At 45.3% G+C, this 57,671-nt stretch carries 47 protein-coding genes (1 of these 47 running past the window's edge); 8 read left to right on the top strand and 39 right to left on the bottom strand.

Annotated elements, in window-relative coordinates:
* Window positions 1-214, top strand: partial view of an alpha/beta-type small acid-soluble spore protein gene (locus AC6EJC_RS06585; RefSeq protein ID WP_444953264.1) — the 3' portion only. 23 nt of this gene lie to the left of the window's left edge; only the last 214 of its 237 coding nucleotides appear in the window; its start codon lies off the left edge, out of view; the stop codon is at window positions 212-214.
* A 247-nt stretch (window positions 215-461) separates the two neighbouring features.
* Here the strand turns inward: AC6EJC_RS06585 and AC6EJC_RS06580 are convergent, their stop codons facing one another.
* Together AC6EJC_RS06580 and AC6EJC_RS06575 are read right to left on the bottom strand one after the other, a co-directional pair.
* Complete coding sequence (locus AC6EJC_RS06580; protein WP_444953263.1) at window positions 462-863, bottom strand: O-methyltransferase; 402 nt, start codon at window positions 861-863, stop codon at window positions 462-464.
* 261 nt (window positions 864-1,124) lie between these two features.
* Window positions 1,125-2,912, bottom strand: coding sequence for a M3 family oligoendopeptidase (locus tag AC6EJC_RS06575; RefSeq protein WP_444953262.1), 1,788 nt, complete (start codon window positions 2,910-2,912; stop codon window positions 1,125-1,127).
* 97 nt (window positions 2,913-3,009) lie between these two features.
* On the opposite strand from AC6EJC_RS06575, the gene AC6EJC_RS06570 reads away from it, so the two are divergent.
* On the top strand, window positions 3,010-3,180 hold the full coding sequence (locus tag AC6EJC_RS06570; protein WP_444953261.1) for a YycC family protein: 171 nt from the start codon (window positions 3,010-3,012) through the stop codon (window positions 3,178-3,180).
* Window positions 3,177-3,413: a hypothetical protein gene (locus tag AC6EJC_RS06565; protein ID WP_023990206.1), complete on the top strand. Its 237-nt coding sequence runs from the start codon at window positions 3,177-3,179 to the stop codon at window positions 3,411-3,413. Before AC6EJC_RS06570 ends, AC6EJC_RS06565 begins: the two co-directional genes overlap by 4 nt.
* A gap of 92 nt (window positions 3,414-3,505) precedes the next feature.
* Here the strand turns inward: AC6EJC_RS06565 and AC6EJC_RS06560 are convergent, their stop codons facing one another.
* A complete protein-coding gene (locus tag AC6EJC_RS06560; RefSeq protein ID WP_190299625.1) occupies window positions 3,506-4,216 on the bottom strand; it encodes a DUF2225 domain-containing protein in 711 nt (236 codons plus the stop codon).
* Window positions 4,217-4,258: 42 nt separating this feature from the next.
* Window positions 4,259-4,636, bottom strand: a complete 378-nt coding sequence (locus tag AC6EJC_RS06555) for a globin domain-containing protein (RefSeq protein ID WP_444953260.1) — start codon at window positions 4,634-4,636, stop codon at window positions 4,259-4,261.
* A gap of 412 nt (window positions 4,637-5,048) precedes the next feature.
* On the opposite strand from AC6EJC_RS06555, the gene spoVV reads away from it, so the two are divergent.
* On the top strand, window positions 5,049-6,347 hold the full coding sequence (gene spoVV / locus AC6EJC_RS06550) for a dipicolinic acid transporter SpoVV (protein WP_444953259.1): 1,299 nt from the start codon (window positions 5,049-5,051) through the stop codon (window positions 6,345-6,347).
* A 66-nt stretch (window positions 6,348-6,413) separates the two neighbouring features.
* Window positions 6,414-7,217: an NAD kinase gene (locus AC6EJC_RS06545; RefSeq protein WP_013372943.1), complete on the top strand. Its 804-nt coding sequence runs from the start codon at window positions 6,414-6,416 to the stop codon at window positions 7,215-7,217.
* Between the two features lie 61 nt (window positions 7,218-7,278).
* Here AC6EJC_RS06545 and AC6EJC_RS06540 read toward each other — a convergent pair whose 3' ends face one another.
* Both AC6EJC_RS06540 and lipA read right to left on the bottom strand, forming a co-directional pair.
* The gene (locus AC6EJC_RS06540; RefSeq protein ID WP_444953258.1) at window positions 7,279-8,193 is read right to left on the bottom strand and encodes a YutD family protein; all 915 of its coding nucleotides are present in this window, start codon (window positions 8,191-8,193) and stop codon (window positions 7,279-7,281) included.
* A 24-nt stretch (window positions 8,194-8,217) separates the two neighbouring features.
* A complete protein-coding gene (gene lipA, locus AC6EJC_RS06535) occupies window positions 8,218-9,120 on the bottom strand; it encodes a lipoyl synthase (protein WP_444953257.1) in 903 nt (300 codons plus the stop codon).
* Window positions 9,121-9,367: 247 nt separating this feature from the next.
* Here lipA and AC6EJC_RS06530 point away from each other — a divergent pair, with 247 nt between their 5' ends.
* Window positions 9,368-10,477 carry a M23 family metallopeptidase gene (locus tag AC6EJC_RS06530; RefSeq protein WP_444953256.1) on the top strand — a complete coding sequence of 370 codons (1,110 nt, stop codon included), beginning with the start codon at window positions 9,368-9,370 and terminating at the stop codon, window positions 10,475-10,477.
* Window positions 10,478-10,522: 45 nt separating this feature from the next.
* Here AC6EJC_RS06530 and yunB read toward each other — a convergent pair whose 3' ends face one another.
* From yunB to AC6EJC_RS06430, 20 genes are all read right to left on the bottom strand, one after another.
* Window positions 10,523-11,332, bottom strand: coding sequence for a sporulation protein YunB (yunB, locus tag AC6EJC_RS06525; RefSeq protein WP_444953255.1), 810 nt, complete (start codon window positions 11,330-11,332; stop codon window positions 10,523-10,525).
* Window positions 11,333-11,458: 126 nt separating this feature from the next.
* The gene (locus AC6EJC_RS06520) at window positions 11,459-12,391 is read right to left on the bottom strand and encodes an aldo/keto reductase (RefSeq protein ID WP_444953254.1); all 933 of its coding nucleotides are present in this window, start codon (window positions 12,389-12,391) and stop codon (window positions 11,459-11,461) included.
* 83 nt (window positions 12,392-12,474) lie between these two features.
* Entirely contained in the window at window positions 12,475-13,311 is an 837-nt protein-coding gene (locus AC6EJC_RS06515) for a carbohydrate ABC transporter permease (RefSeq protein ID WP_444953253.1), read from the bottom strand.
* A gap of 2 nt (window positions 13,312-13,313) precedes the next feature.
* Entirely contained in the window at window positions 13,314-14,216 is a 903-nt protein-coding gene (locus AC6EJC_RS06510; protein ID WP_444953252.1) for a carbohydrate ABC transporter permease, read from the bottom strand.
* Between the two features lie 32 nt (window positions 14,217-14,248).
* Window positions 14,249-15,613 carry an ABC transporter substrate-binding protein gene (locus AC6EJC_RS06505; protein ID WP_444953251.1) on the bottom strand — a complete coding sequence of 455 codons (1,365 nt, stop codon included), beginning with the start codon at window positions 15,611-15,613 and terminating at the stop codon, window positions 14,249-14,251.
* A gap of 99 nt (window positions 15,614-15,712) precedes the next feature.
* Window positions 15,713-17,569: a sensor histidine kinase gene (locus AC6EJC_RS06500; RefSeq protein WP_444953250.1), complete on the bottom strand. Its 1,857-nt coding sequence runs from the start codon at window positions 17,567-17,569 to the stop codon at window positions 15,713-15,715.
* A 23-nt stretch (window positions 17,570-17,592) separates the two neighbouring features.
* Window positions 17,593-19,188 (bottom strand): response regulator, encoded by a 1,596-nt coding sequence (locus AC6EJC_RS06495; protein WP_444953249.1) that lies wholly within the window; start codon window positions 19,186-19,188, stop codon window positions 17,593-17,595.
* 69 nt (window positions 19,189-19,257) lie between these two features.
* Window positions 19,258-19,947 (bottom strand): DNA alkylation repair protein, encoded by a 690-nt coding sequence (locus AC6EJC_RS06490; protein ID WP_444953248.1) that lies wholly within the window; start codon window positions 19,945-19,947, stop codon window positions 19,258-19,260.
* 20 nt (window positions 19,948-19,967) lie between these two features.
* Entirely contained in the window at window positions 19,968-20,585 is a 618-nt protein-coding gene (locus AC6EJC_RS06485) for a DNA-3-methyladenine glycosylase family protein (RefSeq protein WP_444953247.1), read from the bottom strand.
* Between the two features lie 62 nt (window positions 20,586-20,647).
* The gene (locus tag AC6EJC_RS06480; RefSeq protein WP_444953246.1) at window positions 20,648-21,466 is read right to left on the bottom strand and encodes an SPL family radical SAM protein; all 819 of its coding nucleotides are present in this window, start codon (window positions 21,464-21,466) and stop codon (window positions 20,648-20,650) included.
* Window positions 21,456-21,998, bottom strand: coding sequence for a methylated-DNA--[protein]-cysteine S-methyltransferase (locus AC6EJC_RS06475; protein ID WP_444953245.1), 543 nt, complete (start codon window positions 21,996-21,998; stop codon window positions 21,456-21,458). The genes AC6EJC_RS06480 and AC6EJC_RS06475 overlap by 11 nt, the downstream gene beginning before the upstream one ends.
* A complete protein-coding gene (locus AC6EJC_RS06470) occupies window positions 21,979-22,584 on the bottom strand; it encodes a bifunctional transcriptional activator/DNA repair enzyme AdaA (RefSeq protein ID WP_444953244.1) in 606 nt (201 codons plus the stop codon). The genes AC6EJC_RS06475 and AC6EJC_RS06470 overlap by 20 nt, the downstream gene beginning before the upstream one ends.
* Before the next feature lie 281 nt (window positions 22,585-22,865).
* Entirely contained in the window at window positions 22,866-24,356 is a 1,491-nt protein-coding gene (locus tag AC6EJC_RS06465; protein ID WP_444953243.1) for an alanine/glycine:cation symporter family protein, read from the bottom strand.
* Window positions 24,357-24,575: 219 nt separating this feature from the next.
* Window positions 24,576-26,465, bottom strand: a complete 1,890-nt coding sequence (locus AC6EJC_RS06460; protein ID WP_444953242.1) for a beta-glucoside-specific PTS transporter subunit IIABC — start codon at window positions 26,463-26,465, stop codon at window positions 24,576-24,578.
* A gap of 251 nt (window positions 26,466-26,716) precedes the next feature.
* The gene (gene licT, locus AC6EJC_RS06455; RefSeq protein ID WP_444953241.1) at window positions 26,717-27,547 is read right to left on the bottom strand and encodes a BglG family transcription antiterminator LicT; all 831 of its coding nucleotides are present in this window, start codon (window positions 27,545-27,547) and stop codon (window positions 26,717-26,719) included.
* Window positions 27,548-27,824: 277 nt separating this feature from the next.
* The gene (locus AC6EJC_RS06450; RefSeq protein WP_444953240.1) at window positions 27,825-29,264 is read right to left on the bottom strand and encodes a 6-phospho-beta-glucosidase; all 1,440 of its coding nucleotides are present in this window, start codon (window positions 29,262-29,264) and stop codon (window positions 27,825-27,827) included.
* Window positions 29,265-30,275: 1,011 nt separating this feature from the next.
* Window positions 30,276-30,491 carry a transposase gene (locus tag AC6EJC_RS06445; RefSeq protein ID WP_444953428.1) on the bottom strand — a complete coding sequence of 72 codons (216 nt, stop codon included), beginning with the start codon at window positions 30,489-30,491 and terminating at the stop codon, window positions 30,276-30,278.
* 649 nt (window positions 30,492-31,140) lie between these two features.
* Window positions 31,141-32,622, bottom strand: a complete 1,482-nt coding sequence (locus AC6EJC_RS06440; protein ID WP_444953239.1) for a glycoside hydrolase family 32 protein — start codon at window positions 32,620-32,622, stop codon at window positions 31,141-31,143.
* Window positions 32,623-32,633: 11 nt separating this feature from the next.
* Window positions 32,634-33,869 carry an MFS transporter gene (locus AC6EJC_RS06435; RefSeq protein WP_444953238.1) on the bottom strand — a complete coding sequence of 412 codons (1,236 nt, stop codon included), beginning with the start codon at window positions 33,867-33,869 and terminating at the stop codon, window positions 32,634-32,636.
* A 200-nt stretch (window positions 33,870-34,069) separates the two neighbouring features.
* On the bottom strand, window positions 34,070-35,053 hold the full coding sequence (locus AC6EJC_RS06430; protein WP_444953237.1) for a LacI family DNA-binding transcriptional regulator: 984 nt from the start codon (window positions 35,051-35,053) through the stop codon (window positions 34,070-34,072).
* An 810-nt stretch (window positions 35,054-35,863) separates the two neighbouring features.
* Here AC6EJC_RS06430 and AC6EJC_RS06425 point away from each other — a divergent pair.
* Window positions 35,864-36,286: a GNAT family N-acetyltransferase gene (locus tag AC6EJC_RS06425; protein ID WP_444953236.1), complete on the top strand. Its 423-nt coding sequence runs from the start codon at window positions 35,864-35,866 to the stop codon at window positions 36,284-36,286.
* 81 nt (window positions 36,287-36,367) lie between these two features.
* On the opposite strand, the gene AC6EJC_RS06420 is transcribed toward AC6EJC_RS06425, so the two are convergent.
* Together AC6EJC_RS06420 and AC6EJC_RS06415 are read right to left on the bottom strand one after the other, a co-directional pair.
* Window positions 36,368-36,715, bottom strand: a complete 348-nt coding sequence (locus AC6EJC_RS06420; RefSeq protein WP_444953235.1) for a hypothetical protein — start codon at window positions 36,713-36,715, stop codon at window positions 36,368-36,370.
* 15 nt (window positions 36,716-36,730) lie between these two features.
* On the bottom strand, window positions 36,731-36,943 hold the full coding sequence (locus tag AC6EJC_RS06415) for a hypothetical protein (protein ID WP_498474326.1): 213 nt from the start codon (window positions 36,941-36,943) through the stop codon (window positions 36,731-36,733).
* Between the two features lie 1,504 nt (window positions 36,944-38,447).
* Between AC6EJC_RS06415 and AC6EJC_RS06410 the strand changes: the two genes are divergently transcribed.
* Window positions 38,448-39,752 (top strand): pectate lyase family protein, encoded by a 1,305-nt coding sequence (locus AC6EJC_RS06410; protein WP_444953233.1) that lies wholly within the window; start codon window positions 38,448-38,450, stop codon window positions 39,750-39,752.
* Between the two features lie 182 nt (window positions 39,753-39,934).
* Here AC6EJC_RS06410 and AC6EJC_RS06405 read toward each other — a convergent pair whose 3' ends face one another.
* The 11 genes from AC6EJC_RS06405 to AC6EJC_RS06355 form a co-directional block, all read right to left on the bottom strand.
* Window positions 39,935-40,255: a hypothetical protein gene (locus AC6EJC_RS06405; protein ID WP_444953232.1), complete on the bottom strand. Its 321-nt coding sequence runs from the start codon at window positions 40,253-40,255 to the stop codon at window positions 39,935-39,937.
* A gap of 1,136 nt (window positions 40,256-41,391) precedes the next feature.
* Entirely contained in the window at window positions 41,392-43,464 is a 2,073-nt protein-coding gene (locus AC6EJC_RS06400) for a beta-galactosidase (RefSeq protein WP_444953231.1), read from the bottom strand.
* 132 nt (window positions 43,465-43,596) lie between these two features.
* Complete coding sequence (locus AC6EJC_RS06395) at window positions 43,597-46,611, bottom strand: glycoside hydrolase family 2 TIM barrel-domain containing protein (protein ID WP_444953230.1); 3,015 nt, start codon at window positions 46,609-46,611, stop codon at window positions 43,597-43,599.
* 675 nt (window positions 46,612-47,286) lie between these two features.
* Window positions 47,287-49,017, bottom strand: coding sequence for a glycosyl hydrolase 53 family protein (locus tag AC6EJC_RS06390; RefSeq protein WP_444953229.1), 1,731 nt, complete (start codon window positions 49,015-49,017; stop codon window positions 47,287-47,289).
* Window positions 49,018-49,174: 157 nt separating this feature from the next.
* On the bottom strand, window positions 49,175-49,300 hold the full coding sequence (locus AC6EJC_RS06385; RefSeq protein WP_444953228.1) for a hypothetical protein: 126 nt from the start codon (window positions 49,298-49,300) through the stop codon (window positions 49,175-49,177).
* 54 nt (window positions 49,301-49,354) lie between these two features.
* On the bottom strand, window positions 49,355-50,884 hold the full coding sequence (locus AC6EJC_RS06380) for an ABC transporter substrate-binding protein (RefSeq protein WP_444953227.1): 1,530 nt from the start codon (window positions 50,882-50,884) through the stop codon (window positions 49,355-49,357).
* Between the two features lie 76 nt (window positions 50,885-50,960).
* Window positions 50,961-51,890: a carbohydrate ABC transporter permease gene (locus AC6EJC_RS06375; RefSeq protein ID WP_103048577.1), complete on the bottom strand. Its 930-nt coding sequence runs from the start codon at window positions 51,888-51,890 to the stop codon at window positions 50,961-50,963.
* Window positions 51,891-51,908: 18 nt separating this feature from the next.
* The gene (locus tag AC6EJC_RS06370) at window positions 51,909-52,829 is read right to left on the bottom strand and encodes an ABC transporter permease (RefSeq protein WP_444953226.1); all 921 of its coding nucleotides are present in this window, start codon (window positions 52,827-52,829) and stop codon (window positions 51,909-51,911) included.
* Window positions 52,830-53,135: 306 nt separating this feature from the next.
* Window positions 53,136-54,707 carry a response regulator gene (locus AC6EJC_RS06365; protein ID WP_444953225.1) on the bottom strand — a complete coding sequence of 524 codons (1,572 nt, stop codon included), beginning with the start codon at window positions 54,705-54,707 and terminating at the stop codon, window positions 53,136-53,138.
* A 113-nt stretch (window positions 54,708-54,820) separates the two neighbouring features.
* On the bottom strand, window positions 54,821-56,542 hold the full coding sequence (locus AC6EJC_RS06360) for a sensor histidine kinase (RefSeq protein WP_444953224.1): 1,722 nt from the start codon (window positions 56,540-56,542) through the stop codon (window positions 54,821-54,823).
* 904 nt (window positions 56,543-57,446) lie between these two features.
* A partial coding sequence (locus tag AC6EJC_RS06355) for an OsmC family protein (RefSeq protein WP_444953223.1) occupies window positions 57,447-57,671 on the bottom strand: 225 nt, incomplete at its 5' end.

Raw genomic sequence — 57,671 nt, 5'->3', positions numbered from 1 at the left:
AAGTCGCCGCAGTAACAATCTAATTGTTCCTCAAGCCAACAACGCACTGCAACAATTGAAATTTGAAGCTGCACAAGAGCTGGGCATCACCATTCCGGCAGATGGTTACTACGGTGACATGCCATCCCGTGAAGCTGGTTCTCTGGGAGGCTATATCACTAAACGCTTGGTACAGCTGGCCGAACAGCAATTATCAGGTCGTTCAGGTCAATAAGCGTCATTATTCCACATGAGCATTCCGTTCATCGTAATTTACCAAAATGTGTTATAACGGGCATATAACAAAGGCGGTCTTCCTTAGGAAGACCGCCTTTTCTTTACTCTTTTTATAAATCAGCATTTTGCAAAATTCGATTCCAGTCGCTCCGAAGTGCAAGATATAGACGAACTAAACCATTTCGATCTATATCTTGTTCATTGGAAGTCGCTTATGGATTTTTGCAAAATCCTCATATTGATGATTATTCCGAATTAGCCGCTCGGTATGTAGGCTTTTTATAGCGGATCATGAGATTCGCCATGTTGTAGTTGGACTCCAGTGTTGCATCTACCAAGATCGTTCCTTGTCTGATGGCAAAATCGAAAGCAATCTCACCATGAGTCCAGCTACGCTTGTGATTTAGCGTTTCCAGGGCCATACGCCGAAAATCCTCCCGATGCTTGGCAGATAACCCTGGTTCTACTGCTGCAAATGTACCACCTTTACCTGCAATCGGATTATGCCGAATCCCAAATTTCCCAACCACATTGTTACGTATTTGCACAAACACGATGCCTGACGACAAACCCGCCAGCTCATTATCCAGTTCTTTAAAAACGATATCCATCTGCCTAACTAACGACAATTGACCTAATTCATCCATTGCAAAAACCCTCCTATATACCTTCTATAAAAATAATTAATAGGTCTTACGACTCAATTATATGCGAAGATTTTTAACCTTACAATCAAAAACAACATAATTGGGTATTTATAACTATTTTCTAAGTATATCCATCATTTTAAATTTCGCTAACAGGTAATGTCAATTGCACTTCGACATTTTGCGACTTTATTCATCATCTTCTGCGATTATTACAAAAAAGGCCTCCCTTGTGGGAGCCCTTTCTAAAGTGTAAATTCGTTATTTTGTCATTTGCAAAAATTGCTCAATATCCTGAACGGTGACTTGCGCAGCATTACGCCAGAAGTCAGCCTGTGTTAAATCGGTACCCAAGTGCTTGGAAGCCAATTCTTCCACTGTCATGCGACCTGTATCACGCAGCAAAGCATCATATTGGTCAGCAAAGCCGTCAGGATTTTCCTTCGCAAAAGCGTAAATTCCTGCACTGAACATATACCCGAATGTGTACGGGAAGTTGTAGAAAGGAGTGTTCGTAATATAGAAATGCAGCTTGGATGCCCAAAAATGAGGATGAACCTCATCCAGAACACCACTAAACGCTTCACGCTGTGCTTGTTCCATCAACTCGCTTAATTGCTGTGCTCCTACGACTCCTTTTTTCCGCAGCTCGTAAAAACGGGTTTCAAACAGGAAACGGGCATGAATGTTCATAAAGAAGGCTACACCACGCTGGATTTTATCCTCCAGCAAAGCTACCTTCTCCTGACCCTCGGCAGCTTCCAGCAAAGCATCCGACACAATAAGTTCTGCCAGCGTCGACGCCGTCTCAGCCACGTTCATGGCATAATTTTGATTCAACGGATGCAATTCATTCATCACATGCTGATGATAACCGTGTCCGAGCTCATGGGCCAGTGTCGAAACATTGGATGGGGATCCGGCATAGGTCATAAAAATACGGGTCTCTTTGCTCAGACGCAGGGATGTACAAAACCCACCCGGACGTTTGCCTGGACGATCTTCTGCTTCGATCCAGCTTTTCTCAAAAGCCATTTGAGCAAAGTCAGCCATTCTCGAACTAAATTTACCGAATTGCTCAACAATCGTTACAGCTGCATCGTCGTATGAGATTTTAGTCATCGACGTTCCCAGCGGAGCTTCAACGTCATGCCAGGACAGCTTCTCTAAGCCCAGCAGCTTTGCTTTCCGCTCCAAGTATTTGACTACAATAGGCTTCGTTTCATTAATAACCTGCCACATCGTATCCAACGTTTGGGCTGACATCCGACTGATTTCCAGCGGTTCCCTAAGCACGTCTGTCCAGCCTCGGTTTTCATATAGCTTAAGACGGAAGCCTGCCAGATGATTCAGAGTATCCGCACAATAGTCCTCTACTTGAGTCCATGCCTCTTCCCAACGTGCAAACACGTCTTTACGCACGCTGCGATCTGCTTCATCCAGCTTATTAGCTGCCTGACCTACAGACAGGTTTACGATCTCACCATTTTCTGGCACAGGAATCGTCATATTTTTGACAATGGTATCATAAAAGTCACCCCAGCCGTGATAGCCATCCACTGCCAGATCCAATGCAAGGCTCTCCAATTCAGGGGCCATTTTTTCACGTGCTTCGTTCCGGTATTCAGTCAGGACAAAAGAAATCGGCTTGATGGCTTCGCGCTCCATCCACTTCTGCCAAATGTCTTCACTGGTTTGTGCCAGCAAGTTCTGGAAAGATACCAAAGCACTTTTCCCTTGGGCATACAGCGTATTAACACGTGCCCCCAGTTGAACAGCCAGCTTGTCGTGCTGGTTTTGAGCAGTTAGACAAGAGACAAAGGACCCCGCCTGCGACGCTCCATTAAACAGCTCCTGTATGCTATTCAGCACACTATCCAGACGCTCGGTATCCAATACCGTTTGTGGTACTTTGGCCGCTTTAAGCTGAGATTGCAGCTGTTGTACCTTGCTCTCCATTTCTTCCAAAAATGCATGAAATGAGGCGGAGGAAGAGCCTCCGCTAAAAATAGATTCCAGATCCCATGTTTGCTTTAATGGTGTTTTCATAATAGTTCCACCTTTCTTTTTTGGCGAATTCATGTGGTTTCATATACAATAAAGCTACATCGTGATCGAAAAATCACTACAATAGGAGGAAAACAGGATGAGACCCTTACAAATTTCGCCGGAAACGGCTGTGAAATTATCCGAAAAGCTCGGCATTCCGCTGGAACACCTTATGCATACACCCCAGCACATTTTGATGCAAAAGCTGGCCGAACTGGCTAAAGAAGAAACCGCTGACCCGAACAGCGGAGAATCGGACAAATCATGATTCCTTTTCACAAAACCTGGCCTTATGACATCGTCATGGGAGACGTTTATGTACAGTCTTGTCCGTTTTGCGACCATGATAATGTTTTGCTGCCCCTGAAGCCAAAAGAGCTTAAGCTTATTCATGAAGGCATGAAAAAGCTACTTGTGTTCCCATGCTGCCATAACAAAGTTACTTTGGTGGATTGTGACGACGATTATTTGCTCTCAGATACCACGTTGCGCCATCATTAATTCATGAGGCAGTTGTAAGATAAGGTAACCCGTTTTACAAACAAGGTGTGAACCATGAGCCTAAATCGGCCATAGTGCACACCTTTATTTTTTCAAGAGGAGCTTGCGTCTTGCATTTCCTCCGGCAGCTGGAAATTTTTAGCCAGCATTTGTTCTCGCAGTAAAGCCCACTGTTCGCGGGAAGCCCGAATCATCGCTGCATCCATAATTTTTTTGTCATTAATGACACGCGAAAACCAGCGTACCGCTTCGTTAAAGTTGCCTGTACGTCGATGCAGTTCACCAATCAGATAGAGCAGTTTGGCATTATTCGCCCCGACGCCCTCCAGCTCATAGACCCGAACGTAAGAATCCAGACTAAATTTGAGAAAGCGAAGCTCCTGCTCTTCATTTCCCTGATATCTGTACATCCATGCGATATGCTGCAATAGACTGGCTAACACGCGTTCCTTTTCTCCGATGACCTGCGCACAGAGTAAACCAAGCTTATACGTTTCTAACGCCTCTTCCCAGCTACGATGCCCGCCATATTCGCGAGACTGCCAGCGATTACCAATTTTATCCTTAAATAGCTTGGTTTGCTGATCGCTTAACTGAACGGTAGAGTGCTCTGTCGAGGTAAATCCACAATGAGGACAGACCCGTACGACGTAAAAATCCGGATTTTCGTTCTTGTAATAAGCGCAAAAATCTGAATCCGTACGAATGGCCTTTTTTAGGCTTGGTCTGACACGGGATGTCTGAAATTCTTGTTCGCAATGCGGGCAAGCGATTTTGATCTGATATAACGGTTCAAGTTCCAATGTTTTTACAACCCTCTCCAAAATTCGGCAATCCCCGAAAGCTTACGGGGTATTTACAAAATGATGCGCAGGACCGGACAAACGATTAAGTATGATTGAACGAAGCGGCTCCTCAATGCCCGTATCCGTTAACGCACCTGCCATACAAGACAACCATGCCTCTGCTCGCTCCTCCGTTACGGGAAACTTCATATGTCTGGCGCGTAACATCGGATGACCATATGCATCAGAAAAAAGGGACGGTCCCCCAAAAAACTGGCTCAGGAACATATACTGCTTTTCCTTTACCGGTTCCATGTCTTTAGGAAACAGGGGACTTAACAACGGATCTTTATAAACTCTCGGGTAGAAGGCCTCAATAATAGTACGAACACCTTCCGCACCCCCAAGGTTGTCATAAATGCTCAGGCTAGGATTCACTTTTTCCTCCAACTTTCTGTGCTATGGTAATAAATATACACCCGTATTATAACAAAAAACAAAAAATGACGCTAAAAATAAGCGTCATTTTATCATTTTAACATATGAAGAGGGTTTGCTTCGTTGTACACAGCTTCGTCATTCTATAATACAACTAATAACTCCGCCAATCCTCTTCTCCGGGATGGACGAGAGAGGCGCGAATAACATACACAAAAGCACATACGAACAGACCGGCAACGATACTCATCCTGATCACTCCATCCTTAAGGTTATGGATCGTTGTTTTCCTATTTTAACATACTCTTTACAAAAATACAGCATTCCATGTAACCGTTTTCTTTACTTTTTTTGTACTCTTTGTCCATCCCCGACATAGGTATAATAGTACAACTCCAAAGGAGGGGCCTCTATGTCGCTGTACCGCCGTTACTCGCTTCCTTTGCTCATCCTTATGCTGCTATTCCTATTTATGCTTATGGCCGCATACCCGCAATCTTCTCTGAATGCCGGGCTTCGGGGGCTTGCCATCTGGTGGGACGTGCTGTTTCCGTCTTTATTCCCGTTTTTCGTTATTTCCGAGCTTCTCCTCGGTTTCGGAATTGTTCATTTCATAGGTGCGCTGCTGGATCCGCTGATGCAGCCTCTATTCCGTGTACCTGGCTGCGGAGGTTTTGTCGCTGCGGTCAGCTGTGCATCCGGCTACCCTATTGGGGCCAAACTAACCGCCAAGCTGTGGGAGCAAAAATGGATCACACGCATTGAAGGAGAGCGTTTGGTCGCGTTTACGACTTCCTCTGATCCGATATTTCTGATCGGTGCGGTTTCCGTTGGCTTCTTCCATCAACCAGAAATTGCACTCGTACTGGGCGCGGCCCATTACGGTGGTGTACTCATCATCGGGCTGCTTATGCGCTTCCACGGTTCCCGTTCAGGGGAAGCAGATACTCGCAGCGACCGCCCTCAACCTACTCAAAAAGCCTGGTCGAAGTCTGCAAACACCGTAGCAGCAGGTCGCAATAGGCCGCCTGGACCACTACGCCAAGCGTTATATGCCATGCATGCAGCACGTTTAGAAGATGGTCGTCCATTTGGTGAGTTGCTCCGTCAGGCGATTACTTCCTCCCTACGCCTTATTATTGTCGTAGGAGGGCTGGTTGTATTCTTCTGCGTTATTTTAGAAGCTTTGACAAACTCTGGTTTAATGAGCGGGCTTCATCTGCTTACAGCAAGCCTATTGACTGTATGTGGTCTTCCTCCTACGTTAACGGAGTCCATCGTGGGTGGTATTTTCGAAGTCACTTTAGGAGCGCAAGCTGCAGGTGAAGCCACAGCAGCGGCGTTACCGTTCAAGGTAGCCGCAGCAGCTTTTGTTCTCTCCTGGGGTGGGCTATCAGTTCATGCACAGGTTGCAAGTATTTTAAATATGACGAATCTCCGTTATATGCCATTTTTGCTGGCTCGGGCTGCGCACGGCATCATCTCGGCACTGCTAGCTCTCGTGTTATGGCCCCCGCTAATGGGACAGAGAAGCTCTCCAGTCTTTTCTCCGATATACGACATCGCATGGTCCCCTGGCTTCTCGTCCGCCATGCTGTTGCAAAGTCTGCTGTTTCTTGCCTGTATGCTGGCAGGAATGCTTAGTCTCTCATGGTTGAGCGTGGGTACAAGTCGCTTATTGGTACGGTTGAGAGGAACACACAGGCAATGAACGATTGTGTTCTTGCTCATAATTGATTATGATCGGTATATACCCATGACAAAGGAGCTTTTCATCTTGAGATATTATGTTCTGGATCGCGGGGATCAGCACTCCATGGACTTGAGTCAGCAATTTCACCGTCTTGCCCAAGAAAAGAATTTCAAGCTGGATGCCGAATCGCCGGAAATCGTCGTGTCTATTGGAGGCGATGGTACGATGCTTCATGCGTTTCATACCTTCATCGACCGCATTCCGGATATTGCCTTTGTTGGTGTACATACCGGTCATCTGGGCTTTTACGCTGATTGGCGCGCGGACGAGCTGGAGGAGCTAATCCACCTGATGAGCCAAAGCGGATCCGAGGGACCGCTTAACCCGAGAATCGTTAAGTATCCACTGATTGAGTTGGAGATTCACAAGAAGTCAGGCAATGCTTCTTTTATTGCCTTGAATGAGTTTACGTTAAAAGGGGTGGATGGCACTGTCGTTGCCCAAGTAGATATTAACGATATCACCTTTGAAATGTTCCGTGGTGACGGTATATGCGTTTCTACCCCATCAGGAACGACCGCCTATAATAAAGCACTTGGCGGAGCTATGGTTCACCCCACCATAGAAGCATTGCAATTGACTGAGATCGCTTCCATTAACAACCGCGTGTATCGGACACTGGGATCGCCATTGCTACTCCCAAAACACCATCATTGTGATATTTTTTCACGGAAAGATCAGCGTCTTTTATTGACAGTAGATCATCTAAACTTTCCTGTGGATGACTTAATCTCTGTTCGATGTCAGGTCGCAAGTCAGAAGATCAGCTTCGCTCGTTACCGTCCTTTCCCATTTTGGGATCGGGTACGCAACGCTTTTCTCAATTAGCATCCGCAAAAGAGCCGACTATGGCTCTTTTTTTTATAAACAAAGAACGGCTCCTGAAAATTCAGGAACCGTTTTGTTGTGGAGCTGTGAATGTTTTATTCTTTTTGCTACCCTCAGCTCTTTCGACTTTGTCAGCTGGCTGGATCTGACGCTGGCCCTCGGGTTCACGTGAGACACGAACTTGCCGGCCCTCCCGATTTTCCTTTGGTTGACGCTCATAGCGAGGTCCACGTGATTCCTTTTTATCGAAATTCCCTTGCTGATTGCGCTGTCTACGTGGTTCCCGGGCTTGCTGCCCTTCACCCTGACTGCGTCCATCCTTTGCTTCACGTGGTTCTCTTGGCTGACGGGAATCACGTGCTTCACGCGGCTCACGCTGCCGATTTCCTTCACGTCCTTCTCTGGGTGGACGACTTTCGCGAGCTTCACGCGGCTGTCGCTCACGTACTTCCTGGGCTTCCTTCGGTTCCCGACGTTGCAACTCGCGTGGTTCCCGGGCTTCTCGAGGCTGCTCCTCTCGCGACTCCTCCATAGCTGTGTAACCCTGCTGTGGTTGCGGCCACTCCTGTTCTCCAGCTGTATGTTGCAATACTTCTTGCTGCTCTTCGGTTTCTAACGTTTCCGCTTGTTCCCTTTGAGCATCTACCAACTGCTGAATGTCTGGAGAAACGATTTCATCATTGATGCCGTTCTTGTTAAGCACTTCACGGCTTTTTTGCAGCACAAAATAGGCACAGCCAAAATTGCAGTATTCATTAATATAATCGTCCAGTACCCCTATGGATGTATCCTTATTTGCTTTGGGATGCCCGTCTCGATAAAAGCCCTTCAGACGCAGCTGATTGTAACCCCAATCACCAATAATGTAATCATAGCGATCCAGCACTTCACTATACCGATCACGAAACGCTTCGGGATTCCACCCGTTCTTGTGATCCTGCAACAATTCATAGTTTTTACCACCGATTTGAAACAAGCTATTCTGACCGCCTTTCCCGGATCAAGCCTGCGAAAGGGCGCCTTCTTCCTTATGCTGAGCGGCTGACTTCACCTGCTCATGCGCTTGGTAGGAGCTGCGGACCATCGGACCGGATTCAACGTGGCTGAATCCTCGCTGTAATCCCTCTTCCTTTAACTTCGCAAAATCTTCCGGTGGATAATATTTTTGCACATATAAATGTTTCTCGGACGGCTGCAAATATTGACCAATTGTCATAATGTCACAATCGACTTTACGCAGATCATCCATGGTTTGTAAGATCTCGTCCCACTCTTCTCCAACACCTAACATGATGCTTGATTTGGTTGGAATAGCCGGATTTAATTGCTTCGCACGTTGAAGCAGCTCCAGAGAGCGATGGTATTTCGCTTTAGCCCGAACCTTGTCGGACATGCGCTCCACCGTTTCAATATTATGATTCAGAATATCTGGCTTGGCATCCATGACGATTCGCAGCGATTCAATATCGCCCATAAAATCGGGAATCAATACTTCTACACTGCAAAAAGGTAATCGACGGCGAATCGCACGAACCGTTTCTGCAAATATAGTAGCGCCCCCATCTTTCAAATCGTCGCGAGCCACACTGGTTACGACACAGTGCTTCAAATTCATGTTTTCAGCCGCTTCCGCGACGCGTTCAGGCTCCTGCAAGTCCAGTTCCGTAGGCATTCCCGTATTTACTGCGCAAAAACGACACGCACGCGTACAAATATCACCCAAAATCATAAATGTAGCTGTCCTATTGGCCCAGCATTCATATATATTAGGGCATCGTGCCTCCTCACATACGGTATGTAATGTCTTGGAACGCATCATGCTCTTGATTTCCTGATAGTTATCACCTGTCGTAAGTTTAATACGAATCCAGTCGGGCTTAGCTTCCTTCACTCTTTTAGACAATGGCATAGACCTTCTTTCTGATAAGCTTAAGCTGTCATTGCCATACATTATAACATGAAAGCCATGGAAAAACCTCCATTCATTGTTCCCTTTTTGATATGACAATGATGCCGGAAAAAGTAAACTCTTTATATGGATAAAAGCGGCGGATATGGCTCAACCTAAACAAAAGCGCCCTAATCACGCTATTGAATACGGGCCTAGAATAACCGGGCGATTAAGCCCCTTCTATAGGAGGTCGGTTCACGTGCCTTACCCTACGCGGACAGCCCGCGCTGTTCGTCTGTTATCGCTGCTGTTATGCGCTACTACACTGACAACGGCCTGTCCGCTTCCTGCTCATGCCTTTGCCAAGCACTTACAGTCATCGTCCGCCAGAAGTAGCCTGACGACAGCAAATGTGGATGCTTCACAAGCTCAGTCTTCATTGTATACGTCCAGGCTTGCTTTATATCATTCCATTGAAGCCCTGACAGGAGTTCCTTGGTACCGGCTGGCCGCCATCGACCAGTATGAACGCACGCTTACAGTAGCCCATCCCAAAGATCGCAAGCATGCGGAACGGATCACAGGTATTTTTGTCACGGGACCGATCTGGTCCGGCCTGATGAACCCTGATTCGGAGGATCAAAATCCGCGTTCCATTGAACTATTTTCCGGGCTGGGACAAGACGGTTCGGGTGATGGAATCGCTGACCGCAATAATGACAAGGATTTGCTGTTCAGCATCGCTTCTTATCTCGAAAAATATGGAAACAACGAGGATGAATTTGGTATTGCCGTGTGGGAATATTACCATAACAGTCGCGCGGTTCAAAGAGTTCAGCAGTTTGCCAAGCTGTATCGGACGTATGGCAAGCTGGATCTGGTCAGTCAAGCTTTTCCGCTTCCTTTAGGCAGCATTTATAGCTACCGAAGCACTTGGGGAAGCCGGCGCAGCTGGGGCGGCTTCCGTATACATGAAGGGACTGATCTGTTTGCTGGCTACGGAGTTCCGGTTCGCAGTACATGCTACGGTGTAGTTGAAATGAAGGGCTGGAATCCCTTCGGAGGATGGCGAATCGGAATTCGAGATCTCAACAACCGCTATCACTACTATGCGCACCTTTCCGGCTTTGACAAAACCGTTCACAACGGAGACATCGTTACGCCCGGTCAGACGGTTGGCTGGGTCGGAAGCTCGGGCTATGGAAAACCGGGTACCCAAGGCAAGTTTCCACCGCATCTGCACTATGGTATATATCGGGACAATGGCTGGACAGATTGGTCCTTTGACCCGTATCCGTTATTAAGACAGTGGGAGCAGACCGAACGCAAAGCACTCAAAACAGGAAAAACAAAAGGGACCTCCTCGTAGGGGCCCTTTTGTTTTTCCTGAGCATCTCAGTCACTCCCCTCTGCTTTATGGTGTTGGGGACTGACTGGAGGATTTTTGGTTTTCCTGTACCTCTGAAACACTTTCTATGCTGGAATCTATAGCCCCGCTGCTCTCTATGGAATGGGGAGGCAGCGCCAACTGCGGAGCGGTTGCACCATTTTTACCCACTGGTTTACCCTGATTGTCATAGTAGTACATCGGAACGTTGCCTACCACCAATAAATAAGAAACCGGAATTTCCGTCTCCACAATCTGAGGTTGCATCTCAAACGGTATAACCACGGACACTTCCGTCGTAATCCGAATGTACACTTCCACCAAGATCATGTTTATGCCCGCATCCTGTTGACGCGTATTTAAATCCACCTTGATTGCTCCATGCGGCTCCACCTTTAGGGGTACCTTTGGTCCATAAGCTGCCAACAGCGGACTGCCCAATGCCTGACCAATCGGAACACTCTCATCAAAATGGCTCATGCTGTCCATCGTTGCCTTGACTGCTTTGAGCGTGTCTGACGTAATTCTCATATGCTCCGCATAATTCAGAACAAAGCCGGAGGTTCTCCCTTGTGCATCCGTTCTCCATTCGATCAGATTATCAGCAGTCTTCCCCTGCTCTACCTGTGCTGTAATTGCTGAATTAATAGCCTCCGTCGCCATTTGTTTGACCCGCACTTTTGCCAGGTGCATCATGGGCGGCTTCAAATGCTGCTCCACATAAGCAGCCATCTGTATGATCCCTACCAGCAGCGCCAGTGCCACAATAAAAAAAACTCTACGTCTGCCGCGTCGCCTTCTGTTGGGTGCGCTGTGCCATTGCGGTCTTCTTATCATCCGATCCCCCCGCAGCGTTGAACTTACCCTACAAGGATATGCGAGGGGTACACGAAAAAGAAGCCGCCCGTCCGGCAGCTCCTCTAGATGGAACAAATATATAATTGCAAATATAAGGTGCACTCATTATTTGAAAATGTGGTCAATCTTTTCGATATCAGCCTGACTCAGTTGGACATTCAACGTTTTCAGATTCGCCAGAACCTGCTCCGGCCCCTTCGCCCCTGGAATGAGGGCATCAATCGAATCACGGGTCAAATACCATGCGAGCACAACATGAGCAACCTCTGCATTCAATGCATTGGCAATCTCCCGTACCTGCTCCACTTTGTCCAAATTACGAGCATATGCTTCTTTCTGGAATAATGGATTTTTCGCTCTGTTGTCCGTGAAGGTTGTGTCTTTCGTATACTTACCGCCCAACAATCCGGAAGCCAGCGGGAAATAAGGCACAAACGAAATGCCATTGGCCTTGGTGTAAGGCAGCAGTTCCTTCTCAGCTTCCCGTTGGAGCAAATTATAATGGGATTGAAGCACATCTACATAGCCGTCACTATTCGCATCCTTAAGTTGTTCAATGGAAAAGTTAGATACGCCAATGGCCATGATTTTGCCTTCGTCCTTGAGCTTCTTCAATTCCCCGACTGCCTCTGCCTTCGGCGTAGCTTCATCCGGGAAATGGATATAGAACAGATCAATATAATCGGTCTGCAATCTTTTCAGACTGGATTCGACGGATTCACGTAAAAAAGCAGGCGAGTTGTCAAAAACAACCTCTCCGTTTACAAATTTGTGTGCCCCCTTGGTCGCAATGACAGCTTCCTCACGTTTGCCGCGCTCCTTCAGCACCTCACCGATCAACCGCTCTGAGTGCTCAGGTCCATAAATAAAAGCCGTATCCAGAAAATTGATGCCGTTATCCAAAGCTGTGCGAACGACTTCTTTGCCCGTTTCATCATTCAAACCGGAAAAAAGATTATGTCCTCCCACCTTGTTTGCACCCAAACCGATTGGTTTTACATGTAGATCTGTTTTGCCAATACGCACTTGCTCTGCCAATTCACGTCATCTCCTTTTCGAAAGTTACTTCCATTTTAATATTAAATTCCAAAAAAAGCAAAGTGCGTACCTGGCAGTTGCTCTTATCCTTTAATCCCCGTCAAGGCAATCCCTTCCATAAAATACTTCTGTCCTATGGCAAACAGAATAATAGCAGGCAAGACAACAATTAAAGAAGCGGCCATCAAAACGCCCCATTGAGCCGAATATATTCCCTGAAACTGCTGCAGCCCAATCGCCAACGTAAATTTGCTCTCATCATTAAGATAAACTAGCGGTCCCATAAAATCATTCCATGTATTCAAAAACGTAAACAATCCGATGACCAAAATCGCTGACCTCGACAAAGGTAAAATAATACGGGTAAAAATCGTAAAATGGTTACCTCCATCCACAAATACAGCTTCATCCAGTTCTCGCGGAAGAGTCATGTAAAATTGTCTTAGCAAAAAGATATTAAAAACGCCTCCACCAAAAAACGAAGGTAATACCAATGGAACGTACGAATTAACCATGCCTAATGCCTGCCAACCAATAAAAGACGGAATCAGCGTGACCGCAAATGGCAGCATCATGCTGCTTAATAACACGGCAAATACCTTATCTCTTCCCTTCCATCTCATACGCGCAAAGCTATAGGCAGAAATGGTACTCGACAGAAGTACACCCGCCAAAGTACCTGCAACGACGATAAATGTGTTCACAAAATAGCGCCCAAACGATAACTCTTCAAACGGTTGTAAGAAATTCTCGAATACAAAAGGCTCCGGAATCCATTTCGGCGGGATTAAAAAAATCTGACTTAAATCCATCATGGAGCTTCGTACCAACCAGTAAAAAGGAAACATGCAAAAAAGTGAGCCCACAATGAGAACTGTGTAGAGCAACACCCTGCTCCCACTCCAACCGCGTCTTTTCATCCTCATGCCCCCCCGCCTTCGTAATACACCCATTTTCGGGCCGTCTTGAACAAAAAGGCAGTGAATATCAAAACCACAATAAAGAGCACCCAAGCAATAGCACAAGCATAACCCATATTCGAAAAAGTAAATGCCTCGCGGAACAAATAAAAGGTATAAAACAAGCTGGAGTTATTGGGTCCGCCCTGAGTCATGACGTAAGGCTGAACAAACACCTGAAATCCACCGATGAAGCCCATAATCGTATTAAAAAAAATAGTGGGCGATGTCAACGGAATTGTAATATAGATAAGCTTATGGAGAGCGTTCCCACCGTCAATTTCAATGGCTTCATAATAATGTCTAGGTATATCTTGCAAGCCCGCTAGAAAAATAATCATGGTCCCTCCAACGGTCCATAAACTCATTAACACAAGAGTAGGGACTACAGATCCTTCGCTATAGATCCACTGACTTTCGGGCAAATGCAGCGCACGCAGCACCACATTTAGCAAGCCAAGATCCGGATCAAACAGCCACATCCAGATCATGGACGATGCAATGAGTGGCACAATGGTAGGCAGGTAAAAAACGGTCCTGAAAAAAGCCAGACCTTTTACCTTTTGATTGAGCAATATCGCCAAAAAGAAAGCTACAATAACTTGCAGGGGCACACTCAGCAACACATAATAAAACGTAACCCCGAGTGATTTATAAAAAAATTGATCCGTTCCATCAAATAAGTGGATGTAATTATCCAGACCAATAAAATTGGCCTGTGAAGCAACCTTATAATCGGTAAGACTGAACCAGAGACTAGCGATCATCGGTCCCAGAACAAAAATGATAAAGCCGAGAATAGCAGGGGCGGCAAAAAGCCACCCCAACCAATTTTCCCTCTTACGAATAGAAGATAATGATTGCATTCTATCCCTCTCTTTCTGTCAAAACACTCACCCTATTCTTTCGGATACGTACCCTTAAATTCCGCGTTGGCCTTTGCGGAAACCTCCTTGAATGCTTGCTCCACCGTTTTCTTGCCCAGCCATACCTGATCCAGCGCCGGGTTAATGATCGCATTGATTTTTTCAGAGTTTTTTAGATAGTAATCGTAAGAATTGACACCGTTATGCAGCGTTTGGTTCATGACAGCATCACGGTATCCATCCGCATGACCTGGTTTGACATCCGCCCATTTGTTAATCAAGTCTGGTTCCGTGTACCACTTTTTCATGACAGGCATCCACAATCCGCTAGAATGCATGTCAAGTCCGCTTTCAGCATCCAGCAAGAATTTATAAAACATCCATGCTTCTTTAGGATGTTTGGTTTTGGCAGAAATCACTTCCGGTTCGCCAAACAGGATCGTTTTGCTGCTTTTCAGTTTGGGTAATACGCCTACACCGAAATTCACCTTCGATTCTCCAAGATCCAATTGAACCCACTGCCCATCCAGATCCATCGCTACACGCTTACTTTGCAGTGCTACGGCCGGGGAAGGTATATTTTTGGACTGCGTCGGGGATGGTGCCACATGATAAACGTTGATCAGATCAGCCATCTTCTGAACAGCTTCAATCACATCAGGATTCTCAAGATTAAGCGAGTCCCCTTTGTCTGAAATGACACTTGCGTTATTGGAAGGCACGAGCAGATGCCACATCCATGTGTCAAACCGAACTCCATACTGTTTAATGTTACTTGCATCGAAATTGGGACTGAGCGCATTATTTCCCGCTTTATCAATGGTAAGCTTTTGTGCTGTCTCTAAAAACTGTTCCCATGTCCAAGCGTCCTCAGCTTTTACCGGTGGCAAAGCAACAGCAGCCTCATCAAACAAATCTTTATTGTAATAAAGCGCGAAAGCTTCCTCAGTTACCTTGACCCCTGCCACTTTGTCCTTATCCCAATAGATGACTGAATTAGGAATTAGACTTTCCTTCGTTAGCTCCTTATCTTCCTTCAAAAATTCATTTAAGTTATACAGTTTACCTTGTTCAGCCCATTGCAGAGCCTGTGCTTTATAAATGGGAAATACATCTGGTGCCTGATTGGCAGCAAACATCGTCGTTAATTTGGTAACGTAATCCCCGGGGATATGCATATAGTTGATTTTGATCCACGGATATTTCTCTGTGAATTTTTTAGCGATTTCCTGTTGAACTTTCTTTTCATTGGTGCTGCCCCAACTGGCATAGGTCAGTGTCACTTGCTCGTGACCCTGCAAATCTACAGGCTTGCTGCTGCTCTCATTTGAGCTACAGGCTGACATAAGCCCAACGATCAAGCACATGCAGACGATCCATAACTTACGTTTTAACATTGAGTAACGCCCCCAAACCGTTTATTTTTTAACTTTTCGTTTGTTGCTTCGTCACTAAACTCATTTTAGCAAACGCTTACATTATTAAAAGTCGTACTATCATTGGATTGGTGTCATTTGATTAGATCTATGAATTTCTCCGATGCGGATCAGGACAAATGTCCCCTTACCTTCTGGCGAGTGGAGCGTAACCCCATATTCCGTCCCATATAACAGCCGTACTCTTCTGTCTACATTTTTAATGCCCGTTGACCGGATTTCTCCAGCTTGAATTCGGCGTATATGATCTTCTTGAATTCCTAATCCATTATCCTCGACTTTAAAACACACCAATTGCTTCTCGATCCAGGCTGTGATCCTAATCCGACCACCAGATTCCATTTCGGCGAAACCGTGAATAATTGAATTCTCCACAAAAGGCTGTAAGAAAAGTTTGGGAACCTCCATCTGAAGCAAAACCGGATCAATATCATATTCCACCGTGAACTTGTCCTCAAAGCGATTCTGCATAATATAAATGTATTTTTCCAGCCAATTTAGATCTGTCTCCAAGCTCCATGTGTCGTTTTTATTTCGAGTAGTAATTTGCAGCATTTCCGCCAGATTAATGATCAATTGGCCCAGTTCCTGCTGTTTATGTTCTAACGCAATCCAATACATGGTCGTTAAGGTGTTATACAAAAAATGGGGATTCAGCTGTAGATTAAGTGCCATTAACTCCGACTCTTTGGCTCGCAGACGTGACTTGTAATTTTCCTCGATTAAATCTTTAATTTTTTCATTCATTTGATTAAATCGCATCACCAGATCCCCTAGTTCATCATAGCCACGTTCAGGAATTCGAATATCAAAATGCCCCTTCTCCATAACTTTCATGGCCTGTTTCATATCCGTGATGGGCTTGCTGATGTAAACAGACAGTAAATAAGCAAGGATAACAGCAACGAGCATCATAAAGCCTAAAAAAAACACCGTGTAGGTGCGAATCGTTGACAGATGTCCCAATACATCTTCCATGGGAATGGCTATATAAGATACCCAGCCCGTCGTCTTCATCGCTTCGTAAACCAGTAATATGCTTTGACCCTTAACGTTTACCATTTTCATCCCTTGTTCCGAAGTAATGGCATCCTTAAGCCAATCCGCCACGGGTCCCCCCTCTTGTTGCTGTCGATCTGAACTCATGACCATTCCGTTGTTATCATGAATCATGCCATAGGATAGATGTGCAAATCCGCTGCGGGCTGCATAATCTTCAAAGCCTCCTGTTAACAAGTCAGGACGGAAATTCAAAATAAGTATAGGCTTTTCCTTTCCCTCCGGAAGCGTGTGGAAGGTTCCTGCATCATCTATTGCAGTCAAGTGAAGCTGCTTCACAACAGCAAATAAAGAACTAAACTCGTAGGTGCCCTGTTTTAAATCCGGCTGATGAAATGTATCGGCATACGAATAAGCGGGAATCCATTGGGTAGCCCCCTCTGCTTCCACCGCTGTTGTTGCCAAGGGAGAGGAATAGAACGGCTGAACGGGAATATACATCCGATTGGTGCTTCCGTATGCATAATTTCGCGTCATAATCTGGGAAGCATATACTTCCTCCATATTGCCAAAGTATCTGTACAAAATTTTCGAAATGCTGCGATCAGCTCGTAAAAGCGATGAAGAATCCGAAGTATCCACGGCCGTAATGGTCTGAAGAAGCTCGTGGTCGATTGGAATCATATCTACGGTTTTTTGAATAGCAGTCAGCTTGTTATCCAGCAGCTGGTTATTACTACGCAGAACGCTTGTAACGCTATCTGTTACATTTGTAGTAATATTCCGTGCGCTCGTTTCGAAGTAAACAAAACCTAGGATCAAAACCATAAAACCAGACAACAAAAAATAGGACAGCATCAATTTCGTACGAAAGCTACTGTCCAAAAATTTTTGGTACATATATTTAACTTGGCGCATCGTACCTTCCTTTCACCTAACGATCAGTTGAATTTCCTACGAAATTCTTCCGGTGTATGCAATACGTTTTTTTTGAAAACTTTAAAAAAATACTTGATATCTTTATAACCAACCTGTCTACTAATTTCTGTGACCTTGTCGTCTGTATGCAGCAGTAAGTGCTGAGCCTTTTGCATCCTGAGCTTCACCATATATTCTGTGAACGAGAGTCCAAAATAATTTTTGAACAGAATGCTAAAATAGGAGGCATTATAGTGGAAGCGCCGGGCCACGATCTCCAGACTTAGGTCTTCATGTAGATGTGTATCTAGAAATTCCTTGCACTTTTTCATAATGGATTCGCCTTTGGAACCGCTATGAAGCTCAAGGATCAGCTCTTTAAGCCATGATGCAACTCGATCCTGGAGGCCCTGAAGACATGTGGCTTCTAAGATAGCTTTGTTCATCTGTTCCGAGTGACGTGAGTAAAATTCTTCACTCCACCCTATATTTAACCGTTGTAAACTAACCAACAGAAGCTGTATCAATTTCATTTTAAGCGCTTCAGGGGCAGGATACCCTTGCGTCATTCGTTCAATGAAATTTTGCACCCTATCCAATAGCTGATCGATCTCTTCATTCGAGATAGCGCTTTCAATAAATTTCAAAATGGTCATTTGTTCGTGTGTGCTCATTTCCTGTACCGGCTGTTCATCATCTGAAACGACAAGGTTCAAACATCTGATGTGAGGTGTATAAAAACGCATGGAGATGAGACGAACGGCATTTTCGTAAGATTGGCTTATTTGCATCTCATCAAAATCAAAAGGTTGCCCCCAAGCAGACCAGATCGAAATAGATTGCTGGTGCTCCATCTTTTCCAGTCCGACTTGAAGTGCACTTTTGGCTTCCTTACCTTCAGCCCTGTCCTTCCAATTTACAACTGCGACCACATGGTCTTTATGGGATTCGAGCGGAAACACGACAGATGACGCCCAAGACCGCAATATTTCAACAACCGTATTACGGAGTAGGGAATCCCGCTCATGTATATCCGCTAGGCGGGAGGCAGATGCTCCCAACGCGAGGACTTCTCCTAACCCCTGCCATCCAAAGTGACTCTTTAATAGGCTTTTCTCGTGAGGCTGTAACTTGTCTGTCACCCATCTGCTAAACAAATGCTCCAAAAATGCGGGCATACTCTGCCCAATCTGGTTCAACGCCGTTCGATTTTCACTGAGTACTTCCTGCTCTTGTACAATTACCTTTTCCATGTGTTGAATCACTTCAATGAGCTGCTGCGATTGCACGGGTTTCACCAAATAATCATTCGCCCCGTACCGCACTGCCTGCTGTGCATAGCTAAATTCCTGGTAGACTGTCACTAAAATAACTTTGGTCTCATGCTGACCGGATGTTCTTAATTGTTGAAGATATTCAAGTCCATTCATAATTGGCATTTGAATATCTGTAAAAACGATCTGGATCGGTTTGGACAACGAAATGCTCAGAGCATCTTTCCCGTTCTTGGCTTCCCATACCTCGTATTCGGGACGTAAATCCCTGACCATGGCAGCCAGCCCTCGACGTTGTCTAGTTTCATCATCCACAACAAGCACTCCCAGCGGGATCGAATTCACTGACTCCCCTCCTGTCGTTTTCATACACTCATTTTTTTTCAGTATAACACTTACAGGTGGGGTCCAATCCTAATTTCTTTTTCGCTTCATACTACGAATTCTCGTTTTCGTTGCCTGATCCACCCGATATGATTCCGTGATTTTTTGCAGAGCTTTGTTGAAGGTGAAATCATCCAGTGTATTATTACTTAAATACGCCATTGTTATCTCAGGCAGCTTGATATAACAGATGGATATCGCCCATGCTACCGCCATTTGTACATAATAATCCTCACGATGGGTCTGATCTAGCAAAGTAAGCACCCGGTTAATATACTGTTCCTCAATATAAAAATTCAGAAGCATAACCACACCAAACCGAATTTCATATTCTTTCTTGGAGACTAGATAGGGCTGAATAAACTCCCATACCCGTTCTTTATGATGTTTGGTGATTTTCAATCCGGCACAGAAACTGTCACATACCGACCAATTATCAATTTTAGGAACAAATTTGGCGGTATAACTCAAAACTTCCTCTATATCCGTTTTTACAGAACCAATCACCATACCTTGCAGCATCACTTCTTCGAAGTGTTCACTTTCAGCGGTCTCCAGGTAGAGGCGCCAATCTCCTTTGGCAATATCTTGAGCCAGCTTACGCAGCACCGGCAGACGAACACCCAGTACATTATTAATCGTCGGAAGCAGTGCAGCCGTAAATTTCTGAAAATCCACATCCACGTATGACAGTATTTGTTCTCTAATTGTTTTCTCCATAGTTCTCCACTCCCTGATTCTTAACGAAATGAAATATTCCACAAATAAATAGAGGCCACCGAACCATAGGGCGAATAGACTCGGCGGTACTCCTCGAATTGCTGCTTGGTCAGTGTATCCAAATTGTACAGCTTCATCATTCCCCGCCGAATAGCTATATCGCCCCAACTGACGACGTCTGGACGCTCCATGCAATTAATCAGCATCATTTCAGCCGTCCAAGGACCTATCCCTTGCAACGAGGACAATTTTTGAATTACCTGTGTATCGGAAAGTTCATATAATTCCTGTAAATCCAACAATCCCTGCTCGATCATTTGGGCTATATTCAGGATACATGCAGCCTTTTTCATGGTTATGCCACAGCTTTGAATATCCAGGGCCGCCTGAACGGCTATATTTTGTGGAGTGATCACGCCTAACTTCTCCTGCATCCTAGTCCATATGGTTTGAACCGCCTTGACAGAAATAAGCTGCCCAACAATCGCATGAACGAGCGCCGCAAACAGATCGGGAATGATTACCCGTTCTACCTTGCCCATTTGTGTCATGGCTGTACCAAGTACGGTATCTACGGATTTCAGATAATTGATTTCCTTTTCCCCATAGTCAAAGTTTTTGGTCATTACGGTTTGCATTAGTTCCCCCTTTGCCCCCTTAACAGCTCACTCTTATTTTGATTACATGGACTGCTTTTACATCAGGGTTCGAATCCTTCTTTGCTCACGTAAAGCTGTTCTTTCGGAAAAACATGGAGAAAACGCTCATAAACCGCCTTATAGGCAGCAGGATGATACCATTCTTCTAGCCCCAATGACTCGTACAGCGCACCAATTTTTAAGCTACGCGTTCGTCTCCCCCCACTGCCGTCTCCCATAAAATAATCATCAATACAGACACGGTTGACCAGAGGCAAAAGCTTGTCAGCAAAATGTTCACTGCTTGGAAGCATCGGAGCAATGGTAGCTTGCGTCGGTACGCCTGCCTCTTTTAACAGTTGCAGCGTTTGAAGACGAGCCTGGATGGGAGGAGCCTTCGGGGTAAAATGTTTGCGTATATCTTCACGGTCTGTTTCTACAGTCATACTCACACGTACACGATCCTCCAACTGGAGCAGTAAATCGGTATCCCGCTGTACAAGTGGACTGCGCGTTTGTAAAAAGAGGAAATCCGGCGGATCTTCCACCATCACCTCCAGCAAAGACCGGGTCACCTCTTCCTTGTACTCGGCAGGCTGATAAGGATCTGTGCTTGACGACATAAAAATCGTGACTTTACCTTTCGATTTGGCTCTGCGAAGCTCCTTGCGAAGAATATCTGCCGCCTGATTTTTAATATCAACCCATGTCCCCCAAGCTTCCTTGCGAAACGTGGAGACTGGCAATTGGCGTACATAGCAATACGAGCAACCAAAGGTACAGCCTGTATACGGGTTCAACGAGTGTGTATACCCTGACAAGAAACCTGTCCCTTTATTCAGAAGGGTCTTTGGGTATTTGTAAGAATACTCATTTTTCATACTGAACCGATGCCGCTCGTTCCTTTTCAAGCTGCAAAAGCTTCACTTTCATGTCCAAACCACCACGATATCCGGTCAAAGCTCCATTTTTACCAATAACCCGATGACATGGGACGGTGACCAAAATCGGATTAGCACCGATGGCAGCCCCCACCGCACGAACCGAGGCAGGCTTTTGAATAGCGTTGGCAATGTCTGAATAGGATTGTGTCTCTCCATATGGAATATCACACAGCGCGTTCCAAACCGCCATTTGGAATGCAGTTCCATGAAAGTCAAAGGGCAATGTAAAATGGGTGCGCTCACCTTGGAAATATTCAATCAGCTCCTTGGCATAGGGCTGTAAAACAGCATCCTCTTCAACTAAAGGACTGCCGGGAAATCGACTCTCTGCCCATGAAATCAAATCCTCTACAGGATTATTGGGCGAGCCCACATAACATAATCCTTCCGATGTAGCTGCAATATATAAACTCCAATCCTCATGTGTCAACAATGACCAATAGATCGTTTTATTCATTTGATGTGCCATGCTGTGTACCTCCATTTTGTACTGCTTTGGATTTGAGTTGGCGATATTGCAATGGGGTGTAGCCTGTATTCTTTTTAAATAACGTAATAAAGTAAGGTGCATTGGACAGACCTACGTTCTCCCCCACTTCCGCAACAGATATATCTGAGCAAATGAGCAGCTTCTTCGCTTGTTCCAACCTGGTCTGCTGTATATATTCCATCGGGGTTAGATGCATGATCCGCTTGAAGGTACGATGTAAATGATACGGACTTCCATGACTCATCTCTGCAAGAATGTGCAGTGTTAAGTCCTCCATATAGTTAGAATTCACGTATTCTGTAACCAGCGCGATCCATTCATGATCAGGCAATCGTTGTCCTGTCGGTTTACATCTTTTGCATGGACGGAATTGCTCGGCTAATGCCTGATCTGCTGTTTTAAATAAACGAATGTTTTCTCTTTTGGGAGGACGGGATTTGCAGGAGGGGCGACAAAATATTCCCGTTGTCTTCACAGCGTACAAAAATACACTATCATAAGACTGGTCATTTTCTACAATAGCTCTCCACTTGTCGTCAGTTATGGATAAATCGGATGTTCTCATTCAAATCACCTCTCTTGTGCAATGTAGCCTCCCACATATCTATGCCAGGATTTTAAAAAATTCGATTCCAATCGCTCCAAAGTGCAATATATAGACGAACTAGACCATTTCGATCTATATATTGTTCATTGGAAGTCGCTTATTGGATTTTTTCAAAATCCTCATGTCTAAATTATAAACCAAACAGTGAACATATGTACCCCTCTTGGAATGTAAAGGCAAGATAACGAAAAAAGATGGCTCCCATAGAGCCACCTTTGATCTTACTTATCTATCATTACTTAGGCTTGAAGTTTGCCCGGTTCAGCGGTGATCGTCAACTCATCTGAAGGAGGCTGATATTCCTTTGACCAATACTCCGCATTTGAAATACCTGCTTTCTCCGGGTCGAACACCGGATCTAGCCCTTGCTTTCGCTGCCGTTCGTAATCCTTAAGCACGCGGAAAGCAGGTTTGGCCAGCAGAATCATGGCGATTAGATTCACCCACAGCATAATACCGACGCCCATATCCCCCAGTGTCCACGCCAGAGCCGATTCCTTGACCGCCGTTCCGTAGAACGTCGAACCCAGAATAACCAGCTTTAGGACGAACATGGGCCATTTTGCTTTATAATCTGCAACCAGATAGGCCATATTTGTTTCTGCGATGTAATAATAAGAGATAATGGTTGTAAACGCGAAAAAGAACAATGTAATTGCCAGCAGACTGGAGCCGAAGCCCGGAAATACCGACTCAATAGCAGCCTGTGTATACTGGGTCCCCTCTTCAACACCGGGAAGATTGTGCACAATAAAATCGCCACCGGGTCCCTTCACGTTATACATACCTGTGAACAGAACCATAAAAGCCGTAGACGTACAGACCAAAAAGGTATCTACGTACACGGAAAATGCCTGGACCAGCCCCTGCTTCGCCGGATGAGATACTTCCGCAGCCGCTGCCGGATGCGCACCAGAGCCTTGTCCGGCTTCGTTGGAATAAATGCCCCGCTTTACGCCCCAAGCAATCGCCGTCCCTACCATACCGCCAAACACAGAATCAACGCCAAAGGCACTGCGAAAAATCAGCGAAAATACGTCAGGGAGCGCAGTAATATTCGTCATCATAATATAGAAAGAAACGAGAATGTAGCCGAGTGCCATAAACGGAATAACAACCTGAGCGACATTGGCAATCCTTTTTACACCGCCAAAAATAATAAGCGCCAGCAAAATGACCACCAGAATCCCTGAAACCTTCATATCCATTCCAAACGAACTATGGAATGCTACAGCAATCGAGTTCGATTGGGTTCCCGGCATTAGTAAACACATAGCCACCAACGCAGCGACCGCAAAAATGACGGCAAACCATTTTAAGCCTGTCCCTTTTTCAATATAAAAGGCTGGACCGCCCCGGTACTGACCATCGCGCTTTACCTTATATATCTGAGCCAGTGTGGATTCGACAAAAGCAGTAGCCGACCCAATAAAGGCCATGACCCACATCCAAAATATCGCCCCCGGTCCACCCATACCGACTGCCAAAGCAATCCCAGCAATATTACCGGTTCCTACACGCCCCGATAGCGCCATAGTAAAGGCCTGAAAGGAGGATACACCTGCCTCCGAACTTTTTCCTTTAAATACTAAACGAATCATCTCTTTGAAATGCCTGATTTGTAGGAATCGAGTCATGATCGAAAATAATAGTCCCACGCCCAAACAGACATATACCACAGGATTGCTCCAAATGACGCCGTTTACTGCCTCTGCCCACTGCTCTAACATTCCTTGTATTTCCCCCTGATCAGTCAATTGATTTCTAGTCTATGTTTTCAGAAAATTTGCATAATTACAAAAAATTATAGATTAGTTTTTATCACCGTACAAGTTAATTTAATTGACATATTGTCAATTACAAGTGGATTTATCGGCTACTTAAAATGACGACAAAAAAAGCTCTGATGATCCGGGAATGTGGATCATCAGAGCTTTTCCTTAAGACATTCAGGCAATGCTTTCTTTTTCACTCGTGGCGCTAGACAGTTTCAACAGCAGATCCTGCTCCGTTACCTCACCTTGGGGGATTGGAAGGATTTCTGTATATTCGGAGGAATTCGTAATGATTACCGGCGTAATCGTAGGATAACCCTCTGCCTTGATCTGCTCAACATCAAATTCGAGCAGCAGATCCCCTGCTTTTACCTGATCGCCTTCTTTGATATGAGAAGTAAAATATTTGCCGTCGAGCTTGACTGTATCTACTCCGACATGAATCAGAACTTCTGCACCATGGTGCGAAACAATCGCAAGCGCATGTTTTTTCTTGAACGCCACGGTAATGGTTCCATCGAACGGGGCTACGACTCTGCCCGTTGTCGGTTGGATGGCGATACCTTTACCCATAGCTTCCGAAGCAAATGCGGGATCGGGGACCTCCGCCAGGGCGACGACAGTTCCTTCAATCGGGCTAAGTACCTCTTCATTAGAAACTTGGATTGCATGAGTAGATTCTTGGGCCGATTTGTCGGATGCTTCTTCCGCTTCGACTGGATCTTCAAAGCCTAAAATGTAAGTCAAGATAGCGGAAACCAGAAACGATACCGTAATCCCTAAAATCAATCCTGGGAAGCCTTGTCCTCCGGGGCCGTAAAAGATTGGCAAGGTCAGCAATCCCGGTGCACCGGAGGCGAATGCTTGTGTTCCAGCCTGGCCGATAATTGCACCACCGACGGCGCCGCCGATAATACCTGCAATAAACGGACGTTTCAGTGGCAGCGTAACCCCATAGACAGCTGGTTCCGTGATGCCGAATAAAGCGGTAAGCGTAGCGGAACCCGCCAGAGTTTTCAGCTTTTTATTTTTGGTTTTCAGCATAACACCGAACGCAGCGCCGGTTTGAGCGAAGATGGAAGCCGCAGCGGAAGGCTTGATTCCGTCTCTGCCATTAACAGCAATGTTATTAATGAATACAGGTACGAGGCCCCAATGGACACCGAAGATAACGAGCAGCTGCCAGCAAGCACCGAGAATTGCCCCAGCCAGCAACGGGCTAAAGCTGAACGCAGCAACGAGTGCGGTAGCGATCGCGTTGCCCACATACACCCCAACTGGACCAAACACGATCAGGGTTAGAGGAAGCATAATTACAAGTAGAATCAAAGGTGTAATAAAGTTTTTGACGCTCTCATGGATCACTCGATTGCACCATTTTTCCAGCTTACTCATGACGATGACGGCTAAAATGATCGGAATAACGGTAGATGAATAACTCATCATAACAATAGGAATACCGAAAAAGTCCGTAGGTGTACCTTCCGTTTTCAGCGTGACAATGGTCGGGTAAAGCAACCCTCCGGCAATGGTCAGGGCAACGAAGATATTACCACCGAATTTCCGTGCCGTTGTAACCGCTAACAAGAGCGGCAGGAAATAAAACAAGCTGTCGGCCGCAGCATACAAAATCATATAGGTAGTGTCTTTCGGTAGCAACCAGCCGAGGTTGCTTGCAATCAGCAGCAGACCTTTCAGAATACCGGAGCCCGCCATAACTCCGAGCAACGGTGCAAAAATGCTGGAAATTACGTCGATTACGGCGCCAAATCCTTTGTTGCCCTTAGCTGAACGATCTTCTTTTCCATTTTCATCCAAAATATTGGATACTTTGCCGATTGCATTATATACCTCTGGTACTTTGTTGCCGACTACAACCTGGAACTGACCACCGCTCTGCTTGACCGTGATAATTCCATCGGTTTTTTCCAGCTTTTCCTTGTCTGCTTTCGCCTCATCTTTTAGTACAAAACGCAGGCGGGTGGCGCAATGTACAAGGGATACCACATTTTTCTCACCACCTACCAGGTGTACAATTTCTTTAGCTAGTTTTTCATAACTCATGATGGACACCTCCATGTTCTAGTGGGCTCTTTACATATTTAGGCACACAAAAAACCTAAGCCTTGAAAAATGGTGGGCACTTTTTGTCCCGCGATTTTTCATGACTTAGGTTTTGCCTGCATAACCAGTAACAATCCCAGTTAAAACTTATTAAATTCCTGTTGCTCTCATAATATAATTAATCTACCATATATGTCAACAAAAACATTTAATCGTATATTCTTGATCCTTTTTCGTCGAAAAAGTTCAACTTATCTGTTCACCACCCGTTCAATATGCACGGTCAGATACAATTTTTCTTCGTTCGTCAATTCGTGATTGTATTCTTTTTTCACAAAAGCTCCGATTTTCTCCGTACAGGCGGCCGCTTCCTTGTGTTTTTCCTTAATCATGTCATATAAATGATCGTAGTTATTTTCATAGTGATTCCCCTTAAATACGCGCTGGGCGAAAAATTTCAGATGCGTAATAAAGCGGAAATAACTCAGAGAGTCTTCGTCAAAATCGACCTTAAAATGATATTTTGCGATATTGATAATTTGCTGGATAAACTTTGTAATACTCATGGTCGTAATGACTTCCTCGTTCATTTCAGCATTCACGATGTGTATGGCAATATAAGCCGCTTCATCCACAGGCAGTTCAATACCAAGCCTTTGTTTGATTTGTTCCAGCGTTTTCAGACCCATCGCGAATTCTTCTTTGTACAGCTGCTTAACTTCCCACAATAACGCGTTTTTGATTTCCAGTCCTTCCCGGTATCTTTCAATAGCAAAATTGATATGGTCGGTCAGCGAAACATAAATATTTTCGTTCAGCTTTCTATTCAGATTATGCTTGGCGTCATTAATGATTTCCTCCACGATCACGATCAAATCAAGGGGTACCTCACGCAGCAGCATTTTGAAGTTATCGGATGTCTGCTTGTTTTTCAGCGCAAATACCTTCTGAATTCTGGTTTCGTCTACTTTGTCTCCAGGCTTTTTCTTAAAAGCAATCCCCCGCCCCATTACCACGAGTTCGGTACCATCCGTCTGGTAGACACTAATCACATTGTTGTTGATGACCTTTGCTATGTTCATCTCAATCCCCCGTTCCATATGCCAGCAAGAGCCATACATGCTCCATCCTTTTTATTGCAAACAGAAAAAAACCGAAGCACACCAAATAAACAAGACTGTAACATCCGCTTATTTGTGGCTTAGGTTTTGCCTGCTACGCAGTAACAATCCTAAAAATGATGGAATTGCGTCAAGTATAGCCCGAAGAGGAACGATTGTCAACGCTTTCAATGAAGAAACGAAGATCGGAAATCCCCGTTGGTCCGGGACGTCCGATCCTATTTTCTTTGTGGTACGATTACTCGCCCAAATTTTCGCCGTCGGAATGAATTACGTTTTTGTACCAGTGGAAGCTTTTCTTTTTAATCCGGTTCAGCGAGCCGTTGCCTTCATTGTCACGATCTACATAAATATAGCCGTAGCGTTTTTTCATTTCTCCGGAGGATGCGCTGACAATGTCAATAGGCCCCCAACTTGTATAACCTATAATCTCGACCCCGTCTTGAAGTGCCTCGCCCATTTCGGCAATATGGCGCTTCAGATAGTCGATCCGGTAATCGTCGTTGACTTCTCCTTCAGGCGATACCACGTCGTTGGCACCGAAACCGTTTTCCACTACGAACAGCGGCTTTTGGTAGCGGTCGTGCAATTGGTTGGCCGTAATGCGGAATCCTTTTGGATCAATCGTCCAGCCCCATTCGGACTTGTCCAGGTATGGATTGGCCACGGAGCCAAATACATTACCGCTGGTCATGTTCTTGATGATTTCCGGGTCTGTACTGGTGGTCCGGCTCGAATAATAGCTGAATCCGATATAGTCGACGGTATGATTTTTCAGAATGGCTGCGTCGCCTGATTCCATCTCAATGTTTAATCCGTGGTCCTTGAAGAAGCGCTTCGCATAACCAGGATATTCGCCGCGTGACTGTACATCGATGAAGAAGTAGGATTCGCGGTCTTTTTCCATCCCCTGATACACATCTTCAGGATTACACGTATACGGATAGAAGCTGCCAGCAGCGAGCATACAGCCAATCTTGGCATCTGGAATGATCTCGTGACACGCTTTTACAGCCAGTGCACTTGCGACAAGCTGATGGTGTGCGGCCTGGTACTGAATTTGTTTAACGTTCTCCCCTTCTTGAAAAACAAGACCAGCGCCAAGAAACGGCAAATGGAGAAGCATGTTAATCTCGTTGAACGTCATCCAGTATTTCACTTTATCCTTGTAGCGCGTGAATACTGTTTTGGCATAGGTTTCAAACAGGCCTACCAGCTTCCGGCTCCGCCAGCTTCCGTACTTTTCGATTAGATCCACCGGCACGTCAAAATGAGCGAGGGTAACAACCGGTTGGATGCCATGTTTATGCAACTCGTCAAACAAATCATCGTAAAATTGCAAACCTGCTTCATTCGGAGTAGCGTCTTCTCCAGTCGGAAAAATACGAGCCCAGGCAATGGAAACACGCAGCGCCTTGAAGCCCATTTCCGCAAATAGCCCAATATCCTCGCGATAGCGATGATAAAAATCAATCGCTTCGTGGGAAGGATAGAATTCGCTTTCAAGCGGGGTCAGCGAGGGAACATTCCCTTTCATTATGCTTCTTCTCTTCTCTCCGGTAGGCAGCAGATCCACCAGACTCAATCCTTTACCGTCTTCCAAATAAGCGCCCTCGGCCTGATTGGCAGCAAGAGCACCGCCCCATAAAAAGTCTTTAGGAAAAATATAGCTGGACATAAACGTTCTCCTTCCAAATGTGTGATAAAGGGGTACCCAGAGGGTGATAGATAATAAAAAAACCCAAACCAGCCTGTATACACTTGCAGTGTAAACAAGCCAATTCAGGTTATGCCCTATCGGTAACATCCCATGAAAAGGTTATACATATTTGATTGAAACTCTAACAAAGATTTAGAAGCCTGTCAAATTCTATTGATATGATAATTCGCAATTAACAAACCAACAGTATTACTTCAATCGCCTATTGGGTAATGAATAGAAAGACCCAACCCAAGGTGGCGATAGACAGGAACAACGAAGAAATCGAGCGATTGAATAGAACCATGAAAGAAACCCCAGATAAACGACTTTATGAAAAGATACCTGGCTGTTCGTCTTTGTCTGGAAGGGCACACGTTTTCGGCGATCGGTGATCTACTCAGCCGCTAATTTAAAATATTTTTTTGCAAGAAATTTAGAAAATCCCTTTGCATAGAGCCAAGAGGAATAATTTTTTTGATTATCTTGAACCTCCAATGCTGTCCTTTAATGTTAAATGACCATATTGCGGAAGACAGATATATGGAATGATATTTTTGTTCTTGTAAATCAGCTACTTCAAATTCAACTTTTTGTACTACTTTAGTGGAAAATAGATTGAGGAAAAGGATAATAATTTTATCATTATTTAGGAGTAATATAGCTCGACTTGTCCAAGCCGAAAGGCTTTGAGGCGTTGAATAGCAGATAAGCATGTTAGGTTCTCTATGCGATTCAGTTAGCTTATTAATAGTTTTTTTGTTAATGAATATCATAACCAAAAACCTTTCTATTTGGATGTTCAAATAAAATAGCTTTTTAAAGAATATCTTTCAAAATATTTAAAATTCCAATTGTTTATATTAAGAGCAAATATATTATCTACTCCCATAAGTAAACTATTTATATTATATAATACCACAAGTAAGACTATTACAAGAAAGGCTACATATCCTAATAAGATGGTTACTATATAAACCGCAAATAAGATCATAACCTAACCAGTAGACGATCAATTGTTTCCATTGGTTGTTTATTGATTCGTTTCATAAACTGGCCGACATGAAGCTTAATCTTATAAAACTTCTCAAAAAACACGTTATTCGCCACATTGGATTTAAGCCACAGCCATAGCCCCTCGACTGGATTCAGGTTGGAACTATAGGGCGGAAGAAAGACCAGGTGCAGGCGTAGATGTTCCTTCAGGAGGAGTTGTAACCCAGTGGCATATAGTTATTAAGTTGTCCTCAGGAGGGTGTTTATCTTACAACATCATATAGAAAATATCCTGCCCTTTTTACTATAAAAACAAGAAACCTCTATCAATTTATCCCCGTTATTATTGGATTTACTGGTAGATAGTTTGTATCATTTAGATGTTATAAGTAGTCTCATTTGATTTTATAAACCACACCAGTTTTTATTATTCCACATCAAAGATTCCATAAAGAAATCCTACCTTCCTGGTAATCAATATTACCAACCTCCAAAGCATACATCACTCGGCTAAAATAATTGATTTGAAAAGCATTGCTAAGGTTAACTTTTGATCCACCTTCACTCCTTCTCCTTTCAAAGAACAACTTAATTGCCTAGTCTTGTTTGTTGCTTTCACAGATAAAATTAAGTCCAGAGATTTTCAAATGTAGCCTTTAAAAAAACGACACTACATATTTTCTGCAGTGTCGTCTTGTTTAGTGTTATTTTTGATTTTTTTGTTTCAAAGTATCTTATGGTCAATATTAACCACATATTGCTTCTTTTAAACACGTTTTTTCCGATTATCTTAAGTAATTTAGCGATATAAAATCTTAGTTTTCTTTTACATAATATGAACTGCAATCTTTTCATTGAGTTATTCAGCTTGCCATATATCTTTCAATTTCCAATATGTCAGCCCATTTACTAGTGCCTCTCCACCCTCCGTTATGATTTCTATGCCTAGCAATTTCTCACTCGGATAGATGCGACTTGTCATCGTAGCTTGCCCTTCATTCGCAAACATTTCAATGGATGAGCGATCCAGATATATATGCAATGTCAGCTGTCCCTCAGCATTGAATGCTGTTTGACGTATTCCATCTGTCTTCTTACCTGATTTAGAACAATTAAGCATAAGTTTCTGCTCCGGAATAGAATATGTGATAACCGTTTCTTCTCGACCTGTTCCGCGAAACTTCAAGCCTACCAGGTCTGCACTTGACTGCGTGAGGTCGAACACTACCTTAACTTCAAGCAGATCGGCTTCAACTTCCTTGTAGTAACTTCCAGAAATAGCGCCATATTGATACAAAACATGTTTACTTTGACGAAGTAACTTCATTTCTTCAACTGGAGTCATCAGTACTTTATTATTGTCACCCAACGTAATTAAACGTGGGATCGTCATTGTTCCACACCAGCCGTCTGCTTTCGTCGGCATATCCGATTCCCACATATCCATCCAACCAATCGCAATGCGGCGACCTTGATCATCTAGAAAAGTTTGAACCGCATAGAAGTCATGACCATTATCCAACTCGATGAACTCTCCATGCTTATATTCATTACTATCATAATTATATTCGCCGACATAATATCCCGTCTGGAACAAGTTATTGTACTTATCTCCTTGCGCATCAATACCTTGTGGGGAGAACATAAATATATGCTTACCGTTCAGTTCAAAGAAATCAGGGCACTCCCACATGAAGCCCATATTCTTATCTCCCTGCAGAAGCACACCATGATAGGTCCAAGTTCTAAGATCAGGAGATGTATATAGAATAACACGCGGCAGATCTTCTTTCGTGCTGTTACCTAGGATCATGTACCATGTATCCTCATGCTTCCATACCTTCGGATCACGGAAATGCTGGGAGCTATCTGTCGGAGGTTCAGCGATTACGGGATTCTGCCTTAGTTTTGTAAAATGAATGCCATCTGTGCTTACTGCCACATTTTGATTTTGGAAAAAGATATTGTTTGGTTGATCAATATAGTGATGCCCAGTATAGATCAATGTCAGTTCGCCGTTATTATCTACTGCGCTTCCTGAGAAGCAGCCATCAAGGTCACACGCATCTCCAGGCGCTAATGCAATCGGACAATGCTCCCAATGTACAAGGTCTTTACTCTTCACGTGTCCCCAATGCATTGGACCCCAGTTCTCATCATAAGGATGATGCTGATAGAAGACGTGATATTCACCTTCAAATTGAATTAATCCATTTGGGTCGTTAATCCAGTTTGCTGGTGCCATAATATGATAACCTAATCGGTACCGCTTGTTCATTTTTGCTTCTGCCTGTTTCAATGCTTCCTCAGCTTGCTTCGTATTGTTATTATATGTGTTCATTTGTCTTCCTCCTATGCTGTTTCAATATGCTTGTTAGGCTTGGGATCCAGCTTTTTCGGTTCTTTCTTTAAGGTAAAGATTGAGATTGTTGTAAAGGCAAATACGAAAACACCCATAATCACGTACGTATTTGCAAAGCCTCTAATGTCATAAGACATACCGGCGATTGGCGAGAAGATCGAAGCTCCTACCTGACTCATAAACTGGTATCCCACCAGATACAAGATCGAAGACAGACGCGTATCGAAATTCGCAGCCAAGTACTTAAATACGGAGATCAGCATGATTGGCAGTTCCAATGCGTGAATCAATTTCATAGCGGAGATACCATAAGGTCCAATAACTAAGCCTGAACCCATGATCCGAAACGCCATCAAGAACCCTGCCAATATCAGACCCTTTTTTGCTCCAATTTTGTTGACAATGAAAGGCGCTAAGAACATCATACCTGCTTCCAAGAATACTTGTAGGGAATTTAAGTAACCGTAAACTTGATTGCCTAAAGCAACCGTTGAGAACGTCGATGAAAAGTAATTCGGGAATTGCTGGTCATACACATTGTAAATACAGGTAACACCAAGAACATATAAAATGAAGAACCACAAATGCTTATTTGCAAACAAATAGCCGATTTGCTTAAAGTTAACGGATTCTGCTCGCTCCATCTCGGAATCTGTCATTTCAACTTTAATTGTCATCGTAATGATAAACAGAATGACAGCAGATACTGATGCAATCCAGAAGTTAATGTTAGGGTTGATATTGAAGAGCTGACCAGCAAAAAATGTTGCTGCTGCCCAACCTAGCGAGCCCCACATACGAGATTTTCCGTATTCAAAGTCATATTTTCGGCTGACTTTCTCGACATAAGATTCGATGGCTCCGATCCCTGCCAAAAAAGAAATACCCAAGTATAATCCACCTACAATGGCGCCGAGAAATACATTGTATTGAAGTAACGGCCCATAGATAAAGATATAGAAAGGACCAACAAATAAGAGCAAAGAACTGATTAGAAATAAAATATGCTTCTTTAATCCGATTTTATCAGATATATAGCCATAAAGCGGTTGCATAGATAGCGCAAAGATAGCGTTTACAGTAAAAATAACACCTGTTTCAGCACCATTCAGACTGATTTCTTGCCCTAGCCAGATGGAGAACAATGAATAACTTGCTGACCAAGTAAAGAAGAAAAAGAAGAAATAGGCACTTAGTTTCCAGTACATGCTCTTTGACTTTCTCATATCGAACGCTCCTCTAAGTTGAACATTTAATGTAAATGAAAGCACTTCCGTATTTACAGATCGATTATATGTCAACCGCTTTCATATGTCAACCGCTTGACATATTTCCGAAAGAAAAAGAGCTCTCCTCTTTGGTTTCAATTACTCTAATAAGGATAGCTCCACCTTATATCACAATGCTGAAAACTATGGAAATTGTATTAAGCTGTACTAGCTTCAATCAGTTTCACTGGTAGATAGGTTTCTCTCGGGACATCACTGAATCCGCCTTCTATTTCTTTAATAAGTAACTCTATGGAAGATCTCGCGATTTCCTGTATTGGTTGCTGAATTGTCGTTAATTCAGGGAGAAGATTGCGGGTTGTTTCTGTTCCGTCATATCCAATTACGCGAATATCTTCAGGAACACGTTTTCCTCTTCTTCTTGCTTTAGCAATAAAAGACGCAGCCACCAAGTCATTACTCGCAAACAATCCATCTACTTCAGGATGTTCATCGAGCAAGCGTTTAATCGGTTCATCGTGATTCTGTTGGTGGAAGGGATCATGTATTTCATAGGTAATTGCCTTTCGACCATACTGCTCCATCACATCTTCATATGCTTTTCTTCTTAAGCTCGCCGGTGTTTCCAATTCAACAGGGCCATTTATGTGTAAGATATGCTTGCACCCCTTTTCAATAAGCAGTTCTGACGCCAGTTTTCCACCCAAATAATTATCCGATCCTACAACTGGGATTGAATCGGATAGGAAGCGATCGATCGCAATGACGGCAATGTTCTTCTGTTCATAATTTACGATACCTCGGTTGTGTGTACCAACGATAATACCGTCAACTTGATTTCGCATAAGCATATCCACATAAGATTCTTCTTTATCCAGCTGATTCAAACTGTTACAAAGCAATAGCTTATAGCCTAATGACGCACAAATATTCTCTATATGAAAAGTCAGCTCTCCGAAAAATGGGTTGCTTGTAGTTGGAATGATTAATCCAATCAGATTTGTTCGTTTACTAAATAATGACCGAGCCACATCATTTGGAAAATAATTCAACTCCTGCATCGCTTTATGAACTTGATCCTTCGTTTCTTGACTGATATAGCCACGATTATTAAGTACGCGAGAAACCGTAGTCGGTGAAACTCCAGCTAATTGTGCAACATCGTTAAGTTTTGGTTTCATTGATTCTCCCTGCCTTCTCTCCATGCCATATCTCTAATTATTTTTTTCATTTTAACATGGTTAAATGGGAAAAAACATGCTTGAGCAATCTTATGGATTATTCTTCAGATTTATCCCCCTATAAGAATCTCTTTGGCGACAGAAGAACGAATAGGATAATACGTAAATATATTGTTAGCTGATGTCTCGTACATCATGCTCTTCATATGTTACAACAACCTTCTAAATTTCTTCTCTGTCCCTCTTAGTGAATTTAGGTTTCAGAAATTTGAGAAGTGTACATCCCGTTCTCATTAAAAAATGTTTTGGATATCTCACTTCAAAGCGAAGCGATCTCTTTGGGGGGTGTTGTCGGATGATACTTAGAATTATCGATAGCATCCCTTTCTTGAAGCCTTGTTTTTTTCGAGGGAGAGTTCTCCCATGCGGTGGTCAAATCGTACTTGGAGGAATGCAGATCCCCCCCTGTCGTGCCCTAATTCACTTTGCAAACATAAAAGCTCGGCTTTCTCTGAACATCATTAATCATTTAATCCCTCATTACTACATTGGGGACATTGAGGATCAATGTAATCATGACGCTTATCATATAAGATATGCAACGAATCCAAGAGGATAGAGATATCAAGAGTAACGAAAAAGATATGCAGACGATGAAATCAAAAAAACTTTGAACCTAGATATTATTTTGATAGAATATTCAGGTAAACAGTGATATCTTCGACTGGACAATTGAATTTAATATTACTCCCTAAGCCGCGGTTGCTCATGAGTTTGCAACTCATCCTAATAATTATGAGGTGAACAGCATTGAATGCAAAAATAGTCATGACTGAGGAAGAACTCAAGGCAGCCTTTCAAATCAGGAAAGCTGTATTTGTCGAAGAACAAGGAATTTCGCACGAAGAAGAATTTGATGCCTATGATCAAGAAGCAGAACATATGGTGATATGGGATCAAGGCCAGCCTGTAGGCGCCAGCAGATGGAGAATCGTAGATGGCATAGCTAAGTTTGAAAGAATATGTGTTGTAGCCAGCCACCGTAAACACGGTGTTGGCAAAATGATCCTTGCATTCCTTGAGCAACATGCCCTAAACAAAGGCTTAAACCAAGCCAAGTTGCATGGACAGACACAAGCGGAACCTTTCTATCATAAACTCGGCTATCAAACTGCCTCTGAGGTTTTCATAGAGGATGAACTTCCTCATGTATTACTGGTCAAACAGCTTTAAGGTCAGTAAAAAAGAGGTTCAGGGGATTTCCTCCTGAGCCTCTTTAACGTATCATCTATTTCGTGTAAGTGACTTACCGTCTTACAATAGGTGCTGTTTACCAGTTAGTGCATCCCATTTGTAGTAGAATCGTCTGTCCGTTGCTCTTGACATTAGAGTACAGGTTCTGTTCATTCCAATAATCCACCTATACATTTTCACAGCCGTATGTCGCAGTAATGAACTCAGCAGGAGTTCGCTGTCGTCCATAAGTTTAAGCAGCATTTCATCCGTGCGGTAGTCAGAAGCACTTGAATGAAGCGTTATAGTAGCATATTGTCCATTGGATGAAAAGGCCAAATTTTCAATCCCCACATCGTCTTTTCCGTTCAATGAAGTAATCTGATGGACTTCCTTAAATTGATATTGGTCCAGATTATAGTCCAGCAATTGTACATATCCTTACTACTCAAGATCGACATCCGATGCATACGAAGAAGCAATCCGGCCTTCCCCCTTAAGACGTTTGGCTTGGGGAATGTCATCCATTGAAAACAGCCTTTCTGTTGTAGAGCCCTTTTTTCTTTCCACAAAATCACTATCCATTTGACTAACCGTCGAGTTGTCAAGTATTTTAATGGATTCGATTTTATAACCGTATCTGTCACCAATTATCACATATCTGGCATCCCGTGTTAAACTGTAAGGGTCTGCTGTGTAGACCCATTGCTCTCGCGTATCTATATGCAATTTGTCGCCCATGGTGCCAGAATCGATTATTTTATAGCTTATTTGGCGCGGATTCAAGCCCATAATTAAAGAGGATAATCCTTGAACAAGCAGACTCAGTGCATAGTCGTAGTTTTTGTAAATCATGGCTTGATTGAATGTTTAACTAATTGTTCTGGCCCTAGATCTTTTGTGGACAAACCAATCCTTGTAAGATTGGCATTCGACTCATCTTTTCTCTTGGTAAGAACATAAATAGAGAGGACGAGTCATTGGACCAGACCGGAAGGCTGTAGTGGTATAAGCCGCTTTTCGGTGTGCTCCCCTCGGTTCTTTCACTAGCTTCAACTCCGCAAAACCTTTTTCACGCGCGATTGACTCCGTCATATGGGTTGTAATCGAACGCTTGGTTTGTGGGTTAACTTTAATTGAGACTATAACATGCTTAAACTGGCTGTTTTTATAACATTAATCAATGATATTTATAACATCTAGTAAGTATAAACGTTACTTTTTCTATAAAATACACTGAGAAAAGTATGTTCCACTGATTGTCACCAATACATAGATGTTAACTGTATATTCACGAGTGGGATTGCCCCCAATAATAAGTAATATTAGTTTTGGACAGCGAATAAATTTATCAGTGAAATTATTTCATTTGACTACGATCAAGCATACTCATTTTAGATGATACATATGGAACAAAGTACTACTCCCTTACATAATATCTTTTTTCCGTGTCCATTCTTCCTAAAGCCAAAATTTCATACCTTCTGTGCCCCATGAAATCTATTCCTACTTTGCTTTGAGTCATTTAATGCATCACTATTACAAACAATAGTGGCTTTCTTAATTGATAGTTGTAATAACCGACTAGATATCCGTCTGTTTCCAAATTTTTCGTAGATAGAGCCCTGTGATAATATTTGATGTATCAAGTTTTCTTCAAACTTAATTTCAAACTCACCTTTTGGAATTTTTATATTTTCAAAAAAATTGAGCAATAGCAAATTGGTTTTGAACTTATGTCCCTGTCCATGGATCCGGACAAGATTTATAACGCTAAATCAAAAACTGCGATTATCGCGGCTCCTTATGAGTATAAGTTTTTCCACTCTGAGAGCAGTCCCTTTATTTATGCACTTTCTGTAATGTGATCTTCATATTTTTTTCTAGATCCGATCTGTGGTTGATTCTAAGGGGCAAACTCCAGTTGCGGCTACCCAATCGTCCGTTACTACGGAGTAATCCCAAGCACTTGGGATAGTAAATACCTACCAACAGCATTAAGTTGATAGGTATTTTTAGTTTTATAGAAAACACAAAATCGACAATAGTGGCTGGTTCATAATCTTTTTGTGCTAAAATAGTTGGAACGAATCTCAAAAAAAGTTAGATTAGGATATATATATAATATCATTAGTATAATAAAAAAGGAGGAATATCCTAAATGGATTTACGAAGCTGTTTGCAACAAGGATGGAAGGTAGGCTTATGTATGTTGTTGATGTGGATATGGATGATGGGGGCTGTAACAGCGGGTGAAGCCGGAGCACAACCGGTGTTCCCGGGAGCCGTGGGATACGGGACTGACACTTCAGCAGGCCGGGGCGGAAAGATAATCAAAGTGACCAACCTGAACAATGATGGGCAAGGCTCATTTCGTGCGGCATTAGAAACCAAGGGACCGCGGATTATTGTATTTGAAGTCGGCGGTGTCATAAATCTAGAAAAGGAGCGTCTTGAGCTAAGAGAACCCTACGTGACCATCGCAGGTCAAACGGCTCCCTCCCCTGGCATTACATTCATCCAGGGAGGTATGCAGATCAGAACGCATGATGTGTTGATGCAGCACGTCCGGTTTCGGATGGGCAACGGTGACAGCACTCAAGGTGCAGGCTTTGAACCAGATGTATCCACTTACGGAGCCTCCGCTTATAACATTGTCATTGACCATTGCTCCTTTTCTTGGGGAGTGGATGAGAACATGTCCTTCTCAGGTCCTCGTACCAGCGGAACCAAGGCGACTACCCACCGTGTAACACTCAGTAATAGTATAATCGCCGAAGGCCTATATAATTCCGTTCATGAGAAGGGCCCCCATTCCATGGGCACGCTCGTTCATGATTACGTCCAGGACGTGGCAGTCATCGGAAACCTTTATGCCCATAACATGGAACGTAATCCGTGGTTCAAAGCATTCTCGACGGGCGTAATTGTTAACAATGTCATTTATAATCCAGGAAAATGGGCAATTCGACTCGGATTCGTGGAGAATGAATGGACGGATACGGGGATCAAACCGGAAGGCCCTAGAGTCAGTATCGTCGGGAATTACATGCGGCATGGAGTAGATACGATTAAAGGGTTAGGCATTGTCGGAACGAACAGTAAAAGCGGCTGGGCTTATCTCAAAGATAATCTTGCTTATGACCGTAATGGCAAGTCAGTCCCGCTGACTTTTGGAGGAATCAAGGAACTTGACAATCCACCTGTTTGGGTTGAAGGACTTGAAGCACTAGCTGCCTCGGAAGTAGTAAAGGAGGTCACTGAGCATGCAGGAGCAAGGCCGGAGGACCGGGATGCAACAGATCAACGAATTATCTCCGATTTTCTAACGGGTCGAGGAAAGATAATTGATAGTCAGGAAGATGTAGGGGGATACCCGGATGTTCCAGCGACCTACCGTGCTTTAAATGTACCTGACCACAGCATTGACGAATGGTTGTATCAATTTTCAATTGAGTTGGAGTAGTCTTTAATGCTCTTCAACAAGATCTAGTACAGTCCAGCATTCTGACTTGGGTACCTCCCAAGATTATAGGTATCTTAATGAAAAGATCTGCTTAATCGTTTTTCGAGTAAATGGTCTCCATATAATGGATAGCCATCTGTAATGATTCGATCCAGTTCATACGGCTAATCACTCCTTGACTTCTATAATAGACACTCTCTAATTCCCACCTTGTACAGCATCTGAATGGCAATATGAGTTGCAGCTTTCTTCTTCAATTGCAAATGGAGCATAATCATTTCGACTAACTGGTTTCTTATGGTGAACAAAGGATTAAGTGAAGTCATTGGTTTTTGGAATATGAAGGAAATTTCTTTCCTTTTTGACTGTTGCATCTCCCAGTCGAGAATCGCCCTGCCTTTGAAATCCAATTGTCCGCGCTGAATTTTCCAGCTTTGCCCAGCAAGTTTAGCAAGCCAATGAAGTAACACTTTTACCACTTCCAGACTCGCCGATATTATCAAGTATCTCCCCCTTGGGCACTGCAAAACTGATATCGTCTACAGGAGTTACATCACCTGAAGAATTATCATAGTTTAGGCTGAGATGACAGACTTATAACAGTAATGGGCATTGTAACCGTTGATGAAGTTCCTCAGTCAGCAGCAGACTCCTGACAAGTATTTCGGTTGGAACTCTGGTTGGAGGAGCTTCTTAGACGGTAACCTCCAGCGTTACCATCATTCTGTTCCACTTGTTCATTTTTTCCAAACTTCTTTAAAACCAATAGGCGCAGTACGTAAATAACTGCGCCGGATAACTTTTTGTGATAGGCATAGGAACGGAAAAAGACGTATATCAACCGATTTATTAGAAAACTACTATTCTACCAAGTGACGTTCTTTGTAGATATCCCGATCATATTCATATTTCGATGGTACTCGGCGGTTTTTCTTACCCAGAATCACAGGGATGGCCTGTTGTTCTTCCAAAAAAGGCCCGGATTGCATTCGTATCGTAAGCCCAGTTGGCTAGACTGTTTCATAGTCAGTTCATGGCTTTAAGCATTTCGCATCCATAGATGGAATCATGCGCCCCGCCTCCGGTCAATTCGAAGCGAAATGGATTGCTTACGCATCCACCACGGGGACGTCCGGTCGCTTGTTTGTTTTCCCCCTTTTAGTGCCTGATCCATGCTGATGAACTCGCATAATCGTGGCATCCATCATCAAAATTTCCTCCCCGCCACAACGTTAACACCTGATCATGTCGATAGCTCTAGAAGTTGTAGTGGGTCAAGAGCCTGGTGGAAATCTTGTAATAAAACTTCCTGCCTTACCTATTGTCATTATATAGCTGTAGCCAGTATGTTGGCCATCTTTTTAATGTTCGGGTTTTAAGGTAAAGCATCTTCCTGCAGGAGCTGATCGGAGAACCAAATTTTTACTATTTGAAATGCTTCAGATTGTATTCTTTTACCCTATGCAGTCATCATCTTTACTAACAAGGCACATTTGCCATCCATTTCCACATAATAGTTCGTAAAGCCGATGCGTCGACCTTCCGGATCTGTACGCCGAGCCTAAGGGTGAAAGGATAGATTCCACCTGTCGATGTTCTTTACCTTGATCATTTGCGTCATACTTGTTGCCTCCCCTTATTACCAGGATTTCGCTTGCCGTTTCAACAAGCGAATGCCGTTTGCACCAAGCTCGACGACATCACCCGCCGCTTCGCCGGTTTCCATATCCGTGTAGGACCGGCCGTCCAATTCGACGCGCTGCGGCATGCCTCCGAAATTCTGGATAAACACGAAGTCGGCCGTTCCGTTCGTCCGCGCCTGCGCCGTAACGCCATGAGGAAGCTTTGTATCGATTACCCGCTCCAGGCCGGCCTCTTCAGCCAATTGGCCATAGAATGCGTCCAGGAAATCGTCCTTGAAGCGGGTCGCCATGTAATAGGCGCGGCCTTTGCCCAGTCGGTTCACCGTCAGTGCGGGACGGCCTGCATAGAAACTGTCCGTGTAGACGCCAAGCACTTCCGCACCCTCCGTATGGATCAGCTCGCAAAGTTCATGCGATTCAAATGTTCCTGCCAGCCCGAGTGGATTGTCCGCCGCCAATACGACGCCGTTGCGATCATGGTCGTACAAGCCCTCGATCTCCTCCGCCCAAATGCCAAGCGTGTTGCGTAGCGGTCCCGGGAAACCCCCGAGGTGGCAAAGATCATGCTCGTCGACGATGCCGGACCAGTACGTCGCGACCAGCGTCCCCCCATTCTCGACGAAAAGTTCTAGCTTCTTCCCCGTTTCCTCCCGGCACAAATATAGCATGGGCGCGACGATCAGCTTGTACGGCGTGAAGTCGTCCTCGGAGCCGATGACGTCGGTTGGCACGCCGTGAGACCACAGCGCGCGGTGCTGAGCGTACGCGGTCTCTTCGTAATGGAGACCCATGTTGCGCGGCCCTTGTGCATCCTTGATTGCCCAACGGTTATCCCAATCGAACAGGATTGCCGCTTGCGCGGGCGTCGAAGTCCCAACGACCTCGCTCAATCTCGCCAGCGTCTGGCTAAGCTCCGTGACATCGCGGAAGACGCGCGTATGCTCGTGACCGACATGGTCCACGACCGCGCCGTGGAATTTCTCGCTGGAGCCGCGGCTTTTGCGCCATTGGAAGTATTGGACGGAATCCGAGCCGTGCGACACGGCTTGCAACGAAGACAGTTTGTGCATACCCGGCTGCTTTAGCTTGCTGACCGGCTGCCAGTTGGTCAGGCTCGGCGTGCTTTCCATCAGCAGGAACGGCCGCCCCTTGATAGAACGAAACAGGTCGTGATAGAACGCGACGAATGCTCCCAGTTTGGCGTTGTCTTGATGCTCATGCCACGTCGGGTAAGCGTCCCAGGAAATGATGTCGAGCAAATCTCCGAATTTACGGTAGTCCAAACCCTCGAACATATGCATGTTTGTCGTGACCGGCAACGCTGACCCTGCTTTCCGTATCGCTTCGATCTCGTACCGGCAGAAATCGATCGTTTGGTCCGTCACGAAGCGGCGCCAGTCGAGATTCTGGCCGTGTACTGCGGATTCGCCATGCGGAGCAGGGGATTCGATCTGCCCCCAATCGAGGTACGTATGCGCCCAGAACGTCGACCACCACGCATGGTTTAACACCTCAAGCGTGCCGTATTTATTTTTCAACCACTCCCGGAAGGCGTCTTGGCAATAGTCGCAATGACAATCACCGCCGAATTCGTTGGAAATATGCCATCCTACGACCGCCGGATGGTCGCCGTAACGCTCCGCCAGCTTCCGGTTGATGATGGAAGTCTTCTCGCGGTAAACCGGTGATGTATAGCAGTGATTGTGACGCATGCCGTGCAGGTTGCGGATGCGATTCGCTTCGACCCGCCGAACCTCAGGATACTTCTCCGACATCCAAGCCGGACGTGCGCCGCTCGGCGTCGCCAGCCAAGCATAAATACCGTTCGCTTCAAAGCGCTCGAGCATCTGGTCCAGCCAATCGAAGGTAAACGTGCCTTCCGTCGGTTCGAGCGCGGCCCATGCGAATATGCCGATCGACATGACGTTGCAGCCGGAAAGCTTCATCAGACGGATATCTTCTTCGAGCACCTCCGGATAACGAAGCCATTGATCTGGATTGTAATCAGCGCCGTGCATCATGACGGGAAGCTTGTCGCTGACGGGTGGGAATACTTGCGTGTTCTTCATAGCGTCTATCTCTCCTCGTGTAATGGTGAACTATGGACAAAATCGGGCATCTACCTGCAAAAATGCAGCTAGATCTTGGAATCAAACGAATCCGTTTGAACTTATCGTATTTGTGCTGCTGGGCAGGAATAGCTACTCATCTGCTTTAAACACCGGAATGATGAACAAACCAAATTCAATTTCCTTTTCATCCAGACGATATGGCTGGAGCAGCTCCGGACCGCAAGAGTTCGATCCAATCCCACTCATCTTGTAATCAAGATGGATAAACGTTTCTTTACGCTTAGTAAGCTCATGGAGATGCCCCGCAGCCGCAAGATCGTCCATGCCGTAATGCCCTGCATTGAACGAGAAGGCCTCATCCCCTTTGAAACGAAGGCCCATGCCTAGTGCATTGGATACAGTGACCCATTCTGTTCCGAATCGTGAGCCATTTTCTTGCGGTTTAATGTAAGGAACAAACATCTCATCGACTGTCGTCAGGTAATGCCCTTTCTTTACGCTTCGACGTTTGTCCATATAGCTCTCGTGCGGGCCGAGTCCGAAGTATTCTACTTCCTCCATGCCGGCAGGCATCGTGAGTTGAAGCCCGAAGCGAGGCAAATACAACAGGTCCTCCTTCACGTTCGCTTTTACGCATAGCGCGATTTCCCCCGTCGCCAACACTGTCCATTCGGCGTTTCCTGAGAGAATGGTCGGTACGCTATGGCCGCCCAATGAGAAGGGGACTTGAATGGTGACCGAACCGACTTCCTCCTGCTTCCAATCCACGCGATACACCTTCGTGACCGCCCGATCAAATCCGGCCTCAAGCCACTTTTCTTTCACAAAGCGGTCGTTATCAGTTGGCGCACGCCATACGGAGAAGGCAACCGCTTCTTGAATAAGCGGCACGCCGTGCCGGGAAATCGCCGTGAATGCTCCCTTGCATAAATCGAAGTGATGGACGAAATCGAAGCCTTTGATCGTCAGCATCCCATCCTCCTCCCGCGCCAAGATGCCGGGCCGGTCAACGGCAACGACGTCTACTTTCTTTCGGATGACGGGTAGCTCGAATTGCTCAAACGCAATTTCGTGCCCCAAATCGCCCCATGACGTCTCGCGGTTCAATCGGTATGAGATCGTCAGGAAATAACGGCTCTCCGACTCCTTAGGCCAGCATACCGGGATCGATATCGTTTCCGTTGCGTGCGGCGGCGTCGACAGCCCTTCGAGCAGGCCTTGTCCCGCGACTTGGCCGTCCTTCTCGACCTTCCAATGGAAGATGACGTGGGACAAGTCGATGAAGTCGTATAGATTCGTGACATCGAGCTTTCCTTCCTCAAGCGCCTTTGCTTCCACGCGAATTGGAGCGATGACTTGCTTCAGCTCGAGCAGACCGGTATGCGGAACGCGGTCCGGCGACACGAGTCCGTCAATGCAGAAATTTCCGTCATTTGGCCGATCCCCGAAGTCGCCTCCGTAGCCGAAGAAAGGTGTGCCGTCCTCCGTCCGCGTCAAAATCCCGTGATCGCACCATTCCCAGACGCAGCCGCCCATCAGCTTTGGGTATTTATATATGACGTCCCAGTAATCCTTCAAATCCCCGGGGCCATTGCCCATCGCATGGCTGTACTCGCATAAGAAGAGCGGCATCGTAGCCGTTTCGTCCTTCGCATAATTCTCAATATACTCGATCGATTCGTACATATGGCTATCCATGTCCAAACACCTCGTTTCGGTGCTGCCTTGATGGCGTGGTGCGGCGCCTTCGTAGTGAATCGGACGGGATGGATCGCGCACTTTCGCCCACTCCGCCATCGCGATATGATTGGCGTCGAAACCAGATTCATTCCCCATCGACCAAATGATGACGGACGGGTGGTTTTTATCCCGTTCGATCATCCGTTCCGCGCGTTCGACAAAGCTGTCCCGCCAGGCTGGATTCTTCGTCAAGGCATGGTAGGTTCCCGTCGCGGGCAGCACCCCATGGCATTCCAAGTCCGCCTCGTCGATGACGTAAAATCCGTATTCGTCGCAAAGCTCCAAAAATTTCGAGTCGTTGGGATAATGTGAAGACCGAATCGTGTTGATGTTATACCGCTTCATTAAGACAAGGTCTTGAACCATGTGGGGAACGGGAATGGTCTGTCCCAGCTCGGGATGAGAGTCATGCCGATTGACCCCTTTTAGCTTAACGGCCTGTCCATTAATCCGAAAGACACCGTCCTTGATTTCGATTTTGCGGAAGCCTACCTGGAATCGGAGGACTTCTTGTCCGGAGTATACGAGTAACTGGTACAAATAAGGACACTCCGCGTTCCACAGCACCGGCGCTTCGACATGGAACGCTAGCATACCCTTCCCGTCGATTGCCGCCGATTGGAAGCCGACCTGCTTACCGGCCGTGTCAAGTAGTTCCGCTTTTACGCCAACAGGGCCAATCGCCTCGATTTCGCAGCGCAGCACGGCCCAGCTGAAATCACTCGCCAACTCTTGCTTGTTGTAGACATCCCGAATGTAATGCGAATCGCGTGCGAGCAAATAGACGTCCCGGAAAATACCCGAAAATCGCCAAACGTCCTGATCCTCTATATACGAACCATCACACCATTTTAAGACCATGACAGTAACCCGGTTCGATCCCGTTCGCAAGACGCCCGTCAGATCGAACTCCGCCGGCATCCGGCTTCCTTGACTGTAGCCGACAAACCGGCCGTTGACCCATAGGTAAAAACATGAGTTCACGCCCTCGAACACGATGAACGGCTTCTTCTTCTCCCAGCTAACCGGCACATTGAAGTCCCTGACATAGACCCCTGCCGGATTGTCGTCCGGCACATACGGCGGATTATACGGAAAAGGATAGTGGATGTTCGTATAATGCAGCTGGTCGTATCCGTTCACTTGCCAGCAGGAAGGTACAAGAAGATCGTCCCATCCGCCGACATCTGCCCTTTCCTCATAAAACCCGTTTTCAACCCCCTGTACACTGGCATAATAGCGGAATTTCCAGCTGCCATTCAGCGTTTGGTAAAAGGGAGATCGCCCTCGCTTCCCCTCCATCGCCCGCCGCGTATCCCCATATGGAATAAAATACGCCCTGGATTCCTCGCGATTGATTTGCCTTACACCCAAGTCCTCCCAATACGTCTCGATCTTAACCATAATCATCCACGCCCTTTCGTCCTTTACGCTCACCACTCGTCCACGCTTCGTCCTTGTAATCGATACTTGCTTTGTTATAATGAATGCCTATTGATCTACTTGCAGGCAAGCAGTCAAAGCGATCGGTATGGAGTGACTGCGGTGAGCTAGCGCCATGTCGTAAGCCTCTGCCGTCGATACGATTTTATTGTATTCGGTAACTCATCCAGCATGATTGAAATGCGGCAGGATGATATCGACGGAAAACCCAGCAGAAACATCTGATACCCGATCACGATAGGCTCAGCGTGAGCATTAGAAGCAGGGTTTCATTCTTCCTCACTCCAAATCTGTGCAGGTTCATGCTCTCCCTCTCCTCTCTCCGCTATGTATCCATTATAGGATAGCGTAATGGGTCTCGAGAATTTAGCCTAGCAACAATAACCCATACTTTTTCACCGATCTGTCGAACCATGTATTTTCCCTCAGAGCAAAAAACAGAGAACCCCGTTCATGATTCAACCGGGGTCTCGCTCACACATGCAGCTATTCAAATCTTGTGCCTCTTGCTCGTAAAAAGTCCCTTTCGAATAGTATGAGTCAAAACGAAAGAAACGGGTCCCCATTCCAAGGAATGGGGACCCGTTTTTCCAATAACTTAATTTCGATGTCTTTAGCTTAGATCCAAAGATCTTGTTACTTTACAGCATCGGCTTTCTTAATAAGTTTGAAGTCATCAATGTTTCCCCACTGCCCGCCGGGAAATTTTAGATGGGCGCCAATAGTCAGAGTTCCATTTGTAACTACAATATTATCTATTGTTGGATTAGACCATTGTCCGGTATTTGTAAAATTCTTCCTCTTACCTCCGGCAAAAATCTCAGATATCTCTTCTTCTCCTCCGCCGTAGACCCAAGCAGATAATTGATAGGTGCCATTTTTAATCCCTGTGATAGTTTGGGAAACTTTGAATTCTGTGGCTGTTGATCTCCAATAGTGTAATGCTAATGTGCCGGAGTGTACGTCAATATCTGTACTAACCGCGTCTGTATCCCCAGTAACCTTCCACGGTTTTAATCCCATCTCAAAGCCAGGATTTTGAATCATACTTGTGCTTGGCACCACAGTAACTTTGGAAGAGTCAGTAAAACCCCCATCATATGAAACCACCGATATGGTTGCTGTCCCAACAGCAAGTCCGGAAATAGTCCCATTATACGGATGTACCTTTACAATATCAGGATTTGAGCTTGTAAAAGTAATTCCTTTATAGGTTGCATTAGCAGGATTGATGATAGCATTTAGCTTACTAGTAGCACCTACTTCAATCGATTCCGTGTGCTTATCCAGAGCTAAAGATTGCACAGGATACCGATTATTTTCAACAGCACCGTCAATAAATGCATCTAATGCCAATGAGGGCGTACCGTCCGGGTCCCATGCAGATTTAGAATACCCAAAATAATTCCCCTCAGGTGCCCAATAAAATACACCCGTTCCCAAATCGTTCGAAGCTGCATGTAATTTATTTTGAACATTTACAAGCATGTTATAAACACTATCAGCATCCTTGGCAACTTCCCCCCCGACTTCAACAATCATGACTTCCTTCCTATATTTTTCTGCGAGTTTATTCATGTTTTCAGTTAATTCATTAATTGAGGAAGTAAAGACCGAATCCGGATAATAAGATAAGCCAATGATATCATAATCGCTATCTTTAAGACCGGCTGCAACCAGACCGGCATAAAACGGTTCAACGCCATTTTCTGCTCCGCCTGCTCTATGGATGATAACCTTAATCTCAGGAAAAACCGCTTTGGCTGCGCTCGATCCGGCTTGAATCAGTTGAACGAGGTTGGACGTATTGCTATACTCCCCCAACGGATGCATCATTCCATTATTAATTTCATTTCCGATTTGTACCCACTCTGGTGTTACGCCTGCTACTTTTAGAGCATTCATCACCTCAGAAGTGTATTCCGATACATGTACTTTTAATTGATCTAAATTATCGTTGGCCCATGCTTTAGGTGTTATCTGTTTTCCCGGGTCAGCCCAAGTATCACTGTAGTGTAAATCAAACATAACTCTAAATCCGAAAGCGCTTACACGAGAGGCTAATGCAACTACTTCTTCTGTACTGCAATGACCATTGGAAGGATCATCAGACGGATCAACAAAGGCCCGTATTCTTATGGAATCAATTCCGTGATCCTTTAAAATCTGAAGAAGATCTTGCTCTTCCCCATTATCATTATAGAATTTATAACCCAGGGCCTCTAATTGTGGCAGCCAGCTGATATCTGCGCCTTTGGCGAACGAGTCAGGGATAGATGAAGCGCTTACCTTTATCGGTAAGATAAAGGCTGTCATGGATATAATCATTGCAAACGTAAGAATCATAGCAATTATTCTATTTATCATTGTACTACCTCCTTGTTTTATTTGCATCAGTACATCTGTATTGAAGCGCTTTCAAAAACCTCTATGGATCACATCCCGTCCCACGCCAACTGGATCGTCCGTATCGGATTTCAGAATCCGCCGATTCGGGTAGTTCCAAATCCGCAACTTGATCAACTCACGCGCTCCGCTTTAATCGCAGCATGTCGTCCTGCACCCAGTCTTCGCAAAACGTACCTCCTGCCGCTTCGATTTCGTCCACAAACGAGGTATCTATCCCTTTTAAAAATTCGAAAGTTGCCATTGCTGTACCCGCCTTTCGTTGAAAAAAGAAAGAGGGAATGACTCCCCCTTTACATTATTTCCCTGATAAGAAGGCGTCGATCTGGCTTTGCAGTTCCGCTTGCACTTTGTCGATGCCTGCAACTTTAAGTTGTTTGATCAACTCGGCTTGACCCTTCTCCAAATCCGGAACCAGGCCGTACTCTAACGGAACGCCGTATCGTAACATCACGTTGCCGATGCTAGCCATTTCATTCTTTACCTTCTGGTCGTCGAACACGAACGTCTCAAGCGGATAGTGATAAACTTTCTTCTTCCAGTCAGCTTCCATATTCGTCGCTTCCTGAGGGTAGGAAGCATCCGTCCGATTAAGTGCCGAATTCCACCCCCAGTAAGAGAAGCCGGTGAAATTCGCTTGGCTCGCGCCTGGTTTAAACTTGTCGTCGCCGACCGGCTCGTAGTGCTTGCCTGCGATGCCGTACATCGTTAAATCATGAATTTGCTTGTCGTTCTGCAATAGGTCGATCACCATTAGGGAACGCTCTACATGCTTGGTCGTCGCATGAACCGCCATGCCATTCTGCGTCGAGATGGAAGCCGTCTTCTTCTGATTCGGGGTGAGGTCGGCGATAGCCATGTCGGCATCAGGAAGCGTACGACGAGCCTCGGCCAAATCGAAGCCCACAGATCCGAGATTACGTTTGTACGATGCGGCCTTGCCAGCCTTCATTTCCTGCCAAACGTCGTTCTTGCTGTTGACAACGTTCTTGGACCAACCACCGTTATCGGCCAAGTCTTTATAATAAATGAGCAATTTTTTGAATTCCGACGTATCATAAACGTTAAAAACTTTACCTGTTGCATCGTCGAGCTTATAAGCGAACGGGATGTTCGGATCTACGAGTTTCCATTCGTTATACTGCTCGAGCAGCACATTATCCAGCTCGTTCCATTTATACCCTCCGCCTGCCGCTGCGGCGAAGCCGCTCATCCCTTTTTCGTTCTTCGAAATCGTCTTCGCGTAGGCGGCAAACGTCTCGGGACTGGTGACTGGCTCAAGATTGTACTTCTTGCGTAAGTCCTCACGAATCAGCAGAACTTTGTCCATAATTTCTTGGTTGTTGTTCGGCACCATGTACAGCTTGCCCTTAATCTTCGCCTGGTCCCAAGAGAGCTTCGGCATCGCTTTCCATGTCATAGGTGCATAGGACTTCAGCAGTTCGTCGGTCAGTTCGTAGAAGCCACCATTTAGCGCCTGATTGGAATAGAATGCCCAGTTCGCCGTGTACACCAAGTCGAAATCATCTTTCGCTGCGAACCTGAGTGGATATTTCTGCGACCAATCGGACCAGTCGAGGAATTCGACATCGACTGTCGTGTTGATCTTCTTCTTCAGCAGTTTGTTCACCTCACCGAACACTTCGTCGTAATCCGCCGGCTTGGCGCCCAGCAGCAGCATTTTCAGTTTAACCGTGCCGTCGTTCGCGCCGTCTGTACCGTTCCCCTCCCCTGAATTTCCATTTTTTCCACCGCATGCGCTAATTAGCGTACTAAGCAACAACACGATGACAAGAAGCAACATGGCATTCCTCTTCTTATGTTTCATGATCCATACTCCCCCTAATTCAGATAATGGCGTTGACGTGAACGGACATGCTATCGATAACCAAGTTGCCCTGAGATCATCCTTTCACTGAACCGACAGTCAAGCCTTTGACGAAAAAGCGCTGAATGAACGGATACGCGATTAGGATGGGTCCTGTCGCTACAATCGTCATCGCCATCTTCAAGCTTTCGGTCGGGATATTTAAATTGACAACCGCCCCCGATTCCATCATCGCCTTGCGCATGCCGTCCATATTCCCAAGCATGCGATAAAGATAGTACTGCAGCGGCATCAAATTCTCTTGCGAGATAAAGAGCAGCGGGTTATACCAATCGTTCCAGTAACCAAGCGCGATGAACAATCCTATGGTCGCCAGTGCCGGCTTCGACAAAGGGATGATCAGCTCGATAAAGATCCTGAAATCGCCCGCTCCGTCGATTTTAGCGGATTCTGTAATCGCTTCCGGGATATTGCCCATGAACGTCTTCATGACAATGATGTAGAACACATTCATCAATAAGGGAAGAATCAATACCAGAAAAGTATCCTTTAGGTGCAAGTATTCAACGACGAGCAAATACCAGGGGACAAGCCCACCGTTGAACAGTGTCGTAAAGAAGAAGTAGAACGAGAAGGTTCCTCGCCATTTGAAATCCTTCCTAGCCAGAACATAGGCCGTCATTGCGGTCAAAAACAGCCCGACCAGCGTCCCGATGGCGGTCACCCCGATCGTGACGGCGTAAGCCTGGATCATCTGTGAGGGATATTTGAACAGAATACTATACGCTTCGATCGAGAAGACCGTCGGGAACAACTGAAAGCCATTCTCAATAATGCTCTTCTCCTCTGTCAACGAGGAGGACACGATCAAAATAAAAGGCAAGATGCAGAATAAAGCCAGAATAGTAAGCGAGACGTAGCCGATAATATTGAGCAATACACGATCGGCAGACACGCGTTTTCTGCCTACCGCTTGGGCGACTGGGCTCGTATTTATCGTAGACATGGGCATTCCCTCCTTCTCTTAGAATAATGCACGGTCTTTATCGTATTTGCGAACCGCGTAGTTGGCAATCATGATGGTCACGAAGCCAAGCAACGATTGGTAGAAGCCCGCTGCGGCCGACATGCCGATCTCATTTGAGCTCATCAGCAGGCGGAAGACAAACGTATCGATGACATCCGTATTTGAGAATAAGAGACCGTTGTTGCCGATCATGTTGTAGAACATCCCGAAATCCCCACGAAAAATATTGCCGATCGCCAGCAACACCAGGATAATCATTGTTGGATACAGGTTTGGAACAGTAATTTTAAGGATTCTCTGGAATATGTTGGCTCCATCGATTTCCGCCGCCTCGTACATCTCGGTATCGATGCTCGTGATGGTAGCCAGATACATGATCGTCCCGTAACCAAACGCCTTCCATGTGGATACGATGACCAGAATGAACGGCCAATACGCGGGGGTATTGTAAATGTCGATCGGCTCCATGCCCAGCTTCGTCAACATCGCGTTAATAAACCCGAAGTCGTAGCTAAATAAGTTGAATGCAATGGCGCCGACGACAACCCACGAGATGAAGTAAGGCAGGAAAAACACCGTTTGAGTCAACTTTCGAAACCACTTCCCCCCCACCTCGAACAGCAGGATCGCGGCAAAGATTTGCACTACGTTGTTCACGACAATGAACGCGATATTGTAAAGCGCGGTGTTGCGTGTTACGCGCCAGGCGTCACCTGACTCGAAAAGAAACCGGAAATTATCGAGACCATTCCAGGGGCTCCCGAATACACCGCCGTCGAAGTTGAATTGCTTGAACGCCAATACGATTCCCGCCATAGGCACGTAGGCGAACAGAAAAATAAAAAGTACGCCTGGCGTGAGCATCAGTAGCAGGGTTTTATACTTCCTGACATCGCTCCAAAATCCATGCAGGTTCATATGCTCCCTCTCCTCTCTCCTCTTTGTCCCCATTATAGGCGAGCGTTATAGGCCTTGAAAATTTAGCCAAGCAACAAAAAACTATACTTTTTCACCGATCTGTCGAAACGTTGCCGTTTCCCTCCATGAAAAACTACACTGCCCCATTGATTAACAAGGCCGGCTGGAACCAAACAACAGAGATTTTAAAAGAAGCATAATTATCTAATAAACATTCAAAATAAGGTCAGTGAGTTCATTGATCAGGCGTAGAAAAAAAGACCCTCGGTCATGATTCGACCGGGACCTCAATCACACATATAGCTATCAAATTTTGTGCTTTTTGCGGTATTCGCCCGGCGTCATGCCCATTGCTTGCTTGAACTTCCGGTTGAAATAAATTATATTCTTATAGCCCATCTGATCAGCGATTTCATAAATTTTCTTCGTCGGGTCTTCAAGCAGCTCGCACACACGATCCGTCTTTAGGCCGATCAAGTAATCGCTGAAATGTGTGCCCGTCTCCTCTTTGAATAACTGGCCCAAATAGTTCGCAGTAAAATCTAAATGCGCCGCGACTTCCTTAAGCGTAATTTTCTTCTCCAGGTTATTCTCCACGTATCGCATGATTTCTTCAATTAGTTTGCGCATCTGCCTTTGTCCCTTGATGTACAGCATCTCAGACAGCTCGAAGAATCCCCTGCGAAGCCAAGACAGAATGTCATGCACCGTCTCGAATTGAAATAGTACGTCTGGTTGGCGCGATTCCCATTCCAGCAGCTCGTATAAATTTTCTTTTCGCTGCTGAAGATCGGCATGCAGCTTGGACGTCATGCGTATGATAAGCGCGTACACGCCTTCCTTGCCAGTCAGTGTCACATCCTGTTGAAGCAACTCCATCAAACAGTCGTCAATTGTGACTAGGTCGTAGTCCAAGATCGCTTCGAGCATTCGATTGACCTTCTCTTCCATGCACTTGCCCGGCGTATTTTGAGGATGCGCCTCGATCACTCCTTGAATGATTCGATTTTTGCCGAGCAGCCATTTGGCGCCAAGCGCCGCCAGCGCCTGTCGAAAAGACTCGTGGAGTTCCGTCTCGTTGGATGCGTAACGACCGACGCCGATCGTGACCGTGCGAGAAGTGCTTCGATTCACATGTTCGACAAGCTCCTTAAGCAAGCTATTGAACCTAGACTCCGGCACGGCTGCAAGAATCACGAATCGGTTTCCCTGCCCCTCGATGACGGTACCGAACCTGATGTCCGCTGCAAATGTCTTGATCGTCCGGCTGATCTTTCGAATCTCTGCGCGTTGCTCTTCCGGCGGAAGGTTGCGCATCTTCCATTCTAAGTCGTCAATTTCCACGATCGCCACGGACGTGCCCTTCTCCAAATAATGCGCAAGCACGCCACTAACGTGCGATGTGGCCGGCGCGGGCGTTCGTTCCTCAAACCACCGTAGGAGTAGCTCTTCGTTCACGAGCGACAGGGTTTCCGTAAAGGAACGATCTTGCTCCAGTTCTTGCTCAATTTTCGCGACCTGCTCCGTCAGTATGCGAAATAATTCTTGGTCTTCGACCGGCTTCAGCAAATACCCTGAAGCATTGATCTCGATCGCTTCCTTGGCGTAGCCGAAATCCTCGTGGCCGCTAATAAATACGATCTTAACCTTCGGATGGATCGTCTTGACCTTCCGGGCGAATTCGGTTCCTGTCATGATCGGCATTCGAATGTCCGATAAGATCAAGTCGATCGGTTCGGATTCCATGAGCTTCAATGCCTGAAAACCGCTATGGGCCGTGCCCGCCACGCGGACATTCAGCCCACTCTCGAGGACGCGTCGGCGTAGCCATTCGAGGTCGACCACTTCATCATCAACTAGCAACAGATTAACACTCATGTACATGCCTCCGATCGTTTCACTCATTTACGCACTATGCCTGAATGTATCATACCTTTTCCCCCCGAAGGACAACATGGCGGTCTTCAATGAAAACGGATACAAATTCACGGTTACTGCCGTGGTTCGCCGCCCTGCCCATCCTGATGCCCAGCCGGGAGTAGAATCCGAATCGTCGTTCCTCCTCCATAAATACTTGCGATCTGGACGCCGTAAGGATCTCCATATAACAGTTTGATGCGCTCGTCGACGTTTTTGACACCGTAACCGCCCTCTTGCCTCGAGTTGTTTAACAATCGCTCCACCGTATGGGGTTTCATGCCAATGCCGTTGTCGATGACCTTCAGCTCGATAAGATCGCCAATACGACACGCCTTAATCAGGATCGCGATAGAATCTCCGAACCAAGCGTGCTTAAAGACGTTCTCCACGAAGGGTTGCAGGGTCAGCTTGATGACCGGCACCTGCAGAATATCGGGCTCGACATCGACATGCACCGTAAACGTGTCCGCATATTTTACCCTTTGGATCGCAAGATAGGTCGTCACTTGTTCCAGCTCTTTCTCCAGCTCAATGCAGACACGGCCTTGGTTGAGGGTGAGACGGTAAAAACGGGAGAGCCCTTGCACCATCTCCGTCACCTTGTCTGTCTCTCCGAGATTCGCCAAGCTTCCGATCGTCGACAGCGTGTTATAGAGGAAATGAGGATTGATCTGTGCTTGCAAGGCCTCCAGCTCAGCTTGTTTCTTTTGGATGCCTTCGATATAGACGCTATCGATCAATTTTTGGATACTACTGGCCATCACGTTGAACGCATCGGCGATTTGTACAAACTCGTCATTGCCGGAGAATTGTATCCGCTTTAGAAAATTCCCTTCCTGGAACGAACGAACAAGGTTGACGATCCTCGACATCCTACGCCCGGAAAGGCGGGCGACGATATAGCCAATGAAGGCCATGACAACAAAGCTAATGGCACATACGGTGATGATGATTCGCTGTAACCTACCCGCATCCTTTGACAAGTAGGAATTGGGCACCAGCGTCTCGATTACGAAATCAGTACCCGGGATCTCTTCCAGGAGGCTTAGATACGCTTCGCGCGAGGCGTTCTGTTCGGCCATTCCTCGATGGTAAAGCGATATGCCAGTGGAACGGTCGACCAGACGTAGCGTAATCCCTTCTTCGAGCGGAAAGGCCACGAAATCGCCCAACAGGTCTTCGAGTGACACGGTGATACGCACATAGCCGATTTCGGTCTTATAATCGGCATACGATACCAAACGGCGAAAATGTGATATATTACCAAGTTTACTGTCGGTATCGATTTGCAGCCAGATGTTGTCCCGTTCCGTGGCTTGAAGCGAACGAAACCACTCGGAATGGGAAATCTCACCGAACGGCAGGATATAATAATCGTTTTGCGCGATCGGCTCCGAGAGGTTATCGCCACTCACAATGCTCAAATCGCTGTTCAGTGTGTAAAGCATAAGGCGAATATCGTTCCCAGATAGCTGCAGCGGCGCTGTCATCTGCGGGATGATCTCATCCATCATCGTCCAGTAAATGTCCAGCGGGTTTCCCTTCTTCTGAATGGCTTGCTGGAACGCCAAGCTGCCAAATAGCGTATCGGATATGCGCTGAATTCCGTCCATCTGGTAAAGAATATTGTTCCTTGTCTGCTCCATGCCAGTCCGAATATTCGTCTCGGCCATCTCTGTCCGTGATTGAACAAGCATCGAATACGAAATATAGCCGATCAACACGTCCGTAAGCAACACTAGCAGCAAGTAGGGGACCATCATTTTATAGGTAAAAGGCACATATGATTTCACCGGTAAGTTCCTTTCCCATTCCTCGTTCTAATAATAAATCTGGCCATGTTCTAACCACAAGCATTTCGATTCCGTAATCGCTGGTTTCGCCAGATAATCCTGACCTCTCCTCTTAAATGAAGAACGGTCTTTAGAACTATAGAGATATTCTTGTAAAGATCTTTAGGGTTTGCTGAACGGATCGCATATTACAACGTTACCGGCAAGCGATTTGTGAAGGTCAACCAAAGCCATTATATAAAGCGACAAAAAGAGAACCCGAAGTCTCTTTTCGAGTTTCCTCACCAGCAGTTGCAGGCCAATGTCGGTCTTTCTGGTCTTTTGAATGTGTGTTTGAATACGGCCAAGCCCATAGCTGCACTTGCTGCTTCTTGCGTTTGGTTCGTATTTACTCTTCTTCCCACGTGCCTCTCGGTAAGCGTTATAACCCTGAAGCCCACATCTATACATTCTTACTGCGATAATGTATTTTATAGGTTATCTGCTACTAACATATGATATTAAGTTATCTATTACGGATTTAGGTTCATCTGCCGAATAATTAAAACCTACTCCAGAGCTTCTCCTATAGTATAAAGAGAAACCCCCTGTTCTTTTGGTAGGCCACAGATCTCCCCATAATGGCAAGAAAGAGACCGGTTCAATTGAAGCTTGATTCATCAAAATTGTACTTCATCTGTTTTCTCCCACTGTAGAATAGTTCGTACATCGGTCTGTCGGCTGTTTTAAATATACTAACTACTGACGTATGTAGGGCGTTTGGCAAAAGGGACCACACATGTCCTTAGCCACAAGGGAAAACGAAAGCACCCTGATCCTAATATTATAAAAAAAGTAGACATTATGCTATGTGTTCCTCGCATAATGTCTACTTTTCTAGCAAAACAATCAAGTATTCATGGTTTTAATTGTTAAGTGTATACGTCGAATTCACTTTAACGTTTCTTTCAATGGTGTTTCTCACAGGTGATAGTTTTATGGCTTGTGCAACCAATTCTTCAACCTGCGTTTCATCTGCGTCACTGTCCACATTGAAACGAACGTTTATTTCATCAAAGCCAGAATTCCCCTCTTTTAAGCCAAAGAAAACGTTCAGATCTATTTCGCCAGTAACATCAACGTCCAACGA

The sequence above is a fragment of the Paenibacillus sp. TY11 genome (assembly GCF_059772165.1).
This window is presented reverse-complemented; position numbering and strand designations above follow the sequence as displayed.

Excerpts from the sequence above, each read along its gene's own strand:
- AC6EJC_RS06580 (WP_444953263.1), bottom strand. The coding sequence starts at position 863 with ATGGATGAATTAGGTCAATTGTCGTTAGTTAGGCAGATGGATATCGTT.
- AC6EJC_RS06575 (WP_444953262.1), bottom strand. The coding sequence starts at position 2,912 with ATGAAAACACCATTAAAGCAAACATGGGATCTGGAATCTATTTTTAGC.
- AC6EJC_RS06570 (WP_444953261.1), top strand. The coding sequence starts at position 3,010 with ATGAGACCCTTACAAATTTCGCCGGAAACGGCTGTGAAATTATCCGAA.
- AC6EJC_RS06565 (WP_023990206.1), top strand. The coding sequence starts at position 3,177 with ATGATTCCTTTTCACAAAACCTGGCCTTATGACATCGTCATGGGAGAC.
- spoVV (WP_444953259.1), top strand. The coding sequence starts at position 5,049 with ATGTCGCTGTACCGCCGTTACTCGCTTCCTTTGCTCATCCTTATGCTG.
- yunB (WP_444953255.1), bottom strand. The coding sequence starts at position 11,332 with ATGATAAGAAGACCGCAATGGCACAGCGCACCCAACAGAAGGCGACGC.
- AC6EJC_RS06515 (WP_444953253.1), bottom strand. The coding sequence starts at position 13,311 with ATGAAAAGACGCGGTTGGAGTGGGAGCAGGGTGTTGCTCTACACAGTT.
- AC6EJC_RS06510 (WP_444953252.1), bottom strand. The coding sequence starts at position 14,216 with ATGCAATCATTATCTTCTATTCGTAAGAGGGAAAATTGGTTGGGGTGG.
- AC6EJC_RS06505 (WP_444953251.1), bottom strand. The coding sequence starts at position 15,613 with ATGTTAAAACGTAAGTTATGGATCGTCTGCATGTGCTTGATCGTTGGG.
- AC6EJC_RS06500 (WP_444953250.1), bottom strand. The coding sequence starts at position 17,569 with ATGCGCCAAGTTAAATATATGTACCAAAAATTTTTGGACAGTAGCTTT.
- AC6EJC_RS06490 (WP_444953248.1), bottom strand. The coding sequence starts at position 19,947 with ATGGAGAAAACAATTAGAGAACAAATACTGTCATACGTGGATGTGGAT.
- AC6EJC_RS06485 (WP_444953247.1), bottom strand. The coding sequence starts at position 20,585 with ATGCAAACCGTAATGACCAAAAACTTTGACTATGGGGAAAAGGAAATC.
- AC6EJC_RS06480 (WP_444953246.1), bottom strand. The coding sequence starts at position 21,466 with ATGAAAAATGAGTATTCTTACAAATACCCAAAGACCCTTCTGAATAAA.
- AC6EJC_RS06475 (WP_444953245.1), bottom strand. The coding sequence starts at position 21,998 with ATGGCACATCAAATGAATAAAACGATCTATTGGTCATTGTTGACACAT.
- AC6EJC_RS06470 (WP_444953244.1), bottom strand. The coding sequence starts at position 22,584 with ATGAGAACATCCGATTTATCCATAACTGACGACAAGTGGAGAGCTATT.
- AC6EJC_RS06465 (WP_444953243.1), bottom strand. The coding sequence starts at position 24,356 with ATGTTAGAGCAGTGGGCAGAGGCAGTAAACGGCGTCATTTGGAGCAAT.
- AC6EJC_RS06460 (WP_444953242.1), bottom strand. The coding sequence starts at position 26,465 with ATGAGTTATGAAAAACTAGCTAAAGAAATTGTACACCTGGTAGGTGGT.
- licT (WP_444953241.1), bottom strand. The coding sequence starts at position 27,547 with ATGAACATAGCAAAGGTCATCAACAACAATGTGATTAGTGTCTACCAG.
- AC6EJC_RS06450 (WP_444953240.1), bottom strand. The coding sequence starts at position 29,264 with ATGTCCAGCTATATTTTTCCTAAAGACTTTTTATGGGGCGGTGCTCTT.
- AC6EJC_RS06440 (WP_444953239.1), bottom strand. The coding sequence starts at position 32,622 with ATGAACACATATAATAACAATACGAAGCAAGCTGAGGAAGCATTGAAA.
- AC6EJC_RS06435 (WP_444953238.1), bottom strand. The coding sequence starts at position 33,869 with ATGAGAAAGTCAAAGAGCATGTACTGGAAACTAAGTGCCTATTTCTTC.
- AC6EJC_RS06430 (WP_444953237.1), bottom strand. The coding sequence starts at position 35,053 with ATGAAACCAAAACTTAACGATGTTGCACAATTAGCTGGAGTTTCACCG.
- AC6EJC_RS06410 (WP_444953233.1), top strand. The coding sequence starts at position 38,448 with ATGGATTTACGAAGCTGTTTGCAACAAGGATGGAAGGTAGGCTTATGT.
- AC6EJC_RS06400 (WP_444953231.1), bottom strand. The coding sequence starts at position 43,464 with ATGAAGAACACGCAAGTATTCCCACCCGTCAGCGACAAGCTTCCCGTC.
- AC6EJC_RS06395 (WP_444953230.1), bottom strand. The coding sequence starts at position 46,611 with ATGGTTAAGATCGAGACGTATTGGGAGGACTTGGGTGTAAGGCAAATC.
- AC6EJC_RS06390 (WP_444953229.1), bottom strand. The coding sequence starts at position 49,017 with ATGATAAATAGAATAATTGCTATGATTCTTACGTTTGCAATGATTATA.
- AC6EJC_RS06385 (WP_444953228.1), bottom strand. The coding sequence starts at position 49,300 with ATGGCAACTTTCGAATTTTTAAAAGGGATAGATACCTCGTTTGTGGAC.
- AC6EJC_RS06380 (WP_444953227.1), bottom strand. The coding sequence starts at position 50,884 with ATGAAACATAAGAAGAGGAATGCCATGTTGCTTCTTGTCATCGTGTTG.
- AC6EJC_RS06375 (WP_103048577.1), bottom strand. The coding sequence starts at position 51,890 with ATGTCTACGATAAATACGAGCCCAGTCGCCCAAGCGGTAGGCAGAAAA.
- AC6EJC_RS06370 (WP_444953226.1), bottom strand. The coding sequence starts at position 52,829 with ATGAACCTGCATGGATTTTGGAGCGATGTCAGGAAGTATAAAACCCTG.
- AC6EJC_RS06365 (WP_444953225.1), bottom strand. The coding sequence starts at position 54,707 with ATGAGTGTTAATCTGTTGCTAGTTGATGATGAAGTGGTCGACCTCGAA.